Source organism: Streptomyces sp. NBC_01176, assembly GCF_045039825.1.
Classification (GTDB): Bacteria; Actinomycetota; Actinomycetes; order Streptomycetales; family Streptomycetaceae; genus Streptomyces.
Genome location: NZ_CP108600.1, coordinates 6,204,295 through 6,261,265, shown reverse-complemented (window position 1 = coordinate 6,261,265; position 56,971 = coordinate 6,204,295). Strand labels below are relative to the sequence as shown.

At 71.7% G+C, this 56,971-nt stretch carries 52 protein-coding genes, 1 tRNA gene and 3 pseudogenes (2 of these 56 running past the window's edge); 30 read left to right on the top strand and 26 right to left on the bottom strand.

Annotation, left to right across the window (positions count from 1 at the left end; all coding sequences use genetic code 11):
• Positions 1-1,187, top strand: partial view of an FHA domain-containing protein gene (locus tag OG199_RS27040; RefSeq protein ID WP_405831673.1) — the 3' portion only. It extends 136 nt beyond the left edge of the window; the window shows 1,187 of its 1,323 coding nt (coding positions 137-1,323); its start codon lies beyond the left edge, outside the window; it ends in the stop codon at positions 1,185-1,187.
• Positions 1,188-1,310: 123 nt separating this feature from the next.
• On the opposite strand, the gene OG199_RS27035 is transcribed toward OG199_RS27040, so the two are convergent.
• Positions 1,311-2,294 carry a methyltransferase domain-containing protein gene (locus OG199_RS27035; RefSeq protein WP_405831671.1) on the bottom strand — a complete coding sequence of 328 codons (984 nt, stop codon included), beginning with the start codon at positions 2,292-2,294 and terminating at the stop codon, positions 1,311-1,313.
• 226 nt (positions 2,295-2,520) lie between these two features.
• On the opposite strand from OG199_RS27035, the gene OG199_RS27030 reads away from it, so the two are divergent.
• Positions 2,521-2,934 carry a globin gene (locus tag OG199_RS27030; protein WP_266699241.1) on the top strand — a complete coding sequence of 138 codons (414 nt, stop codon included), beginning with the start codon at positions 2,521-2,523 and terminating at the stop codon, positions 2,932-2,934.
• Positions 2,935-3,101: 167 nt separating this feature from the next.
• Here OG199_RS27030 and OG199_RS27025 read toward each other — a convergent pair whose 3' ends face one another.
• The 3 genes from OG199_RS27025 to ettA are packed head-to-tail and all read right to left on the bottom strand — an operon-like array spanning position 3,102 to position 5,865.
• Positions 3,102-3,791, bottom strand: coding sequence for a hypothetical protein (locus OG199_RS27025; RefSeq protein ID WP_356800925.1), 690 nt, complete (start codon positions 3,789-3,791; stop codon positions 3,102-3,104).
• Positions 3,788-4,198 (bottom strand): thioesterase family protein, encoded by a 411-nt coding sequence (locus OG199_RS27020; protein ID WP_266699243.1) that lies wholly within the window; start codon positions 4,196-4,198, stop codon positions 3,788-3,790. The genes OG199_RS27025 and OG199_RS27020 overlap by 4 nt, the downstream gene beginning before the upstream one ends.
• 2 nt (positions 4,199-4,200) lie before the next feature.
• Complete coding sequence (gene ettA, locus OG199_RS27015) at positions 4,201-5,865, bottom strand: energy-dependent translational throttle protein EttA (RefSeq protein ID WP_356800924.1); 1,665 nt, start codon at positions 5,863-5,865, stop codon at positions 4,201-4,203.
• 273 nt (positions 5,866-6,138) lie between these two features.
• Here ettA and OG199_RS27010 point away from each other — a divergent pair, with 273 nt between their 5' ends.
• The 7 genes from OG199_RS27010 (at position 6,139) to OG199_RS26980 (ending at position 16,791) form a co-directional block, all read left to right on the top strand.
• The gene (locus tag OG199_RS27010) at positions 6,139-6,708 is read left to right on the top strand and encodes a hypothetical protein (protein ID WP_405831668.1); all 570 of its coding nucleotides are present in this window, start codon (positions 6,139-6,141) and stop codon (positions 6,706-6,708) included.
• Positions 6,709-6,878: 170 nt separating this feature from the next.
• Positions 6,879-7,190 (top strand): DUF1876 domain-containing protein, encoded by a 312-nt coding sequence (locus OG199_RS27005; RefSeq protein ID WP_266699246.1) that lies wholly within the window; start codon positions 6,879-6,881, stop codon positions 7,188-7,190.
• 325 nt (positions 7,191-7,515) lie between these two features.
• Positions 7,516-8,505, top strand: a complete 990-nt coding sequence (locus OG199_RS27000) for a nucleoside hydrolase (RefSeq protein ID WP_401808619.1) — start codon at positions 7,516-7,518, stop codon at positions 8,503-8,505.
• 214 nt (positions 8,506-8,719) lie between these two features.
• Positions 8,720-9,124 (top strand): hypothetical protein, encoded by a 405-nt coding sequence (locus OG199_RS26995; RefSeq protein ID WP_356800921.1) that lies wholly within the window; start codon positions 8,720-8,722, stop codon positions 9,122-9,124.
• Between the two features lie 248 nt (positions 9,125-9,372).
• A complete protein-coding gene (locus OG199_RS26990) occupies positions 9,373-13,089 on the top strand; it encodes a S8 family serine peptidase (protein ID WP_405831666.1) in 3,717 nt (1,238 codons plus the stop codon).
• A 358-nt stretch (positions 13,090-13,447) separates the two neighbouring features.
• On the top strand, positions 13,448-15,595 hold the full coding sequence (locus tag OG199_RS26985) for an FG-GAP repeat domain-containing protein (protein ID WP_405831665.1): 2,148 nt from the start codon (positions 13,448-13,450) through the stop codon (positions 15,593-15,595).
• Positions 15,596-16,404: 809 nt separating this feature from the next.
• Complete coding sequence (locus OG199_RS26980) at positions 16,405-16,791, top strand: DUF5958 family protein (protein WP_405831663.1); 387 nt, start codon at positions 16,405-16,407, stop codon at positions 16,789-16,791.
• Positions 16,792-16,870: 79 nt separating this feature from the next.
• Here OG199_RS26980 and OG199_RS26975 read toward each other — a convergent pair.
• Positions 16,871-16,954: pseudogene (locus OG199_RS26975) on the bottom strand (GntR family transcriptional regulator); the annotation flags it as partial.
• Between the two features lie 286 nt (positions 16,955-17,240).
• On the opposite strand from OG199_RS26975, the gene OG199_RS26970 reads away from it, so the two are divergent.
• The 4 genes and pseudogenes from OG199_RS26970 to OG199_RS26955 all read left to right on the top strand — a co-directional run bounded on the left by OG199_RS26970 (position 17,241) and on the right by OG199_RS26955 (position 19,576).
• The gene (locus OG199_RS26970; protein ID WP_405831661.1) at positions 17,241-17,732 is read left to right on the top strand and encodes a hypothetical protein; all 492 of its coding nucleotides are present in this window, start codon (positions 17,241-17,243) and stop codon (positions 17,730-17,732) included.
• Positions 17,733-17,954: 222 nt separating this feature from the next.
• Positions 17,955-18,449 carry a hypothetical protein gene (locus tag OG199_RS26965; protein ID WP_405831660.1) on the top strand — a complete coding sequence of 165 codons (495 nt, stop codon included), beginning with the start codon at positions 17,955-17,957 and terminating at the stop codon, positions 18,447-18,449.
• Between the two features lie 214 nt (positions 18,450-18,663).
• Positions 18,664-19,011, top strand: a pseudogene (locus OG199_RS26960) (IS5/IS1182 family transposase); the annotation flags it as partial.
• 58 nt (positions 19,012-19,069) lie between these two features.
• Positions 19,070-19,576 (top strand): hypothetical protein, encoded by a 507-nt coding sequence (locus OG199_RS26955; RefSeq protein WP_405831658.1) that lies wholly within the window; start codon positions 19,070-19,072, stop codon positions 19,574-19,576.
• A gap of 182 nt (positions 19,577-19,758) precedes the next feature.
• Here OG199_RS26955 and OG199_RS26950 read toward each other — a convergent pair.
• Positions 19,759-19,831, bottom strand: a tRNA-Arg gene (locus tag OG199_RS26950).
• A gap of 310 nt (positions 19,832-20,141) precedes the next feature.
• On the opposite strand from OG199_RS26950, the gene OG199_RS26945 reads away from it, so the two are divergent.
• From OG199_RS26945 to OG199_RS26930, 4 genes are all read left to right on the top strand, one after another.
• Positions 20,142-21,749, top strand: coding sequence for a dynamin family protein (locus tag OG199_RS26945; RefSeq protein ID WP_405831656.1), 1,608 nt, complete (start codon positions 20,142-20,144; stop codon positions 21,747-21,749).
• A 143-nt stretch (positions 21,750-21,892) separates the two neighbouring features.
• Positions 21,893-24,052: a GTPase gene (locus OG199_RS26940; RefSeq protein ID WP_405831655.1), complete on the top strand. Its 2,160-nt coding sequence runs from the start codon at positions 21,893-21,895 to the stop codon at positions 24,050-24,052.
• A 269-nt stretch (positions 24,053-24,321) separates the two neighbouring features.
• Positions 24,322-24,792, top strand: coding sequence for a single-stranded DNA-binding protein (locus OG199_RS26935; RefSeq protein WP_356800916.1), 471 nt, complete (start codon positions 24,322-24,324; stop codon positions 24,790-24,792).
• A 350-nt stretch (positions 24,793-25,142) separates the two neighbouring features.
• Positions 25,143-26,579 carry a Cys-Gln thioester bond-forming surface protein gene (locus OG199_RS26930; protein WP_405831652.1) on the top strand — a complete coding sequence of 479 codons (1,437 nt, stop codon included), beginning with the start codon at positions 25,143-25,145 and terminating at the stop codon, positions 26,577-26,579.
• 201 nt (positions 26,580-26,780) lie between these two features.
• On the opposite strand, the gene OG199_RS26925 is transcribed toward OG199_RS26930, so the two are convergent.
• The 4 genes from OG199_RS26925 to OG199_RS26910 form a co-directional block, all read right to left on the bottom strand.
• Entirely contained in the window at positions 26,781-27,374 is a 594-nt protein-coding gene (locus tag OG199_RS26925; RefSeq protein ID WP_405831650.1) for a sigma-70 family RNA polymerase sigma factor, read from the bottom strand.
• Between the two features lie 138 nt (positions 27,375-27,512).
• Positions 27,513-28,226 (bottom strand): hypothetical protein, encoded by a 714-nt coding sequence (locus tag OG199_RS26920; protein WP_405831649.1) that lies wholly within the window; start codon positions 28,224-28,226, stop codon positions 27,513-27,515.
• Between the two features lie 213 nt (positions 28,227-28,439).
• Positions 28,440-29,258: a YcnI family protein gene (locus OG199_RS26915; protein WP_356800913.1), complete on the bottom strand. Its 819-nt coding sequence runs from the start codon at positions 29,256-29,258 to the stop codon at positions 28,440-28,442.
• Between the two features lie 30 nt (positions 29,259-29,288).
• Complete coding sequence (locus OG199_RS26910) at positions 29,289-29,867, bottom strand: hypothetical protein (protein ID WP_405831647.1); 579 nt, start codon at positions 29,865-29,867, stop codon at positions 29,289-29,291.
• A 119-nt stretch (positions 29,868-29,986) separates the two neighbouring features.
• Between OG199_RS26910 and OG199_RS26905 the strand changes: the two genes are divergently transcribed.
• Positions 29,987-30,946 carry a D-2-hydroxyacid dehydrogenase family protein gene (locus tag OG199_RS26905; protein WP_401808598.1) on the top strand — a complete coding sequence of 320 codons (960 nt, stop codon included), beginning with the start codon at positions 29,987-29,989 and terminating at the stop codon, positions 30,944-30,946.
• Between the two features lie 110 nt (positions 30,947-31,056).
• Here OG199_RS26905 and OG199_RS26900 read toward each other — a convergent pair whose 3' ends face one another.
• Positions 31,057-31,638, bottom strand: a complete 582-nt coding sequence (locus OG199_RS26900; RefSeq protein WP_405831646.1) for a DUF2087 domain-containing protein — start codon at positions 31,636-31,638, stop codon at positions 31,057-31,059.
• A 205-nt stretch (positions 31,639-31,843) separates the two neighbouring features.
• Between OG199_RS26900 and OG199_RS26895 the strand changes: the two genes are divergently transcribed.
• A complete protein-coding gene (locus tag OG199_RS26895; protein ID WP_405831644.1) occupies positions 31,844-32,161 on the top strand; it encodes a chaplin in 318 nt (105 codons plus the stop codon).
• 112 nt (positions 32,162-32,273) lie between these two features.
• Here OG199_RS26895 and OG199_RS26890 read toward each other — a convergent pair whose 3' ends face one another.
• The 9 genes and pseudogenes from OG199_RS26890 to chpG all read right to left on the bottom strand — a co-directional run bounded on the left by OG199_RS26890 (position 32,274) and on the right by chpG (position 37,826).
• The gene (locus OG199_RS26890) at positions 32,274-33,140 is read right to left on the bottom strand and encodes a tyrosinase family protein (protein ID WP_401808593.1); all 867 of its coding nucleotides are present in this window, start codon (positions 33,138-33,140) and stop codon (positions 32,274-32,276) included.
• The gene (locus OG199_RS26885) at positions 33,124-33,549 is read right to left on the bottom strand and encodes a tyrosinase family oxidase copper chaperone (RefSeq protein WP_356800907.1); all 426 of its coding nucleotides are present in this window, start codon (positions 33,547-33,549) and stop codon (positions 33,124-33,126) included. The genes OG199_RS26890 and OG199_RS26885 overlap by 17 nt, the downstream gene beginning before the upstream one ends.
• 70 nt (positions 33,550-33,619) lie before the next feature.
• The gene (locus OG199_RS26880) at positions 33,620-34,138 is read right to left on the bottom strand and encodes a hypothetical protein (RefSeq protein ID WP_405831642.1); all 519 of its coding nucleotides are present in this window, start codon (positions 34,136-34,138) and stop codon (positions 33,620-33,622) included.
• 101 nt (positions 34,139-34,239) lie between these two features.
• Positions 34,240-34,824 (bottom strand): vitamin K epoxide reductase family protein, encoded by a 585-nt coding sequence (locus OG199_RS26875; RefSeq protein WP_405831640.1) that lies wholly within the window; start codon positions 34,822-34,824, stop codon positions 34,240-34,242.
• Entirely contained in the window at positions 34,824-35,321 is a 498-nt protein-coding gene (locus tag OG199_RS26870; protein WP_401808587.1) for a DUF5949 family protein, read from the bottom strand. The genes OG199_RS26875 and OG199_RS26870 overlap by 1 nt, the downstream gene beginning before the upstream one ends.
• A gap of 264 nt (positions 35,322-35,585) precedes the next feature.
• A pseudogene (locus OG199_RS26865) lies at positions 35,586-35,782 on the bottom strand (chaplin).
• 98 nt (positions 35,783-35,880) lie between these two features.
• Complete coding sequence (locus OG199_RS26860; protein WP_402171738.1) at positions 35,881-36,183, bottom strand: hypothetical protein; 303 nt, start codon at positions 36,181-36,183, stop codon at positions 35,881-35,883.
• 452 nt (positions 36,184-36,635) lie between these two features.
• Positions 36,636-37,358 carry a hypothetical protein gene (locus tag OG199_RS26855; protein WP_356798903.1) on the bottom strand — a complete coding sequence of 241 codons (723 nt, stop codon included), beginning with the start codon at positions 37,356-37,358 and terminating at the stop codon, positions 36,636-36,638.
• A gap of 228 nt (positions 37,359-37,586) precedes the next feature.
• Complete coding sequence (chpG, locus tag OG199_RS26850; RefSeq protein WP_405831637.1) at positions 37,587-37,826, bottom strand: chaplin ChpG; 240 nt, start codon at positions 37,824-37,826, stop codon at positions 37,587-37,589.
• A 370-nt stretch (positions 37,827-38,196) separates the two neighbouring features.
• Here chpG and OG199_RS26845 point away from each other — a divergent pair, with 370 nt between their 5' ends.
• The 9 genes from OG199_RS26845 to OG199_RS26805 all read left to right on the top strand — a co-directional run bounded on the left by OG199_RS26845 (position 38,197) and on the right by OG199_RS26805 (position 48,461).
• Entirely contained in the window at positions 38,197-38,604 is a 408-nt protein-coding gene (locus OG199_RS26845; protein WP_405831636.1) for a hypothetical protein, read from the top strand.
• A gap of 41 nt (positions 38,605-38,645) precedes the next feature.
• Positions 38,646-39,839, top strand: coding sequence for a glycosyltransferase family 4 protein (locus OG199_RS26840; protein WP_405831634.1), 1,194 nt, complete (start codon positions 38,646-38,648; stop codon positions 39,837-39,839).
• A complete protein-coding gene (locus OG199_RS26835) occupies positions 39,836-41,323 on the top strand; it encodes an exopolysaccharide biosynthesis polyprenyl glycosylphosphotransferase (RefSeq protein ID WP_356798895.1) in 1,488 nt (495 codons plus the stop codon). The genes OG199_RS26840 and OG199_RS26835 overlap by 4 nt, the downstream gene beginning before the upstream one ends.
• A 109-nt stretch (positions 41,324-41,432) precedes the next feature.
• The gene (locus OG199_RS26830; protein WP_356798913.1) at positions 41,433-42,902 is read left to right on the top strand and encodes an O-antigen ligase family protein; all 1,470 of its coding nucleotides are present in this window, start codon (positions 41,433-41,435) and stop codon (positions 42,900-42,902) included.
• Positions 42,899-44,698: a murein biosynthesis integral membrane protein MurJ gene (gene murJ / locus OG199_RS26825; protein WP_405831631.1), complete on the top strand. Its 1,800-nt coding sequence runs from the start codon at positions 42,899-42,901 to the stop codon at positions 44,696-44,698. The genes OG199_RS26830 and murJ overlap by 4 nt, the downstream gene beginning before the upstream one ends.
• A 100-nt stretch (positions 44,699-44,798) precedes the next feature.
• On the top strand, positions 44,799-45,488 hold the full coding sequence (locus OG199_RS26820) for a polysaccharide deacetylase family protein (RefSeq protein ID WP_405834677.1): 690 nt from the start codon (positions 44,799-44,801) through the stop codon (positions 45,486-45,488).
• Positions 45,488-46,621 carry a glycosyltransferase gene (locus tag OG199_RS26815; protein WP_356798891.1) on the top strand — a complete coding sequence of 378 codons (1,134 nt, stop codon included), beginning with the start codon at positions 45,488-45,490 and terminating at the stop codon, positions 46,619-46,621. Before OG199_RS26820 ends, OG199_RS26815 begins: the two co-directional genes overlap by 1 nt.
• The gene (locus OG199_RS26810; RefSeq protein ID WP_405831630.1) at positions 46,618-47,337 is read left to right on the top strand and encodes a lipopolysaccharide biosynthesis protein; all 720 of its coding nucleotides are present in this window, start codon (positions 46,618-46,620) and stop codon (positions 47,335-47,337) included. The genes OG199_RS26815 and OG199_RS26810 overlap by 4 nt, the downstream gene beginning before the upstream one ends.
• Entirely contained in the window at positions 47,334-48,461 is a 1,128-nt protein-coding gene (locus tag OG199_RS26805; RefSeq protein WP_405831629.1) for a GNAT family N-acetyltransferase, read from the top strand. Before OG199_RS26810 ends, OG199_RS26805 begins: the two co-directional genes overlap by 4 nt.
• A gap of 39 nt (positions 48,462-48,500) precedes the next feature.
• Here the strand turns inward: OG199_RS26805 and OG199_RS26800 are convergent, their stop codons facing one another.
• From OG199_RS26800 to OG199_RS26785, 4 genes are all read right to left on the bottom strand, one after another.
• Positions 48,501-49,910, bottom strand: coding sequence for a glycoside hydrolase family 26 protein (locus OG199_RS26800; RefSeq protein WP_405831627.1), 1,410 nt, complete (start codon positions 49,908-49,910; stop codon positions 48,501-48,503).
• 695 nt (positions 49,911-50,605) lie between these two features.
• A complete protein-coding gene (locus tag OG199_RS26795; RefSeq protein ID WP_405831626.1) occupies positions 50,606-51,445 on the bottom strand; it encodes a chaplin in 840 nt (279 codons plus the stop codon).
• 119 nt (positions 51,446-51,564) lie between these two features.
• A complete protein-coding gene (locus OG199_RS26790) occupies positions 51,565-51,756 on the bottom strand; it encodes a chaplin (RefSeq protein WP_356798909.1) in 192 nt (63 codons plus the stop codon).
• 333 nt (positions 51,757-52,089) lie between these two features.
• Positions 52,090-52,503 carry a rodlin gene (locus OG199_RS26785; protein WP_266699283.1) on the bottom strand — a complete coding sequence of 138 codons (414 nt, stop codon included), beginning with the start codon at positions 52,501-52,503 and terminating at the stop codon, positions 52,090-52,092.
• 248 nt (positions 52,504-52,751) lie between these two features.
• On the opposite strand from OG199_RS26785, the gene OG199_RS26780 reads away from it, so the two are divergent.
• Together OG199_RS26780 and OG199_RS26775 are read left to right on the top strand one after the other, a co-directional pair.
• The gene (locus tag OG199_RS26780) at positions 52,752-53,162 is read left to right on the top strand and encodes a rodlin (protein WP_356798882.1); all 411 of its coding nucleotides are present in this window, start codon (positions 52,752-52,754) and stop codon (positions 53,160-53,162) included.
• A 376-nt stretch (positions 53,163-53,538) separates the two neighbouring features.
• Positions 53,539-53,946, top strand: a complete 408-nt coding sequence (locus tag OG199_RS26775) for a rodlin (RefSeq protein WP_356798880.1) — start codon at positions 53,539-53,541, stop codon at positions 53,944-53,946.
• Between the two features lie 57 nt (positions 53,947-54,003).
• Here OG199_RS26775 and OG199_RS26770 read toward each other — a convergent pair whose 3' ends face one another.
• Positions 54,004-55,923, bottom strand: coding sequence for an AMP-dependent synthetase/ligase (locus tag OG199_RS26770; RefSeq protein ID WP_405831623.1), 1,920 nt, complete (start codon positions 55,921-55,923; stop codon positions 54,004-54,006).
• 140 nt (positions 55,924-56,063) lie between these two features.
• A protein-coding gene (locus OG199_RS26765) for a von Willebrand factor type A domain-containing protein (protein WP_405831621.1) crosses the window boundary here: on the bottom strand, positions 56,064-56,971 show its 3' portion. It continues 793 nt past the right edge of the window; the window shows 908 of its 1,701 coding nt (coding positions 794-1,701); the start codon falls outside the window, past its right edge; it ends in the stop codon at positions 56,064-56,066.

The window sequence follows — 56,971 nt, the reverse complement described above, 5'->3', positions numbered from 1 at the left end:
AGCCCGGTCCCGGCGGACGGCAGCGCCACTCCCCCGTGCCCGGTGCCGAGCCGGAGCTCTGCCCGCAGTGCCGCACGCCCCGTGAGGGCGGTGCGCCGTTCTGCGAGGAGTGCCGGTGGAACTTCCTGACGAACACGGCGACCTCGTACACCCCGGCGGCGCCGCGCCCGCAGGCACCCGCGCCCGGGCTGCCCAATCCGGCGCTGCGGTTCCAGCAGTCGGGTCCGGGGCAGCCGGGCGGTCCGGGACAGCCCGGCGGTCCGGGGGGTGGCCCCGGTCACGACCCGTTCGACTACCAGAGCTCACGGCCCTCGCAGATGAACCGTCCCGCGGAACCGATTCCGCCATACGGGGCGGACCCCTCCGGTTTCCGCGGCGACCCGTCCCGTCAGGGCGGCCCTCCCGGCCCCTCCGGTGGTCCCGGCGGCCCCGCCGGCCCCGGCGGTCACGGCGGCTTCGGTGCCGACCCCTCGCGTCCGGGCCCGCCGCCCGGGCCCACGTCCGGCGGCCCCGGTGCCCCGCAGGCCTTCACGCAGCAGCCGGCCGCGCCCGCGTTCCCGCAGCAGGGCCAGCAGCAAGGCCAGCAGGGGCCCGGCCCCGGCGGCCCGTCCTTCGGCGGCGGTGACGACGACTGGGTGATCTCCCCGCCGGCCGGTGGCCAGGGCGGTCCCGGCGGTCGCCCCGGCGGTCCCGGCCCCGGTCAGGGCGGCGGCTACGGCTACCCGCAGCCGGGCGCGACCCAGGCCCCGCCCGGTGTCGGCTACCAGCAGCAGCGACAGCCGCTGTCCTGGAGCGTGACGATCGGCCCCGACCGCGAGTACTTCATGGCGATGATGCAGCGCTCCGGCCCCGAGGCCGCGGGCCTGAACCTGCCCGCGTACTCCCCGGAGCAGCAGCGCCCGCTCACCGGCAACCAGCTGACGATCGGCCGCCGCAGGCACTCCACCGGCGACACCCCCGACATCGACCTCGCGGTGCCCCCGGAGGACCCGGGGGTCTCGCACCAGCACGCGGTCCTGGTCCAGCAGCCGGACGGCAGCTGGGCGGTCGTCGACCAGAACTCGACGAACGGCACCACGGTCAACGGCGGCGAGGAGCCCATCCAGCCCTTCGTCCCGGTTCCGCTCCAGGACGGGGACCGGGTGCACGTCGGCGCCTGGACGACGATCACCATCAGGCTCGGCTGAGCGGCGCGTCCGGTACGCGTGCGGGGATCGCCTCCCGTACGCGTACTTCGCGCGTCCCGTGCCCGTACGAGGCCGCTCCAGTGCGCCCCGGGCCTCTCCCCGGGTGTGCGCGGTGCACGGGTTCTACGGCAGCGGCCAGGCGTGCGGCCCCTCGGGGTCGTCCAGCCACGCCCACGCGTCCGCGCCGCTGACCGTGATCCCGTACCGCTCGCGCACCGGCTGCCGCTCGCGCTCCCACAGCGTGAACGCCTCGTAGGGATCGAGGCTGCCCACCGTGAGCGTCAGCAGGAACCGGAACAGTTCGTCGCCGCGGGCCCGGCGCGGCAGCCCGCCCAGATGCTGCGGCTCCGGGTCGTCGGGCCGGGTGTCGCCGCGCAGCGGGACGAAATAGGCGGGTGTGTGCAGGAAGCGCCCCTCGGCGAACCCGGCGTCCCGGACCCGCAGCACGATCAGACCGGTGGCCAGCGGTGTGAGAATGAGCGCACCCGGACGGCACTGCGCCAGCCAGGGGCGCGGGATCGAGGTCAGCGTGCAGGTCGCGATGATCCGGTCGAACGGGGCCCGCTCGGGGACCCCGCGGGTGCCGTCACCGGTGACGACGGTGGGATGCCTGCCGACGGCGTCCAGGTGCTGTCGTGCGGACTCGGTTATCTCCGGGTCGAGGTCGACCGTGGTCACCAGGCCGTCACCGAGGCGGTGGGCGAGCAGCGCCGCGTTGTAGCCGGTCCCGGCACCGATCTCCAGTACGGCGTCCCCGTCCCGTATCTCCAGCGCGGTCAGCATCATCGCCATCAGCGACGGCTGGCTGCTGGAGGAGACCAGCTCGGCGTCTCGGACCCTGGTGGCCAGCGCGGTGTCCGCGTAGGCGCCGCGCACCCAGCGCTCCCGCTGTCCGGGGTCGGGGTCCTCGCACCACACCCGCTCGAAACCGTCCGAGGCGCCGACGTAGTAGTAGGGCACGAAGAGGTGGCGCGGGACCTCCTGGAACGCCTCCCGCCAGACCGGGTCGGCGTCCCAGGCCCCGCTGGCCTCGATCACGCGCACCAGCGCGGCCCGCGCCGACGTGGCGAGGTCGTCCAGATCCTTGTCGAGTGTGTGCGCGCCCATACCTCCACTGTGCTGCCGGGAGGGCCGGGAGGCGAGTGCCGGCCGGGCCGATCGGGTGTGCGCCGGCCGGTCCGGCCCGGGTGCGGCCGGCGGGCCGATCGGCGGCGCGGCCGTCGGGCGATCGTGGGGTGCGCGGACCTGGCCGGCGCCGGGCGCGGGCCGCCCCGGTCCGTCGGCCCAGGGAGTGGTCCTAAGCCTCGAGTCCTCGGTCACCGGGTCTGAGACCATGGGAGACGTGAATGAGATTCGGCGCGGCACGCTTCAGGAGCAGACCTTCTACGAGCAGGTCGGCGGCGAGGAGACCTTCCGACGCCTCGTGCACCGTTTCTACGAGGGAGTCGCCGAGGACCCGCTGCTGAAGCCCATGTATCCCGAGGAGGACCTGGGCCCTGCCGAGGAACGCCTCACGCTGTTCCTGATCCAGTACTGGGGCGGCCCGACGACCTACGGCGAGAACCGCGGCCACCCCCGGCTGCGGATGCGTCACGCCCCGTTCGCCGTCGACCAGGCGGCGCACGACGCCTGGCTCAAGCACATGCGCGTGGCCGTCGACGAGCTCGGCCTCTCCGAGGAGCACGAGCACACGCTGTGGAACTACCTGACGTACGCGGCGGCCTCGATGGTGAACACGGCGGGTTGACGGAGGCGGGCGGCGCCGGTCGCACGGCGCGGGTCGCCGAAGGGCCGGGGCCGCGCGGGCGATTTGTTGCAAGGGCCGGGCCCCGCAGGTACGGGCGAAGATTTAGGACGAAGGCCCCGCAGGTACGGGCGACTCGGGGCGAAGTCCCCGCAGGTTCGGGCGGCGGCTCAGCGGACGCTGACGTCCAGCGCTCCGAGTCCCGCCCGGCGGACGGCGATCGACCCGTAGGGCGTGCGGAGCCGCAGCCAGGCTCCCGACGAGTACAGGCCCAACGGGCTCTCCCCGGGGGCGGCCCGGCCGCCCGCACGGAGGAATCCCAGCGACTGCGCCGCGTGCGCGGCCCGTACCGGAAGGCCGCTGTCACCAATCGGCCGGGACCAGATCTCCCGCCCGATGCCGTCGAGTTCGGCGCGGGTACGCCGATCGGGCGCCAACTCCTCGGTACGGGACCGGAATTCGGCGACCGCGGCACCGACCGACGCACGCACGGCGTCCGGCGCGGGCAGCCCCGGCTCCTGCCGCCAGCCGCCACGGGGCGGCAGCACACCCGCCCACGGCGGGCCGGTGACGGCCGCGGGAACGGTGACCGTGGCCGCCGACTCCTCGACGGACTCCAGGAGTTCACCGGCGGAGACGGTCACGTCGAGCGTGACGTCGAGCCCGTTCTCGTACGGCTTGGCGAGCCGCACCGTACGGATCGCGAGGACCTCGAACGCCGGAGGGCGTCCGAAGACCGCGAGCGCGGTGCCGGACGCCTGGAGGCGCACGGCGGCCGCGCGGTCGTAGTGGATCAGCCGGGCGAGGAAGGCGGCGAGGTCCGCCGCCTCCCCGACGTCGGCGAGGTAGACGGCGGTCATGCCGCGACGGCCTCGTCCACGTCGTCCCGGTACTCCTCGAGGAACTCGCGCTCCTGCGCCGTGATCCGGCGCGGACGCTGCTGCGCGAAGTCGAACGGCACGATCACCGTCGAGGCCGTGACGTAGATCTGGTCCGGGTCCTTGACCTCGTAGGCGATCGTGAACGACGCCGCTCGTATCTGCGTCACCCACAGCTCGATGTCCACCGGCGTGTGCCGGTGGACCAGCTGCCGCTTGTAGTCGATCTCATGGCGCGCCACCACGGATCCCTGCTGGAAGTCCTTCTCCGGGCGGAACAGGAAGTCGATACGGGCTTCCTCCAGGTACCGGAGGAAGACCACGTTGTTCACGTGGCCGTACGCGTCCATGTCCGCCCAGCGCAGCGGGCAGCGGTAGATGTGCCGCAAGATCAGCCCCGGGTCAGCTTCTTGTAGGTGGCACGGTGCGGGCGGGCCGCGTCGGCGCCGAGCCGCTCGACCTTGTTCTTCTCGTACGACTCGAAGTTGCCCTCGAACCAGAACCACTTGGACTCGCCCTCGTACGCGAGGATGTGCGTCGCGACCCGGTCCAGGAACCAGCGGTCGTGGGAGACGACCACGGCCGCACCGGGGAACTCCAGCAGCGCGTTCTCGAGCGACGACAGGGTCTCGACGTCCAGGTCGTTCGTCGGCTCGTCGAGGAGCAGCAGGTTGCCGCCCTGCTTGAGGGTGAGCGCCAGGTTCAGACGGTTGCGCTCACCGCCGGACAGGACGCCGGCCGGCTTCTGCTGGTCGGGGCCCTTGAAGCCGAAGGCGGAGACGTACGCGCGCGACGGCATCTCGACCTGGCCCACGTTGATGTAGTCCAGCTCGTCCGAGACGACGGCCCACAGCGACTTCTTCGGGTCGATGTTCTCGCGGCTCTGGTCGACGTACGAGATCTTGACGGTCTCGCCGACCTTGATCGTGCCGGCGTCCGGGGTCTCCAGACCCTGGATCATCTTGAAGAGGGTCGTCTTGCCGGCGCCGTTCGGGCCGATGACGCCCACGATGCCGTTGCGCGGCAGCGTGAACGACAGGTCGTCGATGAGGACCTTGTCGCCGAAGGCCTTGGAGAGGTTGTTGACCTCGACCACGATGGAACCCAGGCGGGGGCCCGGCGGGATCTGGATCTCCTCGAAGTCCAGCTTCCGCATCTTGTCCGCCTCGGCGGCCATCTCCTCGTAGCGGGACAGACGCGCCTTGGACTTGGCCTGCCGGCCCTTGGCGTTGGACCGCACCCACTCCAGCTCTTCCTTGAGCCGCTTGGCGCGCTTGGCGTCCTTCTGGCCCTCGACCTTGAGACGCGAGGCCTTCTTGTCGAGGTACGTGGAGTAGTTGCCCTCGTAGGGGTGCGCGCGGCCTCGGTCGAGCTCGAGGATCCACTCGGCGACGTTGTCGAGGAAGTACCGGTCGTGGGTGACGGCGACGACGGTGCCGGGGTACTTCGCGAGGTGCTGCTCCAGCCACTGCACGGACTCGGCGTCCAGGTGGTTGGTGGGCTCGTCGAGGAGCAGCAGGTCGGGCGCCTCGATCAGCAGCTTGCACAGCGCGACGCGGCGCTTCTCACCACCGGAGAGGTTGGTGACCGGCCAGTCGCCGGGCGGGCAGCCCAGGGCGTCCATGGCCTGCTCCAGCTGGGCGTCCAGGTCCCACGCGTTGGCGTGGTCCAGGTCCTCCTGGAGCTTGCCCATCTCGTCGAGGAGCGCGTCCGAGTAGTCGGTCGCCATGAGCTCGGCGACCTCGTTGAAGCGCTTGAGCTTGCCCATGATCTCGGCGGCGCCGTCCTGGACGTTCTCCAGGACCGTCTTGGACTCGTCGAGCGGCGGCTCCTGAAGCAGCATGCCGACGCTGTAACCGGGCGACAGGAAAGCGTCGCCGTTGGAGGGCTGCTCGAGCCCCGCCATGATCTTGAGAACGGTGGACTTACCGGCACCGTTCGGACCGACCACACCGATCTTCGCACCCGGCAGGAAGCTCAGGGTGACGTCGTCGAGAATCACCTTGTCGCCGTGCGCCTTGCGCGTCTTGCGCATGGTGTAAATGAACTCAGCCAAGAGAAACCGTCCGGACGCTTGAAATCGGCAGTGGGCAGATACACCCCATCTTGCCTGACGGCCACCCCTCGAAGGAAACGCGTCTCATCCGGGGGCCGTGAGCCGGCGGTTCGGCGACCCCGCCGATCGCCGGGCCGTCACTGACCGTTGCCGGTCGGACACGTTCCCTGGGCGGACATGCGCCGCCGGCCGGATACTTCGCCGGCCGAACGCCCCGGAACGGGCCGGCGGCGCGAAATGGCAGGGTCCGGACCCTTTTGCGATCCTGGTCCGGTGGCACGTGATCCTGAACAGGTGGCACACCGCACCTGCGCGCACGGACCGGCCTCCGGACGGGACCCCGACCCCGGTCCGGACCCCGGTCCCGCGCCCGACGCGCCCCGGACCGACTACACGGGCGCGATCTACGGGTCGCTTCTGGCAGCTTCGGTGGTGGCCGGGGCCGGTGCGCTCGGCCCGCATCCGCGCGCGGAGCTCGTGGCCCTCCTGCTCTGCACCGGTCTGGTGTTCTGGGCCGCGCACGCCTATGTCCGGTTCGTCGGAAACCGATTGCGGCATCAGTCGGTGACCTGGCGGGAGATCCGCCAGGTGTGCGCCCGCGAGTGGCCGATCGTCCAGGCCGCGTTCCTGCCTGCCGTCGCCGTGGCGATCAGTCCCCTCCTGGGGCTCGGGGTCGAAGGGGCGGGATGGCTCGCGCTGGGCGTCGCCGTGGCCCAGCAGGTCGGCTGGGCCACGGTCACGGTCATCCGGGCCGGCGCCTCTACCGGCGCGGTGGCGTCCGTCGCCGCCGTCAACCTCGTCCTCGGTCTGATCATCGTGGCCGCCAAGGTCGCGCTCCACTGAGCGATCTGCTCCCGCGGCGCGATCTGCTCCCGCGGCCCGGCACACTCCGCGCACCGTCCACGACCGAGTGTTCGCATATCGCCCACCCCGTGCGGAGCCGGGCGAAGAAGCACACTCTGGAAGGAGGGCTGGGGTAGCAGGGGCTGGGGTCGGCCCCGGAGGTGATCGTGATGACGCAGACGACAGCAGACATGAAGCCGACACGACCGCAGGCACGGACCGCCGTCGGCTGGCACGTCGAGATGGAGTTCGAGGAGGACGAGCACCGCACGCGTGCCGCCGCCCTCCTACGGCTCGCCGACGGGAACGAGGTGCGCGCGCACGGGTACGCCAGCCGCCACCCCAGCGACTCGAACCAGCCGAGGGTCGGCGAGGAGGTCGCGGGAGCGCGGGCGCTCAACGAACTGGCGATGAAGCTGCTGACCAAGGCGCACGACGAGATCGACGAGGTCTCGGGCAGAACCTCGCATCCACTGCGGTGACGATTCGACTGGCGTGACGGTCCGGCGGGGCCAGGGCTTACGCGGGTGAGGAGTCGTCCACGACTGGCCGGCTGAGGACCTGGCCAGGTGAGGACTCGGCCGGGTGAAGGCTGGGGCGTGCCCTTTTCGGCGTGCTCTTTTCGGAGGACGCCCGCTCTTCCCGCAGGACGCGCGATGACCCGTGACCCGGTGACCCTGCGACGCGGTGATACGAGTGCCCCGGTGATACGAGTGACGCGCCCGTGGCGAGGAATGAACAGGGCGCCGGCCGCGGCCGATGGCGACGGCCGGCACCCGTCACCGCCTCGCTCCGGAAAGGGTCCGCATGCCCAAGAAGATCATCATCGACTGTGACCCCGGGCTGGACGACGCGATCGCCATCCTGCTCGCCGCCGGGAACCCGGACGTCGAGATCGTCGCCGTCACCACCGTCGCGGGCAACCACACCCTCGACAAGGTCACCCTGAACGCCCGTCAGGTCTGCACCCTGGCCGGCCTGCGCGGCGTACCCGTCGCAGCGGGCGCCGACCGACCCCTCGTCCGTGACCGGATCATCGCGGCCGAGATCCACGGCGAATCGGGCATGGACGGACCGGCCTTCATCGCTCCGGCCATGGAGGCCGACCCCCGGCACGCCGTCGACCTCATCGTGGAGACGGTTCTCACCCACCCCGGCGAGATCACGCTCGTCCCCACCGCGCCCCTGACCAACATCGCGCTCGCGCTGCGCCGGGAGCCCCGGATCGCCACGCTGGTCAAGGAGGTCGTCCTCATGGGCGGGTCGTACACCCGCGGCAACGTCACGCCCGCGGCCGAGTTCAACGTCCACGCCGATCCCGAAGCGGCCGCCATCGTCCTCTCGGCGGACTGGCCCGTGACCATGGTCGGTCTCGACCTGACGGCGCAGGCCGCCGCCACGCCGGACCTGCTGTACCGCATCGGGGCGCTGGGCACGCCGGTGTCCCGGTTCGTCGTCGATCTCCTGCACCGCTACAACGCCACCGTCGGCAAGGTCCACGGCACGACGGCCACGATCCACGACGCGTGCGCGGTCGGCCGGGCCATCGACCCCACCCTGATGGAGGCCGTCGAGGCCCATGTCGAGGTCGAACTGCGCGGCACGGCGACCTACGGGATGACCGTCACCGACTTCCGCGGCCACATCGGCCCGCCGAACACGCTCGTGGCCACCGAACTGCACACCGAACGCCTCTGGGACCTGCTCCTCCGCTCACTCGAGAACATCGCGGCCGCCACCCGGACGTCCATCTGGCCGGAGGCGAGCGACCCGAGCACGCGGAGCCGGGCGGGATGACCTTCGGAGGGAACACGAGAGGGCACGTCCGACGTCCGACAGGAGGAAACCACAGCCAGTACGGCCGCAGCGAGGTCGCTCGGCTCCCTCAACTCCTGGACGGCCGGCCCGAGCCCGGTTCCGGCGTACTCGATCTGTCCATGGCCGATGTACTCGGGCGGAGCTGAGTACGTGCGCTCTGGTCGGCGACGGAGTGAGCGGAAACGCTGGGGTCATGCGTGAAGGACCACTGAAACCTGTTCCCCAGTTGGTGTCGATCCTCCTGCTGGCCGGGGTGTCGCTGGCGGCGTGGGCTGCCTGGCTGGGCTGGGACCAGCATCGCGACGTACATCCTGACGGCACGACCACCGGTCCGTACGAGGCCTGGCAGGTGATCGGGCTGGTGCTGACCCTGCTGGCACCGGTGTACTGGGCGGCATCCCGGCGTCACCTCGCGGGCGCCGTGCTCGGCACCACGGCCGGCCTCACCGTTGCCGCCTCCTACGACTGGTCGGACGACTCCAGCGGCCTCTTCATGGTCGGCGTGGGGTTGGTCATGGCGGGAAGCCTCGTCGCGACCGCGGTCGTTGCCAAGATCGCCACTGCGAAGCGACAGGGCGGGCGGCCCCGGGGACATTGACGTCCGGGCAGGTGACGCAACCAGTGCCGGTGGGCGAGGGCACGCCCGTCGCACGGTCCCTCGACACGCCGAATTCATGGGGCGGTCCGCCGCCGGCCCCCCGGACGCGCGGTGGCCGCCGACCCCGTCCGCGCGCGGCGCAACTGCGCCATGGCACAAGAGTGACGTGCGCGACGCCTTGAACGACGGCGGGGGCGGCCGGAGGATCCAGTGATCTTTCGCTCTTCGCCGCGTCCCAGGAGTCTTCCTTGCCCAAGGTTCCCATCCCCCGGCCCGGCCCGATCGCCCTCGCCGTGGCGGCCGCGCTGACACTCGGCGTCATACCGGCGACCGCCGCTGTGTCCCCGTACTCCGCAGGTGAGGTGTCGCACAACGACGCCGGACACCGAACCCCCGGCGGTGCCGGCACCCACACCGTCACCCTGATCACGGGTGACAAGGTCACCATCGGGACCGCCGCCGACGGCACCGCCGTGCGCTCCTTCCAGGCCGCGAGCGGCGGAGCCACCACCGGCTTCCACCGCGCTGTCGTGGACGGCGCCACCTATGTCTACCCCGACGCCGCCCTGCCGTACGTGAGCGCCGGCAGACTCGACAAGCAGCTCTTCAACGTGACGCGGTTGATCACCGAGGGCTACGACGACGCGCACAGCTCCCGGCTGCCGCTGATCGTGCGCTACACCGACGCCGCCGCCAAGTCCCGCACCCGGGCGAAGATGGCCGGCTCGACCGACGTCCGCCGCCTGGACAGCATCCAGGGCGCGGCCCTCGCGCAGAACCACGAACAGGCACCGGAGTTCTGGTCCTCGCTCACCGGGGGTTCCGGCGCGGCGGCGCGGTCCGCGAAGCCGTCCTTCGCGGGCGGCGTCGCCAACGTGTGGCTCGACGGCAAGGTGAAGGCCGACCTGGCCGACTCCACCGCCCAGATCGGCGCGCAGAAGGTGTGGGCGGAGGGTGACACCGGCCAGGGCGTGAAGGTGGCGATGCTCGACAGCGGCGCGGACACCGAACACCCGGACCTGGTCGGGCAGGTGTCGGACAGCGCCAGCTTCGTCCCCGGCGAGGACGACATCGCCGACTACAACGGCCACGGCACGCACGTCGCCTCGACCATCGTCGGCACGGGCAGTGCCTCCGACGGCAAGGAGCGGGGTGTCGCCTCCGGCGCCCGGCTGGCCGTCGGCAAGGTGCTCAACTCCGAGGGCAGCGGCCAGGAATCCTGGATCATCGCGGGCATGGAGTGGGCCGCCCGCGACCAGAAGGCCAGGATCATCAGCATGAGCCTGGGCGGCGGCGGTGACAGGACCGACCCGATGAGCCAGGCCGTCGACGAACTCAGCCACGACACGGGCGCGTTGTTCGTGATCGCGGCGGGCAACGGCGGCCCGCACTCCATCAGCAGCCCCGGCGCCGCGGACTCCGCGCTGACCGTCGGCGCCGTCGACTCCACCGACACGCTCGCCGACTTCTCCAGCCAGGGCCCGCGTGACGGCGACGGCGGGCTGAAGCCGGAGATCACCGCGCCCGGCGTCGACATCGTCGCGGCGCGCTCGCACTACAAGCGCGGCTCCGGCTACTACACGACGATGAGCGGTACGTCGATGGCGACGCCGCACGTCGCCGGTGCCGCCGCGCTCCTCGCCTCCGCGCACCCCGACTGGACGGGCGCCCAGCTCAAGGAGGCGCTGGTCAGCAGTGCCAAGGCGACCCCGGCGTACACCCCGTACCAGGCGGGCGCCGGGCGTCTCGACGCGCTGGCGGCCGTGCACACCACGGTCTTCGCCACCACGACCGCCTACTCCGGCTTCCACACGTGGCCCCCGAAGCCCGGGGAGACCGACGTCCGGACGGTGACGTACACCAACGTCGGCGACGCCCCGGTCGGCCTCGGCCTGGCGGTCGACGGCACCGTCCCGGCCGGGTTGTTCAGCCTCTCCGCCGACCATGTCACCGTGCCCGCGCACGGCACCACCACGGTCACGCTGACCGCGGCTCTGGACAAGCTGGCGGGCGACCAGTCGGTCAGCGCCATGATCACCGGTACGGACGGCAGCGGAGCCGTCCGCGCCCGGACCCTGATCGGCGCGGCCCGAGAGGGCCGGCGGCAGAATCTGACCGTCGTCGCGAAGGACCGTGCGGGCAAGCCGCTGGCGGGCCGGGTCGTCCTCAGCGCCGAGCACCTCTTCTCGGTGATGGACCTCGACGCGTCCGGCACCGGCACGACGCGGCTGCCCGTCGGCAGCTACAGCGGCTGGCTCACCGGGGACGTGCAGGGCGCCGAAGGCCCGAAGTCGCTCGGCATGGTGCTGCTCGCCTTCAACGACGTGAACCTGGACCAGGACCGCACCGTCACGCTGGACGGCCGCAAGGCGCGCCGGATCCTGGCGCGCGTGCCGCAGCAGACCACCGCCGTCGCGCCGCGCCTGGACGCCCACCGGTCCTTCACCGACAGCCTGGTGGAGACGTCGATGCTGCCCAACCCGTCGTACGACAGCGTCTGGGCGCTCCCGACCGGCAAGAAGGTCACCGACGGCGAGTTCGAGGCCGGCGCCCGCTTCCGCCTCGAGCAGCCGGCGCTGACCCTGAGCACGAAGTCGACGACCTTCGACGACCCGCTGGTCAAGCGCGCGGCCACGCCGCTGCCCGCCGGTAGCCGGAACCTGACGGCGGTCTTCGCCGGCGACGGCACGGCCGGGGAGCTCGCGCGGCAGAACGTGCGCGGCAAGGCCGTCGTGGTGCGGGGCGCCGGCACGGAAGGGATCAAGGCGCAGGCGGAGGCCGCCGCGGCGGCCGGCGCCCGGCTGCTGCTGGTCGTCAACGACGGCGTCGGCCGTCTGCAGCCCTGGGACGAGGACCCCTGGAGCCCGCAGAGCCCGGCCCCGGTGACCGTGGCGACGCTCACCGCCGACCAGGGCGCGGAGCTGATCGGCTCGCTCCGGCACGGCGCGGTGTCGCTGAAGGTCACCTCGCACCCCACGACGGACTACGTCTACGACGTGGTGCACCACTGGACCGGCGCCGTCCCGGCGGACCCGACCTGGCGTGAGGAGCCCAAGGACCTCGGCCGGGTGAACGTCTCCTTCCGGAACTACCGGCAGGGCAAGGCCATGGAGTTCCGTCCGGACGTCTGGCGGGGCTGGGCCGTCGGCAACCAGCTCACGGCGCCCGCCCAGGGCGAGCGCACCGACTGGGTCACCGCCGGCACCACATGGCTGGACGACGCCTTCATCCAGGGCGAGACCGGACAGCACTCGATCGACCCGCTGCAGTACCCGGCGCGCAAGACCGGCAAGGTCAGCTGGTTCGGACCGATCCAGCGGCCCCGCATGGGCCCGGTGAACTACCAGCCCGTGCGCTACCTCGACACGATGTACATCACCGCGCCCGGCTGGGGCGACTCGGGGTCCGGTCACGTCGGCGACGCCGGCGCGAACTTCGACGTCAAGGACTGGATGTCGCTCTACCAGGGCGACCAGCAGCTCGACTGGGGCAACGCCGAGTACCTGCAGGTTCCCGGGCTCGGTGCGGAGCGCCTGCCCTACCGGCTGGTCCTCGACAACGACCGTGACGCCTGGGCGAACCCGTACTCGAGGCACACGCTGACCGAGTGGAACTTCACCTCCGCGGTCACCGGCAGCGAGTCGGCGGTGTCCCTGCCGCTGATCCAGCTCGACTACGGAGTGGACACCGACACGTCGGGCCGTGCCGACCGGCACGCCGGGCTGACGGTGACCGCCTCGCACCTGCCGGGCACCACCGCCGCCATCGCGAAGCCGTCCGTCGAGGTGTCGTACGACGACGGTGCCACCTGGCAGCGGACCGACCTGAGCCGGTCCGGTGACGGATGGCGGACGAACCTGCGCGCCCCGCGGTCGGCCGGCTTCGCCACCCTCCGGGTCGGCGCCCGGGACAGCGCGGGCAACACCGTCTCGCAGACGATCACCCGGGCCTTCGGCCTGCGCTGACGTCACACCCCGGGAGGTCACCCGGGTCAGCACCGCGTGGGCGGGACCGCAGCCGGCGGCCCCGCCCACGCGGCGTTCCCCGTAGGCAGACCCTGTGACCGTCTTCCTCCCGCATGGACAGCGAACGGTGGCCACAAAGGTCTTCGGGAGCCGCCTCGGGACTACGTCACGGTGCGGCTCGCGGACGACACCAGGGTCCGCCAGCCGCTCCGCTGGACGCGCTGGCCGAATTTCTCCGAGCAGGGCTCGGAAAACCCTCGCGTGGGCCGATCTTGGCTGATATACGCTGCGCCTGACTTGATCGAACAGATCGGCGAATCCGTGCCACCGGATACGCCCTGCCCGGGGGGGCATTCCCATGACTTCGCAGTTCCGCGCGGTGCTCGGCATCGCGCTCACTCCCGTCCTCGCCCTGGCGGCAGCGGCCCCGGCCGCGGCCACCGGCACCACCGCCAAGGCCACCGGCACCGCCCCGGCCACCGTCGAGACGCGCGCGCCGGGCCCGTGGGGCACCCGCACCCTGCACGCCCCGAACCCCGACCCCGTCTCCTCCTCGGGCGGGGTGAACGCCTTGGAGTCGGCCGGGAACGGCGCCCTCGTCTCCCTCACCGGCGACGGGCTCTCCCGTTCCACCCGGATCCGGCCCGCCGGCAGCACCCGCTGGCTCGCCCCGCAGACCTGGCCGGACGCCGGCGGGTCCAACACCGAGCTTGTCTCGCTCGGCGACGGCTCGGTGCGCCTGGTCTGGCGGGCCAAGCGTGCCGACGACCACAACAACTACTGGCTGAAGGTAGCCACCCTCGCGCCCGGCGCGACCGCCTTCTCCGAGCCCGAGTACGTCGCCGCGGTCCCCCAGCAGGGTTACCACCACCTGGCGGCGGCCCCCGACGGCCGGCTGGTCGCCGTGTGGTCGGTCTTCGGTGTCGTGAAGGCCGCCGAGAAGACCGGCCCGCGGGCCGCGTGGACCGCTCCGGCCGACCTCGACGAGCAGCCGCCGTCCGGCAGTCGGAACATTTCCAGCATGGACCTGGCGGTCGCCAAGGACGGCACCGCCCTGCTGGTGTGGCAGTGGCAGGCGAGCAAGGCCGTCGTCGCCCTGGAGAAGGCCCCCGGCGCGTCCGCCTGGACCGCGGTCCACGGCTTCCCCGTCCCTGGCGTGGAACTGGCGCGCCCGAAGGTGTTCGCTGATCCCCAGGGCGGCTTCGACGTGTTCTACGACGACACCACGCACCTCATGCACACGCGCCGGCCCGTCGGCGCCACGCAGTGGAGCACCCCGCGGTCCGCCGCCAACTACGGCAGCACGTACGGGATGACGGCGCCCGTCTACCTGCCCGACGGCGACCTCTTCGTCGCCGGCGGGCCCGGCTACTCGACCGGCCCCTGGTACGCGGTGCGCTCGGCGGCCACTGGCGCCTGGCAGCCGTACACGCAGCCCTTCTCCACGCACAAGAAGGTGCGCGCGGTCGACGCGGCCGCCACCTCGGGCGGCACGGTCACGGTGACGTGGCGGGAGGGCTACTCGAGCGAGGAGTACACGATGGCCGCCGTCTTCAAGGGCGGCACCTGGTCCGCCCCGCGGCGGCTGAGCGCGACGAGTGCCCAGTTCACCGGGGCGCCCCAGGTGGCCGCCGACGAGCTCGGCCGGCCCGTCGTGCTGTGGGACGAGTACAAGCGGACCGAGACGAACAGCTTCGTCCTGGACGGCGTCTACCAGGCCACCACCACCAGCCGCGCGTTGCCCAAGTGGCGTGACTTCACGGACGACGGCAAGGCCGACCTGTTCGGCCGCAACGGCACCGGGCTGAAGGTGTACGCGGGCGACGCGACGAAGCTGTCCGCGGGGCAGCGCGCGAGCAGCTGGCCGACGGGCACGCTCGTGCTGCCGTTCGGCGACCTCGACGGCGACCGCTGCAACGACGTGTTCGTCCGGTACCCGAAGGGCGAGGCCCGCGTCTACCCGACGATCTGCGGCGGGCTGCCCGACCAGCAGTCGTTCCACGTCAAGGTCTCCTCGGACTGGAGCGGGTACGACGCGGTCATCTCGCCCGGCGACGTGACGGGCGACGGACGGGCCGACCTGCTGACCCGGTCCGCCTCGACCGGGAAGCTGTACTTGTACGCGAACAACGGCGCGGGCGGCTTCAAGGCCCGCTCGCTCGCCGGGTCCGGCTTCGGCGGCTACAAGAGGCTGATGGCCGCCGGGGACCTCGACGGCGACGGCAAGAACGACCTGCTGGCCCTCGACGCGTCGAACGAGCTGTGGCGGTTCAGGGGGACCGGCGCCGGCACGCTCGCGCCCCGGTCGCTGGTCTTCAAGGACTGGGGCACCTCCTACAAGGACGTGGTCGGCGGGCTCGATCTGTCCGGGGACGGCCGGGCCGACCTGGTCTCGCTGGACAAGGACGGCCGTGCCTGGCTGAACCGGGGCAACGGCCACGGCGGATTCGACAACCGGTCGCAGGTCGGCAAGGCCACGAACTGGTCGGACATCCGCATCTCCTGACGGCGCGGATCCGGGAGCCACCCGGGACCACGGGGGTCCCGGGGGTCCCGGGGGCCGACTTCGCGTCTGTTCCCGGTTCCGGCGGCTCCGTCCGGACCGCCTCGACCCGGAAGGGCAGCGGACCGGCCGGGTCAGGCATCCGCGGTCGCACCGTGTCGCCCGGCCGAGCAGGGCACCGTCCACTTTTATGGACGCCGTTTCCCGCACAGGTGGCGGACTGGGCCGGCAACGAGCGTCCCGTTGCTCCTGGCGACCTACGCCCAGTGCGTCGACGGGCAGCTTCCTGACCTGAAACGGCGCCTCGAAGCCGCGGGAGATCTCCCCGAGTCGGCCGACGCGGGCTGAGGCTTCCCGCCCGAAAACTTCGACACGTATTCGACACGGCCACCCGCGAAAACCGGGTGCCAGCCGGACGACCCCGGCCCTTCCCCTTGATCATCGGGGAGGTGTCCGGGGCTTCGTCGGCCCGAGGGAAACATGCCCTGACCTGCAAAAAGCCCTCCCAAAGGGGAGGGCGGAGACTTGCGCCCCCGGCAGGACTCGAACCTGCGGCCAAGCGCTGAGAAGGCGCTTGGTGCGTCGCGCCTCACTCACAGGCTGACTGTGCCAACTCCTCGACTGGGCAGCCCAACGGACGAACGTCGACACGGATTCGACAGGCGGCTTCCTCGCCTGATGCCGAGCCCGTCACTGCACTCATCAGGGTTGTGCCATCAGGTCACGTGAAACCGGGCTGCTCGCGGGAGCTCTGGAGCGTAGCGTCAGCCCCGAAACCGTGGGGGTGGAAGCCTGTGTTGTACGCACACGAGGTGCTTCTGAACGAACTTGCACAGGGCCTCAGGCCGACAGCTGAGGGCGTCGAGTGGTTCGAGGGCCCATCGGAGGACGACCAGCGGAAGATTTTGCACGCGCTGGTGCTGTTCTGCGATCAGGCCCGCGCTCGCGAGGGCGACGTGCCGGAGAGCATCGCGCGTTCCGGCATCCGCCCGACTCATACGCCGGCGGTGATGCTCACGAACTGGCGCTTCGGAATGGACCAGTTGCCGACCTACGAACTCACGAGGTCATTCCGCCTGCTCGTCGCCCTCTTCACCATCGCCGACACCCGCAGGCGGACGCTGTACTGCGCCAAAGGGTGCGGCCACGCGTGGCACAACCTGCCGAGTCCGCCACAGGACGCGGCTGCGGACTGTTAACGGTTGATCGGGATCTCGTACACGATCTCCCGCGGCTCCGGCTGTTCCACGGCATGGCTCACCGTGATGCCGATCGCGGCCAATCGCCCTGCCTGCCCACGGCCTTCATGTCCGCGCGAAACGGGGACCCGTTGGGCTGCTCGCGCGCCGACGGCCGAATTATTGGTCGGTGTGGGCGCGTCGGGCGAAGGCGATGTCGACGTGCCCGGCCGGCTTGAGAGCACCCGCGGATCAGGTCGCGGACGGTGGCCAGACCGCAGGGGCGTTCTGGGCCCTAACAATACGCGTGCAATGGCCGCGCCTTCATGGCCCCGCCCGTGAATACCACCGTCCAACAATGATTTCAGGCCGTGCCGCGGCCGTAAATCGGCCAAGCCTTTGACCCGCCGCAGCGCCCTCGTAGAAGATCCCTCCTAGCCCTCGATAGCGGGGGTGGAAAAGGGGGAAACGTGAAAAGGTTTGGAAAGTCAATACTCTTCGGCATTTCGGGCGCCGCGCTTGCTGTTTCTAGCTTTTCCACCCCGGCAGCGGCCTACGGCCCTCAGAGCGGAACCGGTACCGATACCGTGGGCGAGGTCAGCGACGGCCTCATACCTGGGCAGCCCGTCATGCACGAGAGGGGTGATGGCGTCAACCCGCCAAAGGAATTGGGTGACCCCTCCGAGTGGGGCGTGGTAAAGCTGGAAATCAACGATTCGATCGCTGCTCAACTGAGAGGGAATACCTGCGAGAATGTGACTCATGGCAAATGGCGCTATGGGTATGACGTGGTGTCGGGCGGAAAGAAGTGCTATTCGAACTACATCGCGGATGTGACTCACAAGTCAACGGTCAGGGTCATCAACGTCGACCATTTCAAGTGGCTGGGTGGCGAAGGGGCAGACTTCCTACGCCAACCACACACAAGGTGCGGCATATACCTGCTATGCATATTACGATAACGCGTAAATTTGTCCGCAGTGATGAGGGTTGATCCCCCTCGGGCGGACCATTACTCCGGGCGCACACGGGTCCGGAGTAATGTCGCATTAGGGCCGGAAGGGGAGAGAGTGAATTTTTGGGGTGCTCGGGCCGCATCATTTGCGATGCCACTCGGGCTTGGCTTGTTGCTTGGCCTGATGGGGCCTACCGCTGAGCATTGGGGCGGCCGTCCAGGCGCGGCCGTGGGCGCCGTTTTCACCGGTGGGTGGCCGTGGGCCTGTTACGCGTTTCTGGTGGGTTATTTCCGCCGATCTAAAATCGAATCGGTTGTTCTCGCGCCTCTGGGGCTGGCTATCGGTGTCGTGACCTACTACCTGACCAAGGAAAGCCTGGCCTCCTTGGGTGGACTGGATTCCTCAGGTGCGGGGTCATCCGGAATTGTCCTCTGGGGTGTGCTGGCATTCTTCTTCGGAGCACCTCTTGGGTTCCTGGGGAACCTCGCGCAGGTGCCAGGCGTCGGCGGCCTGTTCTTCCGGCTGCTTATTCCCCTTGCGGCTTTTTATGAGACTTCCATGCGTCTGAAGGTGGAGTCGCGCGGGCCGAGTCAGGTTGTTCTGGGTACCTGGACCACCGTTCGGTTCACGGCTGTTGCCGTTGCGGTCGCTCTGGTGGGCCACACGGTCTGGGGTTGGTGGAGGTCTCGCCGTAATCGTTCCGCCGGGGTGGGCGTTGGCTAAAGACTGTCCCGTAATCCCCAGTGGATCAGCGCGCGGTGTCAGATGCGATGCATCGCAAGGCGGAGGGTCGTCCTCATACGGGGTGTATTCGGGCGATCCGACAACGCGGCGAGGTGCCGTAGCTGTCGTCGTGCGCCTGCCGGGCATTGCGGGACAGCTGTGTTTCAGCGTGACCACTGATCGAGTGACAACGTAACCGTCCGCAACAGCCCTGTTGGTTTCCTTACCTGCCGCACTCGACCTACCCCGTGCCCTGTTTCGTGGGTCACCATGCTCATCGTCACCCGCAAGGGTGACCGCCGCTGCAAGCTCCCACCGCACCAGCGCGCTCTGTCGGTCTGGTCACCTGCTCCGGCACGACACTCTCGCGCAGCTCGCCACCGGCTTCGGCACCTCCGTCGGCACCGCCCACGCCTGCACGACCGGGGTGATCGCCCTGCTCACCGACCGCGCGCCCGGCCTACTGCGCGCGCTACGCGAAGCCGACCCCGACTACATCTTGCTGGGCGGCACCCCTGCCATGGGCGACCGGGTCGGCGACAGCCGATCCCATTACGGGAGCGCGGGCCCGGCCGGGGGCCGGGCCGCGCGCGGGGAGCGGAGCGAGCCGCCTTGATGAAGTGGGGAGAGTCTTATCCCGCTGGAGCAGGAAGGGTCGGCGACGACTGTGGACCGACACCGGAGAGATCCACGAGGAACGCGACCTGAAGGGGCGTGCCGAGGGCGAGACACACAGCGCGCCGGGGCATCCGGCACTGACCCGCGTCCTGCGGGAGCACATCGATGACGAACGGCTCAAGCCCCGCGACCTGCTCTTCCAGGGAAAGAACGGCGGCATTCTCGCGGGCTTGGTGATCCGCCGGGCATGGCGCGGCGCGCGGAAGGCCGTCCTGCCCCCGCACGTCTTCGAGTCGCCCACGGGGAGGCGCGTGTACGACAACCGGCACACGCGCCTGACCAAGTGGCTGAACGACGGGATTCCACCCGCACAGGTGGCGGACTGGGCGGGCAACAGCGTCCCAGTGCTCCTGGCGACCTACGCTCGGTGCGTCGACGGGCAGCTTCCTGACCTGAAACGGCGCCTCGAAGCCACGGGAGATCTCCCCGAGCGACCCGACGCGGGCTGAGGGCTCCCGCCCGAAAAACTTCGACACGTATTCGACACGGCCACCCGCGAAAACCCGGTGCCAGCCGGACGACCCCCGGCCCTTCCCCTTGATCATCGGGGCGGCGTCCGGGGCTTCGTCGGTCCGACGGAAACATGCCCTGACCTGCAAAAAGCCCTCCCATAGGGGAGGGCGGAGACTTGCGCCCCCGGCAGGACTCGAACCTGCGGCCAAGCGCTTAGAAGGCGCCTGCTCTATCCACTGAGCTACGGGGGCCGGGTGTGGTGGCCGGTGTCGCAGTGCCCGGGTGTGGGCCGATCCGTGACCTTGTCGGGGACAAGGATAGGGCTCCCGGGTCCTTGTCCCTGGTGCTTCACCTCCGTGGCTCGATGTGGAGGTTCAGTGAAGCGGTCCTGATAATCGCAGGCAGGTACGAATCATGCACCGCTTTTGGCGCCCGGCGCCCCGGGTGTTGTGCACTCGTTATGCCTGCACCCCAGTCGCCCCTTCCGTTCCCTATGTCCTGTCGGCGCGCAGGTGTGGCCATATGCTTCAGAAAGCCTCCAAAATTGGGCATTCTTCGCATGTGGTGACCTTGGACGTACGGCCCCAGCTGCTCGACGCACTCTCCGCCCTGCGCGACCGTGTCGCCGCCGCACGCTTCCCGCTGCCCCTGGCGGGGGCTCCACGCGCGCGTGCCAACCGCGACGAACTGCTCGCACAGCTCAACGACTATTTGGTGCCCCGGTTGAGAGACCCCGAAGCGCCGCTTCTGGCCGTGGTCGGTGGATCCACCGGGGCGGGTAAATCCACCCTCGTCAACTCCCTTGTGGGACGCCGGGTCAGCGAGGCCGGAGTACTCCGGCCGACGACCCGTACACCGGTACTGGTGTGTCATCCGGAGGATCATCACTGGTTCAGCGGAATGCGGGTGCTCCCCGGCCTCACCCGCGTGTGGATGCCCCACCAGGAGCCCGGCGACGACCTGCCCGCGTCCGTCGAGCGAGGCGAACGGGTGCTCCGGGTCGAGACCGTCGACACCCTCCCCCGCGGCCTCGCCCTGCTCGACGCCCCCGACGTCGACTCCCTGGTCGCCGACAACCGCGTACTCGCCGCGGAACTGATCAGCGCGGCCGACATCTGGGTCATGGTGACCACGGCCGCGCGGTACGCCGATGCCGTTCCCTGGCACCTGCTGCGCACCGCCAAGGAGCACAGGGCGACCCTCGTCACCGTCCTCGACCGGGTGCCCCACCAGGTGGTGTCCGAGGTCTCGCGGCAGTACGGCGCCCTGCTGACCAAGGCCGGGCTCGGCGAGGTGCCCCGCTTCACGGTGCCCGAGCTGCCCGAGTCCGCGTGGGGCGGCGGCCTGCTGCCCGCCTCCGCCGTCGCACCGTTGCGTACGTGGCTCGTGCACCAGACACAGGACGCCGGCGCCAGACGCCAGGCGATGGCCCGTACCGCCCATGGGGTCCTCGACTCCTTGAAGGTCCGGATGCCGGAACTGGCGAGCGCGGCCGCGGCCCAGTACGCCGCCGCGCTGCGGCTCACCGCGGCCGTCGACGGCGCGTACGACAGGGAGCACGCGCGCGTGCAGGGGCGTCTGCAGGCCGGTGCCGTGCTCGCCGGGGACGCGCTCAAGCGGTGGCGCGCCTATCCGCTGGACTGCACCGCCAGCGAGTTGCTCGACTCGCTCGTCGAGAGTCTTGCCGCCCTGATGCTGTGCACCGTCACGGCCGCCGACGAGCGCGTGGACGAGGCCTGGCGCCGCGAACCGGCCGCGGGAGTTCCGGAGCTGACGGACCGTGATTCGGCCCTGGAGAGCCCCGAGCATCGGATCGGAGTGGCCGTCCGACGGTGGCGACGGGTCCTGGAGGAGTACGCCGAGGAAGAGGTCCGCCACCTCGACAAGAGCGCGGCCCCGGACACCGAGGCCGTCGCCGCGCTGGTCGCCACCACGCTCCTGGGCGGCAGCAGGGCACATGCCGCGGGTGAGCAGCTCGCCGACCGGATCGGCGTGCAGGGGGCCCTGCGGCTGCGCGAACGGGGCGGGCACCTCCTCACCGAGTACCTCGACCACACGCTGCACACCGAGCGCGAACGTCGCCTGGCTCCGCTCGACGCCCTCGACGTCCATCCGGAGCCCCAGTCCGAACTCATCGCCGCGCTGTCCGTACTGCAGAAGGAGAGGTGACCGCGATGACCGCCGTCACAGACCACACGGACCACACGGACCACACAGATCACACGGGCCACCCAGGTCACACGGATCGCTCAGATCACACGGGTCACGACGCCCACGTCGAGCGCGTCGGTGACGGGTCCTCCGGAAACGGCGTGTCGGACCACGGCGCGTCCGAGCGGGACGCCTCCGCCCAGGACACCTCCGCCCGGGGCGCATCGGGCGACGGCCCCTCCGGGGGGTCCCACGACGAGGACCGGTCCCCTGCTGCCGCCCGCGAGAAAATCGCGGACAGGGAGCCGGCACCTGGCCCGGCCCGGGATGGCCACCAGGACCGCGAGGACCGCATGGACCACGAGGCCCGCCAGGACCGCACGGATCACCAGGGCCACGGAACCCACGGGCCGCGCGAGAACCGTGAGGCCCGCGACCACCGTGAGGCCCACGGGAGCCACGAGACCCGCGAGGTCACCGAGGGCGCCGGGAACCGCCCCCCGGACGCCCCCCACCACGCCGGCCACACGCACCTGGAGCGCGACCCGGCCCACGCGCGCGTGAAGGACGACGCCGGGCACGCGCGCGTGAAGGGCGACGGCGCCCCCGCACGTACCGAACCCGAGTCCGTCTGGGACGACGGGCTGATCGCCCGCCGCGCGTCCGACACCCCCACGGTCCAGGAAACCCCGGCACCGGAGACCAGGACCGCCGCACAGGCTCCCCCGCCCCCTCTCGCGTACGACGGCCCCCTGCGTTCGCGACTCGACGCGCTCCGGGAGCTGGTCGGACTGTCACGCACCCGTCTCGACGCCAGGACCCTCGCCGAGGCGGGCAGGGTTCTCGACGAGGCGGCCGCGCGGCGCAAGCTCTCGGGGCAGCACACCGTCGTCGCCATCGCCGGAGCGACCGGCAGCGGCAAGTCACAGCTCTTCAACGCGCTCGCCGGGGTGACCATCTCGGAGACCGGCGTCCGCAGGCCGACCACCGCGGCGCCCATCGCCTGCAGTTGGAGCGACGGCGCGGCGACGCTCATCGACCGGCTCGGCATCCCGGGGCGGCTGCGCAGGCGCCCTCTGCAGAGCCCGGAGGCGGAGGCCCAGTTGCACGGCCTCGTCCTGGTCGACCTGCCCGACCACGACTCCGCCGCCGTCCAGCACCGCGAACACGTGGATCGCATCCTGGCGCTCGTCGACGCGGTCATCTGGGTCGTGGATCCCGAGAAGTACGCGGACGCCATGCTTCATGAGCGCTATCTGCGGCCCATGGCGGGGCACGCGGAGGTCTCCTTCGTGGTCCTCAACCAGGTGGACCGGCTGCCGGGCGAGGCCGCCGACCAGGTCCTCGACGACCTCCGCAGGCTGCTCGACGAGGACGGGATCGCGCTGGGCGAGTACGGCGAACCGGGCGCGACCGTGCTCGCGCTGTCCGCGCTCACCGGGGAAGGCGTCGGTGAACTGCGGGATGCCCTCGGGCAGTTCGTGGCCGAGCGCGGAGCCGCCGCACGTCGGATTTCGGCCGATCTCGACGCGGCCGCCACTCGGCTGCGGCCCCTGTACGCGACCGGTCAGCGCACGGGGCTCAGCGAGGAGGCGCGCGACGAGTTCTCGGACCGGCTCGCGGACGCGGTGGGCGCCACCGCGGCCGGCCAGGCGGCGGAGCGTGCGTGGCGCCGCAACGCCAACCGCGCCTGCGGCACCCCCTGGCTGCGGCTGTGGCACTGGTGCCAGGACCGGCGCGAGCCACCGACCGGACGGCACGCGCTGCGGATGCCCGCCGACGAGGAGGCCACGGCCCGCCAGCGTGTCGAGCAGGCCGTCCGTACGGTGGCGGACCGGGCCGCTCGCGGTCTCCCCGCGCCCTGGGCACTGGCGGTGCGCGAGGCGGCCGTACGCGGCGCACAGGGGCTGCCGGAGGCTCTGGACGAGATGGCGACGCGTGCCGCGACACCGGCGGGGCGGCCGCCACGGCCGGGCTGGTGGCCGGTCGCCGTTCTCGCGCAGGCGTCAATGACGATCCTTCAGGTCGTCGGCGGGCTGTGGCTGCTGGGGCAGATCGTCGGGTTCATGGCGCCGAACCTCTGGGTGCCGGTGCTGCTGATGGTGGCGGGCATCATCGGCGGTCCGTTCGTCGAGTGGAGCAGCAGGCTGGCGGCGCGCGGGCCGGCCCGGCGGTACGGACTCGACGCGGAACGACGGTTGCGGGAGGCCGCCGCCGGGTGCGGGAGGGCGCGGGTCCTGGATCCGGTGGCGGCGGAGTTGCTGCGCTATCGGGAGGTACGGGAGCAGTTCGGGCGGGTCACGGGGGCTTCGGTCGGTTGACCTGGGCTGGTCGGCCGACCGGATCTGGTCGGCCGACCGGGGTTGGCGGTGGACCCGGGTCTGGTCGCCGGTCCGGGGCCGGTCGGTTGCGGACCGGGGCCGCGCGATCGATGGCGCCGCACTCCCACGGGTGACGCGGTTGTCCACAATCCTCGGACCGTGCACAGCGTTCAGCGGGCTCGGCCCGGCGAAGGCAGTCTGAACTCGCGGCGATCGCAGCGCATGCGATCGCCGCGACAGACGCAGTCGTACGGGAGAGGGGTCCGGGCATGAACGAGACGATGGTCTGCGCGGTGGGCAACGTGGCGACACAGCCGGTGTACCGAGAGCTGGCGAACGGTGCCTCGGCGAGGTTCCGCCTCGCGGTGACGGCGCGATATTGGGACCGCGAGAAGAGCACGTGGACGGACGGCCACACCAACTTCTTCACCGTGTGGGCCAATCGAGCACTCGCCACCAACGTGGGGGCGTCCCTGTCGGTGGGCGATCCCGTCATCGTGCAGGGCAGGCTGAAGGTACGCACCGAGGTGCGCGAGGGGCAGAGCTGGACGTCGGCGGACATCGACGCGGTGGCGATCGGCCACGACCTCTCACGCGGCACTTCGGCTTTCCGGCGCCCGCACAAGGAGGGTGACGCACCGTCGGATCCCCGGCCGCCCGAGCCCAACTGGGAGACGGAGCCCGGAAGTCCGCCCGAGGCCGCTTCCCGTCAGCAGGCGACGCCGGCCGGGGTGACCTGAGCCCGGGTGGGGACGGTCGCGTGCGCGTCCGGACGGTGAACGCGGCGGCGGTGCCGCTGCCGTGCTCATCCAGGTCGCCGGACGGTCAGACCGAACTGCGCCTTATCGACGCGTACATGCGGTTTCGTCGTGGAACGCTCTCCCGACAGTCGCCATGGATTTGTCGATATGCGCAGCTCACAGCCTTGCTGAGCGATAACGATTCCGATTCGGATCGGTTATTCGGATGGAATGCCCGGGGAGCGTGGTGCGCCGCGTCCTTAGGATGCCGGGCATAGCTCACGGGGCTTCTGATTCTGCTGGCGGGACCGTCCCCCCATGTCAACGGGTCCTGCTCGAAGGGGAATTCTGTGTTTTCTGCGCTCTCTGCGCTCTCTGCGTTCTCTGCGGCGTCCGCTTCGGCGGCGGCGCGCAGGCGAGGGACCGGCCGTCTCGTCGCCGCGACGGTGGTGTCGGGGCTCGTCGCCGCCGGTGCGATGTTCACCGCCGGTCCGGCCGTCGCGGACGAGGTCCCGCAGAGTCAGGGCGGCGCGACCGCGAGCATCACCGGACTGAAGACGTACGGGTCCGCGGTGATCCACGACAACGGTCAGGACCAGCAGGTGTCCGCGGGTCTGTTCGAGATGTCCGTCGACAACGGCGGCATGTTGCAGACCTACTGCATCGACCTCCACAACCCGACCCAGCGGGACGCCAAGTACCAGGAGACGTCCTGGAGCGGCACGTCGCTGAACGGCAACAAGGACGCGGGCCGGATCCGCTGGATCCTGCAGCACTCCTACCCGCAGGTGAACGACCTGGCGGCGCTGGCCGAGAAGGCCGGGGCGAGCGGCCTCACCGAGCAGGACGCCGCGGCCGGCACACAGGTGGCCATCTGGCGGTATTCGGACGGCGCCGACGTGGACGCGGTGAACCCGCGGGCGGAGAAGCTCGCGGACTATCTGCAGAAGAGCGCGCGGAACATGCCGGAGCCCAAGGCCTCACTGACCCTCGATCCGCCCGCGATCTCCGGTCGCGCCGGTGAGAAGGTGGGCCCGATCACGGTGCACACCGACGCGGACAGTGTGACGGTGACGCCGCCCGCGGACGCCTTCGCGAGCGGTGTGAAGGTCGTCGACAAGGACGGCAAGCCGATCACCTCCGCGGCCAACGGCAGCCGGCTCTACTTCGACGTGCCGAAGGACGGTACGGACGGCTCGGCGGCCCTGACCGTGCAGGCGTCGACGACCGTGCCGGTCGGCCGGGCCTTCGCCTCGGAGTCCCGCAGCCAGACGCAGATCCTGGCCGGCTCCAGTGAGTCGACGGTCTCCGCGACGGCGACGGCCACCTGGGCCGCACAGGGTGCGATACCCGCGCTCTCCGCCGAGAAGAACTGCGCCGAGGGCGGTGTGGACGTCACGGTGGCCAACGCGGGCGACGCGCCGTTCACCTTCGAGCTGATGGATGCCGAGCACACCGTCGCGGCCGGTGAGTCCGTGACGGTGACGGTCCCGCTGCGGGAGGACCAGGCATACGCCTTCGCGGTCACGGGTGCGAACGGCTTCGAGAAGCGGTTCACCGGGATGCTCGACTGCAAGACGCAGGGCAGCGCGAGCGACGTCACGACCCAGACGGTCGGTGAGCCCAGCCCGGCCGTACTGGACGCCGCTTCCGGGGGCACCGACCTCGCCGAGACGGGCGGCTCCGGCGCGACCCCGATCATCACGGGCACAGCCATCGCCCTGGTCGTCCTCGGTGGCGGGGTCGTGTTCCTTCTCCGCCAGAAGAAGACGCCGACGCGGGACTGAACAGGCGCCGGCCAGGCACCGAGCGGCACTGCACCTTGGCAACTCAACAGCGAGTGACCGCGAGTACGAGTACGTGCGCTCGTGAGCCAACGGCCCCGGCCCGCCCCTTGGGCGTCCGGGGCCCCCTCCTCTCCGGCAGGCCTGTCACCGCTCGTGTCAGGCCTCGTCAGGCCCCGCCGCCTTTCGTGCCGAGCCCCCCCGTCAGGCAGCCGTGTCGGCCGGCCCGCAGAGCTCGGCGTCGGACAGCGAGGCGATGAGGGAGGTACGGGCACGGGCCACCCGTGAGCGGACCGTGCCGATCGGGCAGTCGCTCACCAGCGCCGCCTCCGCGTAGGGCAGTCCCAGGAGCTGGGTCAGTACGAAGGCCTCCCGGCGTTCCTCGGGCAGTCCGGCAAGCAGGTCGTCGAGCGCGATGCCTTCGTCGAAGCCCGGCAGGCCGCGCGGCTGGGCGCGTTCGACGGCGAGTTGCCAGTCGTCGAAGTCGGCGGGCCGGGGCCGGGTGGCCGCGCTCCGGAAGCTGTCGACCACGGCGCGGCGTGCGATGGCAAGCAGCCAGGCGCGGGCCGAGGAGCGGCCCTCGAAGCGGTGCAGGCTGCCGAGGGCCCGCAGAAAGGTGTCCTGGGCCAGGTCGTCCGCGGTCTGGGGGTCCGCGCCGAGGTAGGCGACGTAGCGGCGTACGTCTCGGTGGAGGGCGCGGACGAAGTGGTCCACGGCTTCGGGGTCGCCGCCGCGGGCGGCCATCGCCCAGGCCGTCAGCGAGGCGTCACGTGAGGTGGGCAGGGCAGGAGTGGTCACCTGGGGTCCTTCTCGGTCATCCGGGATCCGGCCCCGGCGCGCGGGAGCGGCCCAGGGGTCCGGTGAGGGGGACGGCCGCGCGCGAAGGCGCGGCTCGGCCCGGGGCGCACGGTGGTCGCCCCGGGATGCCGGCTGTCGTCAGACGACAGCGGTCCCAGCGGGCGGACCCCGAGAAGTGATCGCGTGGACGAGAAGGAGCAGGCGCGGAGCACGCGCCGGGCGATGACGCCGCAGGCGCGGGCGTGAGGGGCCCACCGGGGCGGGCAGCGCCAGGAGCAGCCGCAGCGGGGCGGCCAGCCGGGCCGCGAGGGCCCGCAGGACCCGGAAGGCGGCGCGCTCTCCGTGCGCGAGCCAGAGGCCGCACAGCAGGGCGGCCAGCAGGTGAGCGGCGAGCATGCCGAGCGAGGAGGTGCCGCCCGCCGCGCCGCCCATGTGGTCCATGGCTCCCATGGCCCCCATGTTCATGGAGTCCATACCCCCGGGGCCCATGGGCATGGCGTCTGCGGGCATGGCATCTGTGGACATGGCGCCAGCGGTCACGGCTCCCGCGGACATGGAGCCCATTCCCGGGGTGCCCGTGGTGGGCGTGGTGGACGCGGACGCCTGGGCGAGCGAGAACGCCGAGTGGAGTGCCGTCTGAGTGACCATCACCGCGGCCACGATCAGGGGCAGTCCACGCTCCCGGCCGGCCAGGCCCCACCCCGTGCCGCCGATCACCACGACCGAGGCGCCGAGGACCCACGGAGGCACCTCGGCGCCGGACATCATCACGTGCCCGAGGGCGGCGAGCAGCACACAGACCGCGGCGAACACCGCGGCCCGTACCGTGCGCGCACACCACCCAGCTGTCATGGCGGCCTCATCCTCGCATCCGTGCGCCGGTCGTCACGGAGAGGTACGGAAATTTCCCGCGCTCCGCTCACGCCCGGGCCGGGCCCGGCTCATGCCGGGGCGGCCTCGGCCCATGCCGGAGGGACGGTCCGGGGCGGGCTTCGGCGGCCGTCGCCCCGTCGGCGGCATTGCGGCCGGGCGGCCGACGGGGCGAGGACCGTCCGCTCGCCGAGGCTACGAACCGGTGTTGCGGCCGCGTACGAGGGCGAACGCCGCCGCGCCCAGGCCGAGGACGCCCACGACCAGCCCGGCGATGCCGAGGCCTCGCGCCGTGGAGTCACTGCTCGACGCCGAGCTCTTGGCCGAGGGGGCCGGAGCCGAGCTCGACGCCGACGACGTGTCGGAGCCCGACTCGGAACCCGACCCCGAATCCGCGGACGAGCCCGCGCCGGAGTCCGCGTCGGAACCGGTCTCCCCCGCCGCCTTGGCGGTGAGGGTGAGCACCGGTGCCGGGTTCTCCGGCTCCTCCCCGCCCTTCTGCGTCTCCTCGATCCAGCGGGCGACATTGCCGTCGGAGTACGTCTGCAGTGTCTTGAAGGCCAACTGGCCGGTGTCGTCGGGGAGCTGCCCGAAAGCGACGTCGAAGTCCTGGTACTGGCCGTGCCGGATCCGGCCGCCGGTCCAGGTGATCTCCGAGACGGCCTCGGTGATGGTGCCGTCGTCGGTCTTCACGGGGGTCTTGAGCTTCGTGGTCGTGACCTTCGCCGTCCAGCCGTTCTGGGGGGTGACGAGCACGCCGAGGACCGGGTGGTCCGTCGGGAGGAAGACCTGCACCTTCGTGGTACTGGCGGTGTCCTCCTCGTTGGGGACGCGGAAGGTCAGGACACCGTCCGTGGCTCCCTTGGCGTAGCTCCCGGGGTGGACGGTCACGTGCGCGGAGGCGGCACCGGCGGCGGTCAGGATCCCGGCCGCGGTGAGGGCGGTGACGAGGCCCGCGCGGCGCAGGGTGGTGCGCATCGGGGGCACTGAGAACATCGAGGGCATCGGGGACATCGGCGGAACTCCGTACTGGTGGGAATGCGGTCAGGGCGCGTACGACAGCCCCGGCGGTGGTCCCCGGCGGGACACCGCGTGCCGCAGCAGTACCTGCCGAAGCGGCCCGGGCGCGGCGGCGTTCGGGCAGACGGCGTCCGGCCGGACCGGGCCGCCCGGCGGTCCCGTCCGCACCCGCCACCAGGCCGCGAGCCCCGGCACCAGCGAGACGGCCCGGCGCAGCAGGCACCAGAACGCCGCCTCGCCGCGCCGCAGCCACCAGGTCGCCAGCACGGCTGCCGCCACATGGGCCGCCGTGGCGTGCGGGGTCATGGCATGCGGGTGACTCATGGGCATGTGCATGTTCATCGACATCCGCGGCCTGGCAGCCTCGAACGCGATGTGCAGTCCGGCCTGGGTGGCCAGCATCCCGCCGCCGATCCCGAGGAGCGAACGTTCGCGCCCGCTCAGCAGACAGCCGGCCGCGAACACGGCGAGGAATCCGGCACCGTCCGCCCACAGCGGGGGCGCCTCCCCCGACGCGAGCCCGTGACCACCGGCGGCCAGCAGCACGCACAGCACGGCGAACACCGCCGCGCGCAGGCTCCGTACCTCTGGGGACGCACTCATGAAGCCCAGATACTGCCACGGGGAGCGAACGGCCGTCGCGGCTTCCCCCTCAGTCGCCTCCCGCGGCGGCCGCGAACGCCTCTCGGTTAGGCTCCGGTCGAGCCTGGGAGGGACCTGACATGCGACTTCGCTGTGCTGTGCTCGACGACTACCAGGGGGTGGCGACCGAGGTCGTCGACTGGTCGCCGGTCGCGGACGACGTCGAGGTGGTCGGGTTCCGCGAACACCTCGCCGACGAGGACGCGCTGGCCGCCGCCCTCGCGGACTTCGACATCGTCGTGACGCTGCGCGAGCGGGTGCCCTTCCCCGCCTCGTTGCTGGCCCGGCTGCCCCGCCTGAAGCTGCTGATCGCCTCCGGGATGCGCAACACGGTGATCGACTACGTGGCCGCCGAGGCGCACGGGGTGACCGTGTGCGGCACCCCGAGTTCCTCGACGCCTCCGGTCGAGCTGACGTGGGCGCTGCTGCTGGGTCTCGCGCGGGGTCTCGTCGAGGAGAACGGCGCGTTGCGGGCGGGCGGCTCCTGGCAGAGCACCCTGGGCGCCGACTTGCACGGACGCCGACTGGGTCTGCTCGGGCTCGGGAAGATCGGCGGCAGGGTGGCGCGGGTGGGCCTCGCGTTCGGGATGCGGGTCGGCGCGTGGAGCCGGAACCTCACCGAGGAGCGCGCCGAAGAGGTCGGGGTGGAACGGGCGGCCTCCAAGGAGGAGTTGCTCGCGAGCAGCGACTTCGTCTCGGTGCACCTCGCGCTGGGTGAGAGCACCCGTGGTCTGGTAGGGGCCGCCGAACTGGCCCTCCTCAAACCGACCGCCTATCTCGTCAACACCTCACGCGCGGCGATCGTCGACCAGGACGCGCTGCTCGCGGCCCTGCGCGAGGGCCGGATCGCCGGGGCGGGTGTGGACGTGTTCGATGTCGAGCCGCTCCCCGCCGACCACCCCATGCGCACGGCGCCGCGTCTTCTCGCCACCCCGCATCTGGGCTACGTGTCGCGGGCCAACTACGAGGCGTACTACGGCGGGGCGGTCGAGGACATCCAGGCCTTCCTCGCGGGCAGACCCGTACGCCTCCTCGGCTGAGGATGCGGCCGGACCGAACCAATCGAACCGGAGCGAACCGGAGCGGACCGAACAGGGCAGTCCGGCCCATCCCGGCCCGGTCCACTCCGGCCCGGCCCGAATACGTCGGTTCAGACCTGTGCGGGCCGCCGGTAGACGCCGTGCTGCCGGGTCAGATGGTGCAGGTCCACGAGGTGACGCCGCAGGGTCACATGGTCGACCGGCGCGTCCTCGCACCAGACGCGCAGTTTCTCGTTGACGGTCCGCTCGGGGTACTCGACGCCCGGTTCGAAGGTCTGCTCGGCGATGTGCCGGAGCACGACCAGCTTGCGCTGCCACTGGGCGGGCAGCCGGACCAGGCGCCCGCCGCGTACGAAGGTCCGCAGGACGGCCTCGGTCCGCTCGTCCTCGGAGCCGTGGGTCCCGGCAGGTGTCCGGGTGCCGCGTGCGAAGTGCCTGAAGCGGCCGTAAGCAACGGCCAGTCCCCCGTGGTCGGTGATGACGTCCTGGCTCAGCAGCCGGCGCAGCGCCGTGGTCGCGTCCCTCGGGGACAGTCCCGCCTGCTCCATGACCTTCGTCGGGGTGTCCGCGCCGAGGGCCACCGCGGCGAAGGCGCGGACCCGGATCTCCTCGGCGAACAGCCCGGCCAACGGGTCGATCGGTGGGGAGACCGGTGGGGCGGTCGACGGGGAGGTCGGCAGGTCGGTAGGCATGCCTGGCAGGCTAATTGAGGGCACGCTGCGAGCCGTAGTGGATTTCCGTCCGCGACGCCGGCCCGGGCACGACTCGGCGGCGAGCGGCCCGGTCGAGATGAGTGATCCACCGATGTACGCCGTGACCGGCCGTGGGCAGGCGCGTTGAAGGGGGAGTGCGACCGCGTTCGAGCGGCCGCGCTCACCGATCCAAAGGAGAAACGTGATGTCGCGCATCGCGAAGGCAGCCGGTGTCGCTCTCGGCACGGGCGCCGTGGTCCTCAGCGGGGCCGGTCTCGCCATGGCGGACGCGGGTGCCCAGGGTGCGGCCGTCGGCTCCCCCGGCGTCCTTTCGGGCAATGTCGTCCAGGTCCCGGTCAACGTGCCGGTCAACCTCTGCGGGAACACCGTCGACGTCGTCGGTCTGCTGAACCCGGCCTTCGGCAACACCTGCGCCAACGTCGGCGCCCCCGCCCCGGTCACCAACGTCCCGGTCACCCCCACTCCGGGCGGCTACGGCTCCGACTCCGGCTACGGCAACTGACCTCCGTACGCACGAGGAAGGCCCCCGCAGCATGTGCTGCCGGGGGCCTCGCCGTGACACGGGCGACACCGCTTTCCCCCCCACACGAGCGGGCAGCAGCGGGCCGCGGGGTCTATGCGTACCGGTAGATCCTGCTGTGGTTCTCCAGTTCGTCCGGCGTGACGTCCCAGGGAGGCATCCGTTCGTGCCGGGCGACGATCCGTCCGTGCTGGTCGTTGCCGGAGCCCGGCGGCCGGGCGGGCAGGTAGCGGGCACCCCGGTGGCGTTGCTGCCAGCGGGACCACTGGAGGTCCACGAAGGCGTGGTGCAGCCAGAAGACGGGATCGTTGACCGAGGCGCCACCGAGCATGGCGCCTCCGACCCAGCGGTGGACCCGGTTGTGGTTGTGCCAGGCCGCGCTCCCGGACCCGCGCCCCCACCCTTCGAGCTTGTTGCGGAAGCCCTTGCTGGACGTGGAGTTCCAGGGGGCGGTGTCGTAGACGGGGTCCGCGAGGGCCGAGTCCAGTTCACGCTTCGTGGGCAGCTCGAACGGGCTCTGCCGGCGCCCTAGGTCGCGGGTGAGATAAGCGCCGTCGGTCACCCCCTCCCTGATCGTCCACTTCCCGTGGGCGTAGGCGAAGGGGCCGGTCATGACCTGGCGGTCGGAGTGCCGCCCGTTGCCTCCGAGCAGATCCGCGGTCCAGGGCACCGAGGACGGCTTCCGCTGCCGTGTCCAGTCCCAGTACGGCACGCTCACGCCGGAGTCCACGCGGCGCAGCGCCCGCTCCAGATCCAGCAGGAACCGCCGGTGCCAGGGCAGGAACGAGGGGGCCATGTGGGCCGTGCGCAGGCCCCGGTCGCCGTCCGCCACGTAGTACTCGATGTGCATCCGCACGAACTCGTCGTACTCGCCCCGGCGTTTGACCTCCAGCATCGCGGCGACGAACCGGCGTCGCTCCGCGCCGGTCAGCTTGCTGACGTTCTTACGCGTGTACACCACGGTGGCCGCTCCCCTCCGCCTCCACGCCGCGAAGCTGCTCCGAGGGGCCCAGTTCGTCGACGGCCGCACGCGCGGCGGCCAGCGCGGTCGGATACGACTGGTAGTGGTCCACCATGCTCAGATAGCTGCCGTCCGCACGACGCATCAGGTGCAGCGGCCGGCCGTCCACGGTGACCTGCCACTCACCGCCGCCGACCGCGGCACGGCCGCCCACTCCGGTCCTGGCACCCAGGATGTGGCGGCCGTGGTACACCTCGTCGAACGGGAGGTCGTCGGGGCCGGCCGGGTGCGGGGGCCACGATGCGGCGACGACGGGGGCCAGTACCGCGGCGGCCGCCGACGCGAGCAGGCCGTGCATCACGCCCCTCCGGGTCACCGGCACTGTGCTCGACACTCTGCTGACGGACATGATTCTCTCCTCGGCGGATCCGGTCGGATGAAGCGGCGGTGGCCCACACGGCACTCGGCTCGTGGTGCGGTTACGCCCCCGCGCCCATGCCCAGGTCGGCCTCCGGCACCGTCTTCAGCAGCGGTGTGAGGACGGCGACCTGAGGGAGCTTCGGGTCGGGCATGCCGAGCTGTGCGGGGTTCGGCACGGTGAGAGGGGCGTCCAGGGACAGTCCCGGGGTCAAGGCCGCCAGGTCGGCCGCGGGCGCGTCGAGCCCGAGGTGGTCGAAGCCCTCGCCGAGGACGTGCGGAAGGGCCGTCCGCACGTCCGCCCCCGGCAGCCCGGCGCTGACCGGCAGTTGCGGCACGGCCCGGTCCGGGAGCAGCCGGCCCTCCACGTACCGCGGCCCTTCGGGGCTGCCCGGCATGGGTACCGGCAGTTCCCCGGCGATGTCGGGTACGGGCAGGTTGAGACCCCGTTCCACACCGTCCAGGGGTACGGGGACGGGAACCGATCCGGCGGCGACGGCCGGGGTCACGGCGGCGGCACCGATCACTGCCGCGACACCGGTCACCACGGCGGCAAGAGTTCCTCGGGTGGTCGGCTTCATCTCAGGTACGGTCCCTTTCAGGATTCGGGGGCTCTGGGTCCGTACCGGGTAACGATCCCGCGGCCGACTTCACCTCAAGATTCCCCCGGCGGACTCAAAGGTCAGCTCGTCCAGAAATCCCACCACCGGGTCAGGATCAACATTCCGATGATGCCGACGTGCAGCAGCGGAAAAACCCAGGTGAATTCGCCCAGGAATCCCCTCAACCCATGAGGTGCGGGCAGGAAATCATTTCGTACGTTGAATGACGTCACGTACCAGAACATGATGATCGTGGCGACCCAGGCCAGGCAGCACCACAGGCACAGCGAGTTGATGCGGTACAGGGACTGGAACTGCAACCAGGTGCAGAATCCGACGCCGAAGAGGGTGCCGGCGTTGAAGGTCAGCCAGTACCAGCGCGGGAAGGTGGCCCGCGCCAGCAGGCTCACTCCGACGCAGATCACGATGCCGTACGCCACCAGGCCCAGCATCGGGTTGGGGAACCCGAAGGCCGAGGCCTGGTCGCTCTTCATGATGTTGCCGCAGGAGACGACCGGGTTCAGGCTGCACCCCGGCACGAAGTCCGGGTTCTCCAGCAGCTTGAACTTGTCGATCGTGATGACCCACGCGGCGAGCAGGCCGGCCGCACCGGTGATCACCAGCAACAGGGCGAGCGCACGGCTGCCCCCCGCGGTCCGGGTCATCAGCCGCGCAGGCTGCGCGCGGGCAGGAGCACGTGCGCCGCGCTGAGCAGGGTTTCCTCGTCACCGGCGAACGCGGCCAGGCTCTCGGGGGCGACGGGCCTGCCCGGCTCCGCCTCGGGCCAGGCCCGGGTGGCGAACAGGAAGTAGGCATAGCCACGTTCACCGACCGCCACGAGCCACTCCGGTGGCACGACGCACTGGGCGTTGAGGTACGGCATGGTGACGACGGCCTGGCCGGCCTCGACGAGCAGGGTGAGCGGCAGGCTCGGCTGCCGCGATCCGTCGAGGAGCGTGTCCCCGATGGGCAGACCGTTGTTGCGCAGCAGTTCCTCGATGGCGACCGTGGAGGCACCGGCGCCGCCCTCGCCGTCGCCCAGGGAATAGGCGAGGAGATAGGGCATGTCTCCGTCAGGGGCTTCACCACTGAAGGCCATGACGGCGAGCGTGCCGAGATCTGCGGCCCGGAAACGACGCGTTTCGCTTGAGGTTGAGGTCACCGCGGAACCTTATCGACGCACCCGAACGGACCTCACGCTTTCTCACCCGACCGGGCGACAAGCGGGCGGGTGACCACACGAAAGAGGGACCCGCCTCGAACACGCCAGGCGTCGACCCATTCGAAAGGGCCGGAGCCGCGGGGCACGGAGCCGGCCCTTCCCCCTGAATACCGCCTCCGCCACGGACGGCGCGACGTCAGTCGTGCGCGCAATCAGTTCGGCGCGTAATCAGTTCAGCGCGTACTCAGTCCAGCGCGCAATCTGTCACTGGTTGGCGCAGATGTTCCCGAACGCCGGATTCAGCACGCGGACGACGTCGACCGTGTTGCCGCAGAGGTTCACCGGAACATTCACGGGGACCTGGATGACGTTGCGCCGGAGGCGACACCGGGGGGCCTGAGTGCCGCGCCCTCCGCACCGGCGTCAGCGACGGCACTGCCGGCCGCGGCGCCCGCGGCCATTCCGGCGGTGACGAAAAGGAGAGCGGCCTTGGGGATGTGCCGCTGCCCAGGGATACGCCCACAGCACTTCCGGAAAGGACACGCGCCGAATGAGTCGATCAGCTCTGGAGCGGAAGTCCGCCGAGCAGCTGCGCGGGGCCTCCGGCCGAGTTGAGCGTCTTCGTGGTGCCGTTCAGGGAGTTGAGGACCGAGCCCTTCTTCTCGGTGTCGAGCGCGTCCGACTGGTGCTGCAGGGGCTGCACGTCCTTCAGGCTGAGCGAGCGCTGGCTGGTGATGGTCTCCAGGGCGCCGTTGAGGCTGGTGGGCGTGAGGTCGGAGGCCCCGGCGGCAAAGGCGGGCGCGGCGGCACCAGCGATGACCATGGACCCGGCGACGACAGCGGCGGCCTTCAGGGACTTCATCGTGTTCCTTTCTTCGGCAACTCGCGTCACCGGAGGGAGTTTTTCACTGCGCCCTGACTAACGAGCCCCGCACTGGACGGAAACCCCGTGTGCAGAAGATTCCTGCACCCCACCCGAACACCTCACCCGGGAACGGCGCGTCGCATTCTCATACAAGAGGAGCCGATCAGCCGCCGACGCGAAAAGACCGTCGTGCCGACCGGATCGGTCGGCACGACGGCGGGCGGACGAACACGTCGCCTCAGGCGCCGCCCCCCACGCCCAGGAGGGCAGGGGACCGGTCACCGGCGTTCACTTCCTCGACGTCCACGGCGCCGGCGATCCCGGCACGGGCGGTCCCGGCACAGGCGGTCCCGGCACGGGCGGTCCCGGCCCAGGCGGTCCCGGCACAGGCCTTCACCGCTCGGCGACCACCACGCGGGCGATCGGTTCGCCCTTCACGGCGTGGGCGATCACGTCACCGGCAGGCTCGGCAGCGAGCCCGTCGGCAGGCTCGGCAGCGCCGGCAGGCCGGGCAGGTTCGGTGCGGGCAGGCCGCCACCGAGCACGACGGCGACGACGAAGTTCACGAGGCCCGTCACCACGGCGGTGGCCGCGGGCACCACCTGGGTGGCATCGCCGGACGTGACCGCCTTGACCAGCGCGTCGACCGCCTTCTGCAACGCGGCGAGGGCGTCGGCCGCGAGGTTCGCCGCGGCTCGCGAGTCCCTGGCGCGCGGCGCCTTGTCGTCCTGCTGCTCGGCGCTGCCGCGCTCATCGGCGCCGCCCCGCTCGTCGGTGTTCTTGAGCGAGGGCACGGCGGGCAGTGCCGGCGTGCTGGGGAGCGCCGGAACGCTGGGCGCGGCGGGCACGGCCGGAAGCGTCGCGGTGGCCTTGGCGATCGCGTCCTTCACGGCCTGGCCGAGCTTCGCCGCGTCGGCGGCGGGCAGCTGGCCGTTCTCCGCCTTGAGAGCGGCGTTGAGCAGATCGGCGACCGGGGCGATGACGCCGCTGACGTTCGCGAGCGACTGAACCTGCGCCAGAAGCGCGTCCGCGCCGGGGACGGGTGCCGCCGCATAGGTGCGGCCACGCGTCGAGTCGCTGCCGGCCGCCGTCGCGGCCGGCCCGGTTATCCCGAGCAGAAGCGCGGCACAGAGTGCGGAGGACGCGATGCGCCGTGCGGGCAGAACACGCATGGATGTTCCCTTCGGTGGTGCTTGGAATCGTGTGCCCACCGTGTAAGCCGCCATCGCCGTACGCAACCGTATGAACGCGCCGCGTAGCCGCCTCTCGCCCCTACCACCCCCATCGCCGCTGGTGGGGAGCCACACCGGGGCCACGCGCCCCCTTGCCCCGTTCGGGGCAACGCGGACCGGCCGCCCTCCCGTTGGGGAGGACGGCCGGCAGAAGGGTCCGCGCCGACGTCAGTCGTTGGCGCAGGTGTTGCCGAACGTGGGGTTCAGCAGGCCGATCACGTCGACGGTGTTCCCGCAGACGTTGACCGGGATGTGGACCGGGACCTGCAGGACGTTGCCCGACAGGACGCCGGGAGAGTTGGCGGCCGCGCCGTTTGCGCCACTGTCGGCGGCGGCGATGCCGGCGGTGCCCGCCATGGCGGCGGCGGCAACGGAGGTCAGGGCCAGGCCCTTCGCGATACGCGACATGGAGAAGTGCTCCTTGAAATCGTCACAACAGCCGGGCGGAATGCCCAGCGCTGGAATCAACGCGCGGGGCACGCACGGGTTGTGCCTCCAAAGGAGTGATCTCACGAACCCCCGGACGACGGTTCCAGGGGCCCCGGGGAGTCACGCGCGCCGCCTGACCTCGACCGGTTCTCCGGCATTACGACACACTTGTCAGGTTTCGACAATTAAATACAGATAACAGCTAGAGTCGGTCACCTCCCGAGGCTGCTCGGAACCAGATGTCGGAAGGCGTCGAGACCGACGGGGGAGTCAGCGCGCACCCAAGTGATCTGCGGATCTCCGTTCCTCCGCCGGTCCAGAACCTTTTCCCGAAAGGGCAACGCCGGTCATGCGTCATTCCCCGGGCCCTCTGCCGCGCCGCGCGACGGCGGGCCGCTCCGCCCTCGTCGTCCTCCGGACACCGGGCGGCCCCGCGAAGGTCGACGGCGACCGCGGCAGCACCGGAGACCCGCTGGGCCTGTCGGCCGGCGACGGTGGACCGACCGCGCCGAGCGACACCGCCGACCCCCTGGACGACGTATCCGACCCGTCGGCCACCCGGCCGGGGAACGCCCCCGGGTACGCCCCGGCCGCACGCGTGCCCAAGTCCTCGAATCCGCCCGGACACGACTCCGCTGTGCACGGCTCGGACACGGAATTCCGGCTCGGGGGTGACCAGTTGACCGTCCAACTCGTTTCGCAGCGGGACGCGGCCTGGGTCGGAGCGCTGTTCGCCGCCGTCGACGCGCAGCGGTGACGCGCGCGTCAGAGCGCCGCCCGTCACTAAGGAACCCGCGCATGTCATTGCCATCGAGCGACCCCCCGCCGCGGGTCCTGCACCTCAGCCAGCCGGTCGACGGCGGAGTGGCCCGCGTGCTCACCGACCTGGTCGAAGCACAGCTCGCCGCCGGACTGCACGTCACCGCGGCCTGCCCGCAGGACAGCGGCCTCGCGCACACGCTCCGCGCGCTCGGCACCGAGGTGACGCACTGGCAGGCGACGCGCTCGCCGGGTCCCCGGCTGGTCCGGGAGGTACGAGGGCTCGCCCGCGTCGTCGCCGAGGCGCGGCCCGACGTGGTGCACGCGCACAGTGCCAAGGCCGGGCTCGCCGCCCGGCTCGTCCTGCGTGGTCGGGTGCCGACCGTGTTCCAGCCGCACGCCTGGTCGTTCGAGGCGGTCGACGGCTTCGCGGCGGGCCTCGCGCTGAACTGGGAGCGGTGGGGGGCGCGTTGGGCGTCCCGGGTGGTGTGTGTGAGTGAGGCGGAGCGTGTCACCGGAGTGCGCGCCGGGGTCAGGGCGACGTGGAGCGTGATCCCCAACGGGGTCGACACCGAGCGCTTCCACCCCGCGGAGGCGGGGACCGTAAGGACCGGGCTCCCGCTGCTCGACCGGCTCGATCCGGCGGCTCCCCTGGTCGTCTGCGTCGGACGGCTGTGCCGGCAGAAGGGGCAGGACGTCCTGCTGCGGGCCTGGGACACCGTACGGCTGCGGATGCCCGGAGCCCGGCTCGTGCTGGTCGGGGACGGTCCGGAGGCGGCGCGGCTGCGGGCCTCGGCACCCGGCGACGTGCTGTTCGCCGGAGCCGCCGACGACGCCGTGCCCTGGTACCAGGCCGCCGATCTGGTGGTGCTGCCGTCCCGCTGGGAGGGCATGGCGCTGGCCCCGCTGGAGGCCATGGCCTGCGGGCGCCCGGTCGTGATGACGGACGTGGACGGCGCCCGCGAGAGCCTGCCGCCGGGCCTCGACACCCGCTGTCTGGTGCCCTCCCAGGCGCCGGGCCCGCTGGCCCGCGCGATCTGCGACCTGCTGGCCGATCCGCCGCTGCGCGAGTCGCTCGGCCGGCAGGGGCGACGCCACGTACTGACCACGCACGACGTGCGGCGCGCGGCCGACGCGGTCGCGGAGGTCTACCGCGAGTTGCTCACCGCGGGGCCCGGCGGGCGCACCGTGTGCGGGGAACCCACCGAGTGCAGGGAGCCCATCCACACGTGACTGCGGAAAGCACCGTTCCCTCCCCCGGCGGACAGCCCCGGGAGTACGGATTCTCGCCCGTCTCGGTCATCCCTTCGCGCGGGGCCGCCGACGGCTTCAGGTTCCCCGCCGGGCAACGGCTGTCCGCCCCGCGCGCCCCGTGGCTGCCCCTGCTCGTCGCGGACGGCGGTGCGGCGCTGCTGGCGGGCATGTCCCTCGCCCAGGTCCAGCGGCACCCGCCGCTCCTCGTCGCGCTGCTGCTCGGCGTACTCGCGCTGAACACGCACGGGGCGCTGTACCGTCCCGGGCGGATCCCCACGGTGCTCGACGACCTGCCCGCCGTGTGCGCCCGCGTCGTGATGACGTGGTGCACGCTCGCGGCCCTGCTGGCGGCGCTCTCCCCCGCCGCGGCGCTGTCCGCCCGGACCCTGGCCGTGGGCTGCGTTCTGCAGTCGGCGGTGAGCTGCGCGGCCCGCGCCGTCGTGCACTGGCGACGTCGCAGGGCCCTGGTCCTGCGCCCCGACGCCACCCTGGTGATCGGCCCCGCGGAAACCGCCCAGCGGGTGGCCGCGGCCTTCCTGCGGCACCCGCGCTGCGGCCTGCGTCCGGTCGGCATCGTCGCCGCCCAGGGGGCCGGCGCCGACGGGCTGCCGGTCCTCACCACCGGCGAGGAGGTGCAGCGGGCCCTCATCCAGAACGGCGTGCGCGCGGTGCTCGTGGTGGAGCCCCGCAGTGAACACGGTCCGTTACTGCGGGCGTTGAGCGAGGCGGGCTGTGTGCTGTGGCACGTCGACGCGGACTCGGCGTCGCAGGAGCTCAGCCACGGAGTACCGCGGGGCAGAGCCTCCGCGGGCGCGAACGGCAGGACGGGCGGGAGCGGGCGGCTCGCCGGGTTCTCCTGCCGGCGGATCAACGTCTCCAGGCCGCACGGGACCCTCGGCAAACGGCTTCTCGACGTCGCCGTCTCGGGGGCGCTGCTGCTCGTGATCAGCCCACTGCTGCTGGTGTGCGCGGTCGCGCTGCGGCTGAGCGACGGACCGGGGGTGGTCTTCCGGCAGGAGCGCATCGGCAAGGACGGGCGGCCCTTCACGCTGCTGAAGTTCCGTACCCACCGCCCGGTCGACGCGCACGAGGCCGCGACCCGCTGGAGCGTCGCGGGCGAGCGGGAGATGAGCCGCTTCTGCCACTTCCTGCGGCGCACCTCGCTCGACGAACTGCTGCAGCTGTGGAACGTCCTGCGGGGCGACATGAGCCTGGTCGGCCCGCGTCCCGAACGGCCCTACTTCGTGGCCAAGTTCAGCCAGACCTATCCGGGCTACGCGGCTCGCCACCGCATGCAGACCGGCATCACCGGACTCGCCCAGATCCACGGGCTGCGCGGCGACACCTCGATCGAGGACCGCTGCCGGTTCGACAACGCGTACATCGACAACTGGTCGCTGTGGCAGGACGTCTGCATCCTGCTGCGCACGGCAGCCTCGCTGGTACGCCCGACGGGGAGCTGAGCCGATGAGCCGAGCCCTGCCCCACTCGCCGCCGGCCGCCGCGCACACGCCGCCGACCACCCCCTGCTCGCTGCCGCCGGCCTCCCCCCGCTCGCCACTGGGCACCCTGATGTCCGGGGTGCGCCGCGCGCTGCCGGTGCTGCCCGTCATGGCGGTGATCGCGCTGCTCGGGCTGCCGATGGCGCCGAGCGGGGAGGGCGGCGCGAACATCGCGGACGCCATGTCCGGTCTGGTCGTGGTCTGCTGCGCGGTACGGCTCGTACGGGACCGTCGGCGTCCCCTGTCCCCGGGCGCGGCGGTGGTCCTCGCCCTGCCCGTGATCGGCATCGCGGTCGCGGCGGCCGGGGCGGCGAGCCCCACGGCCGGGATCACCGGTCTCACCCGCTATCTGCAGATCTTCGTCCTGGTGCCCGCGGCCGTGCTGCTGCTGGTCCGGGACCGCCGCGACTTCCGGCTGCTCGCCTGGTCGTTCGTCGCCCTGGCGCTGTGGCAGGGGGCGGTCGGGGTGCACCAGTACGTCACCGGGACCGGTGCCTCCTACCGGGGCGAGGACGTCCGGGCCGTGGGCACCTTCGGGCCGACGGACGTGATGGGCATGGCGACGGTGGTCGCCTTCGGGCTGGTGTGCTCGCTCGCGCTGGCGCTCGGCTCGGGCACGGTACGGCAGCGGGCCTCCGCCGTGGCGTGCGCGCTGGCGCTGCTGCCGCCGCTCGCGCTGTCGTTCAGCCGGGGCGCGTGGATCGCCACGGCTCTGGCGTGCGGAGTCCAGCTGACGCTGGCGGGGCTGCGGCGCGCGATCAGGGTGGGTGCCGTCGTCGCTGCCGTGGCCGTGATCCTGGTGGGCGGACTCGGCGTCGGTACGGAGATGTTGCAGGAGCGCGTCGACAGCATCACGCAGGTCACCGACGCCCCGGACCAGTCGGTGGTGGACCGGTACACCATGTGGGCGGCGGCCGTCGACATGTGGCGCGACCACCCGCTCACCGGCGTCGGGCTCAAGGGCTTCCCCGACCACCGCGACGGCCACGCCTCGCTCGCCCTCTCCTCGGGCAGTGACATCGGGGGCGCCGGAACCGCCTTCAGCAAGCAGCCGCTGCTCTCCCCGCACAACATGTATCTGCTCGTGCTGAGCGAACAGGGACTGATCGGGCTGCTCGCCCTCACCGGCAGCTGGCTGGCGCTCCTGGTGTGCGCGCTGCGCGGACTGGTCCGGGTGCGCCGGACGGCGCCGGACGCCCTGGCGGGGCTCGGCCGACCGGTCCTGGCCCCCTCGGGGCTCGACTGCGCGCTGGTCTCGTGCGGGCTGCTCGGCTGGCAGCTGGTGGACTTCGTGTACGCGGACATCGGCGGGCCCTCGACCGTGCTGACGGGGGTCTGCTTCGGCCTGGTGGCCTGGTGGGCGCTGGTGGATCCGGCGTCCCCGATGTCCCTGGCCTCCGAAGCCGCCCCGTTCCCGGCATCCCGGGCCTCCGAAGCCGCCGCGCCGCCGGCACCCCGGGCCTCCGAAGCCGCCGCGCCGCCCCCCGTGTCCACGTCCTCGTCGGCGGCGGGCTCGCCGGAGGGGGCCGCGACGCGATGACGGTTCAGCCTCCCCGGGCGGCGGCCGACGGCGGCGGCGCCGGGACCGACGATCCGTTCGCCCTGCCGGGCGCCCGAGACGCGGCCCCCACCTACGACCCACCCGACCCGCTCACCCCTCCTTCTGCTTTCCCCCCGTCCTCCCTGCCCGTCTCCTCCACCCCTTCCACCCCCTCCGTCCCCACAGCCACCTCCACCGCCTCCGCCCCCGCCGCCCCCGCCGCCTCCGCCGCCTCCGCGGAGAACGCCTCCAACCGGTTCCTCGCCAAGGCCGCCCTCGTCACGATCGCGCTGTCGATCGCCGGAGCCCTGCTGGGCCTCGGCCGTGACCAGGCCCTCGCGCACCTGTTCGGAGCCGACTCCGCGACGGACGCCTTCCTGGTCGCCTGGACCCTGCCGGAGTTCGCGGCGACGCTGCTGATCGAGGACGGCCTCGCCTTCGTACTCGTACCGGCGTTCAGCATGGCGGTGGCGCGGCGCGCCCAGGGTGCCGTCGGCGACCCGGTCCGCGCGCTGGTCGCCGCGACCCTGCCCCGGCTGACGCTCGCCGTCACGGCCGTCGCCGCGCTGCTGATCGCCGGGGCGCCCTACCTCGTGGAGGCTCTCGCGCCGGGCCTGCCGGACCCGCGGCTCGCGGTGGACTGCACCCGGTTGACGGCCACCTGCGTGTTCACCTTCGGACTCGCCGGGTACTGCAGCGCCGCCCTGCGGGCGCACCGCCGGTTCGTCGCGCCCGCGGCCATCTACGTCGCGTACAACACCGGCATCATCACCGCCATGTTCGTCCTCGGCGGCCGCTGGGGAGTGCGCGCGGCGGCCCTCGGGGTCGCGGTGGGCGGCGCCCTGATGGTGGTCGCGCAGGCACCCTCGCTCTGGCGGCAGCTCAGGCGGCACGAGGTGACCGTGGACGGGGCGGCCGACGCGCAGGCGCGCCCGATGGACCTGGCGCTGATCAGCACGGTCCTGCTCTTCGCCCTGTGCCGGCAGTCCCAGGTCCTGATCGAACGGTTCCTGGCCTCGTCCCTGCCCGCCGGCGCCATCTCGCACCTGAACTACGCGCAGAAGGTCGCGCAGATGCCGATGGTGCTCTCGCTGATGCTGTGCACCGTCACCTTCCCGGTGGTGGCGCAGGCGATGGCCGAGGGCGACACCGAACGGGCCCGCGTCCGTGTGGAGCGCGACCTGGCACTGGTCTCCTGCACCGTGCTCCTCGGTACCGCGGCGGTCGTCGCGTGTGCACCCCAGATGATCCAACTGCTCTTCCAGCGGGGCGCGTTCACCGCTCAGGACACCGCGGCCACCGCCGCCGTGATGCGGGTCTACGCCGTTGGACTGCTCGGCCACACGCTGGTGGGCGCGCTCGTGCGCTCGTACTTCTCCTCGGGACGGCCCACCTGGTACCCGCTGTTCGCGATGACCGCCGGGATCGTCGCGACCTCGTGGATCGGCGCGCTGGCCGTCGGCAGCTGGGGCGTGTGCGGCATCGCCGCGGCGAACGCGGGCGGCGTCACCCTCAGCGCCCTGCTCCTGCTGTGCGGCATGGGCCCGCGCAGTGTGCCGATCCGCACCCGTCAGGTCGTCGCCGAACTGGGCAAACCCGTGCGCGCGGCGCTCGTCGCGGGCGCGGTGGGGGCGCTCTGCGCGAGCCGTGCGGGCTCCCCCCTGGTGGGTCTTCTCCTCGGCGGCACCGTCGTGGCCGTCGTCTTCGCCGTGCTGGCCTGGGCCCTGGGGGTCCAGGCCCTCGCACCCGTCCTCCGTTCCCTCAAGCGAAGGCTGCCGCATGTCCGTTTCCGCTGACCGCTTCAGACGTGTCGACGCCCGCGCCGCCACCGACCTCCGTCGCCGCACCTGCTTCCACACCGCCGTGCGGGCCGCCGACACGGTCCCCTGGGTCGCGATGTACCACTCCGTGGGCGACTGCTCCGACGACCCGTACAGCATCACCGTCTCGCCGGACCGCCTCGACCATCAGCTGGGGTGGCTGCGCCGCCGCGGACTGCGCGGGGTGAGCATGGCCGAACTGCTCGCCGCACGCGCCCGGGGCGAGGGCCGCGGCCTGGTCGGTCTCACCTTCGACGACGGATACGCCGACTTCGTCGAGACCGCCCTGTCCGTCCTGCACCGGCACGGCTGCGGTGCCACCCTCTTCGTCCTGCCGGGTCGGCTGGACGGCGACAACGCCTGGGACCCGCTCGGTCCCCGCAAGCCGCTGCTCGGTGCCCAGGGCATCCGGCTGGCCGCCGCCGAGGGCATCGAGATCGGCTCGCACGGTCTCACCCACGTCGACCTGACCCAGGTCGACGACGCCCTGCTGCACTCCGAGGTCGCCGAGAGCAGAGCGACGCTCTCGGACCTGACGGGTGCTCCCGTCGACGGCTTCTGCTACCCCTACGGAACCCTCGACGCGCGGGTCGTCGACGCCGTGCGCGACGCCGGCTACACCTACGGCTGCGGAATCGATCCCGGCCCGCTGACCGGCCCGCACGCCCTGCCGCGCGTCCACATCGGGCAGAACGACACCGCCGTGCGCCTGCTGCTGAAACTCAAGCTGCACCGGTTGCGGCGGCGCCCCGTCGAGGGGGCCTGATGAAGGCCCTGCACATCATCACCGGCCTGGGTGTCGGCGGTGCGGAGCAGCAACTGCGCCTGCTCCTGCGGCATCTTCCCGTCGACTGCGACGTCGTCACGCTCACCAACCCCGGCGCGGTCGCCGACGGACTCGCCGCCGACGGCGTACGCGTCGTCCACCTCGGCATGACCGGCAACCGGGACGTCGCCGCGCTCCCCCGGCTGGCGAAGCTGATCCGCGGCGGCCGCTACGACCTGGTGCACACCCACCTCTACCGGGCGTGCGTGTACGGCCGGATCGCCGCGCGGCTGGCCGGGGTGAAGGCCGTCGTGGCCACCGAACACTCGCTGGGCGACTCGCAGATGGAGGGACGCCGGCTGAGCGCAGGCGTCCGCGAGCTGTATCTCGCCAGCGAGCGGCTCGGCCGGTCCACCGTCGCCGTCTCCCCGACCGTGGCCGACCGGCTGCGCCGCTGGGGGGTGCCCGGACCGCGCATCGAGGTCGTCCCGAACGGCATCGACGTGGACCGTTTCCGCTTCGACCCGGTGCTGCGCGCACGCACCCGTCGCCGGCTCGGGCTGCCCGACGGCGCCTACGTCGTGGGCGGTGTCGGCCGGCTCACCGCGGCCAAGCGGTTCGACGTCCTGATCCGCGCGCTGGCCGAACTGCCCCCGGACCACTGGCTGCTGCTGGTCGGCGGCGGTGCCGAGGAGAACGTGCTGCGACGGACCGCGCAGCGGGCCGGGGTCGCGGACCGGGTGCTGTTCACCGGCGAGCGCCCCACCGGCGGCCTGCCGGGGGCCGATCTGCCGTCGCTGACCGCTGCCATGGACGTCCTCGCCTCGCCCAGCGCCGAGGAGGCCTTCGGGCTCGCGGTCGTGGAGGCGATGGCGGCCGGGCTGCCGGTCCTGTACGTCTCCTGCCCCGCGGTCGAGGACCTGCCCGCGGGTGCCGCGCCCGGCGCGCGCCGGGTCCAGGGCGGCGCCGACTCGTTCGTACGGGCCCTCCGAGCGGTCCGCGGGGCGGGCCCCGGACCCCGTTCGGTACCGCACGCAGCCCACCACTACAGCATCAACCGCAGCGCCGCGCAGCTCATGGACGTGTACGCGGCCGCCGTCTCCTGCACCCCTCTGGGAGTGAGTTCCTCATGACCGAAATCCCCACCAGGCAGCAGCGCTCGGCCGAACCGGCCGGACCGGCGGACACACCCGGCCCGGCCGGACCGGTGGGCACACCTGGCCCGGCGGGCACGCCCGCCACCCGCCGGAGGGGCCTGCCGCCGTGGACCCTGCTCGTCGCCGGCGCCCTGCTCGGCGGCGCGCTCGGGGTCGCGTACGGCGTCGAGAAGCCTCCGACGTACACGGCGACGAGTTACGTCATCGCCGTCCCCACGGACAAGTCGGACCCGGCGTCGGCGCTCGGCTTCGCGCAGGCGTACGGCCGGGTCGCCACACAGCTCGCGGTGCTCGCGAACGCGCAGGCGCGGGCCGGGGTGCCGGTCTCCACGCTGCAGCGCAGCGTGCAGACCGCGACCTCGCCCGACGCGCCGATGGTCGCCGTGTCGGCCACGTCCCCGCGTCGGGGCCTCGCGGCCGACATGGCGAACGCCGTCTCGCGCTCGCTGACCGAGCACGCCAACGCCACCCGTGCCAGTACGCACGTCGAACTCCTGCAGTTCTCCCGCGCGATGAAGCCGACCGCCCCCTCCTCGCCGTCGCCGAAGGTGACCGGTCTGGTCGGCGCGAGCGCCGGCGGGCTGCTGGGCGGACTGATCCTGCTGGTGCGTCCGCGGCGGGACAGGGACTTGGCCCGAACGGCCTCCGTACCGAACCCGGCGACCGCCGCCGACGCGCACGGACAGCTGTGAACGGCACCCTGCTGGCCGGACTCGGCGGCACCCTGCGGGCCGAGATCATCACTGACGAGCGGGAGTTCGCCGCCCTGGCCCCCGCCTGGGAACGCCTGTACGGCCGGTGCGCCGCCGCCACCCCGTTCCAGAGCCACGCCTGGCTGTACTCCTGGTGGCTGTCGTACGGCACCCCCGGCCGCCTCCGTCTGGTCCTGGTCCGTGACGGCGACGAGCTCCGCGCGGTCGCGCCCCTGATGCGCGTACGCCGACCCCTGCCGGCGCTGGTCCCCCTCGGCGGGGCCATCTCCGACTACGGCGACGTCCTCATCGACGACGAGTACGCCGACCGCGCGGCGGCGACGCTCGCCGAGGGGCTGTCCCTGGCCGCCCGCAGCGCGCTGATCGACTTCCGCGAGGTACGGCCCGGCGGCGCGGTGGAGCGGATCTACGAGCGCTGGCGCGGACCGCGGCGCCGGGTGAGCGACTCGCTCTGTCTGGAACTGCCCGCCCTCTCGATGGACGAACTGGTGCGCCGGCTGCCCTCCTCGAAGGCCCAGCGCGTGCGGGCCAAGCTGCGCAAACTCGCCGCGCTGGGCATCGAGCCCCGGATCGTGCCGGCCGGGGAGGTGGACGCGGCGCTGTGCCGCCTGCTGGAACTGCACCGGCTGCAGTGGCAGGGGCGGAAGGTGACGTCCGAGCATCTCCAGGAGCGGTTCGCCGAACACCTGGTCCGGTCGGTCGGACCGATGGTGAGCTCCGGGGACGCGGTGGTCACCGAGTTCCGGCTCGACGGCACCGTGATGGCGGTGGACCTCACCCTGCTGTCCCCGCGGCTGGCGGGCGGCTACCTCTACGGGGCCCATCCGGATCTGCGCGAGCGGAAGGCGGACGTCGCCGTGATGCTGCTGGACGCCTGCGCCCGGCACACCGAGGGGGACCGCCACGGGGCACTGAGCCTGCTGCGCGGCGACGAGCCCTACAAGCACCACTGGCGCCCGAACCCCGTGGTCAACCAGCGGCTGCTGCTGGCCCGGCGGCGTACGGCACCGCTGCTGTCGGCGGTGGTCTGCGACGTCGTCGCGCGCAGCCGGGGCAAGGAGCTGGTGCGCCGCTGGAGGGAGCGTGGTGGCGACCGGACGTGACCGCCCCGTCGCCACCACGATGTCCCGTCCACGGTCCGGTCACCGGTTGCGCGACCACCAGTCGAGGCGGAGGCAGAGCTTCCCTCCGATCCAGTGCTCCACCCAGTCGCCCAGGTCCACCGGCGAACAGTTGGGAGGGTGCACCGGCGTCGGCACGGGAGTGGGCACGGGGGTCGGCACCGGCTTCGGCACGGACGGCACCGGCGTCGGCATGGGTGTCGGCTCCGGTGTCGGGTCGAAGTGGCCGGAGAGCACCGCGTGGTACACCGCGGACGCCTTCGGGTTGTCCGCGCACTGCCACACACCGTGCGGGCAGTAGTCGGTCAGCGTGTTGTACAGGGGCGGGTGCTCGTCCATCCACGCGAGCATGCGCTTCATGTACGCGGCGTTGTCACCGTTGCGGAAGAGCCCCCATTCGGGATACGAGATGGGCTTGCCGTGGGCCTTGGCGAAGTCCACGTGCTCCTGGAGGCCGTACGGCTCCTTGACCTCGTCGTCGAACGACAGTCCGCTCGGCTGGTCGTAGGAATCCATGCCGATGATGTCGACCGTGTCGTCCCCGGGATAGCACTGCGTCCACGGAACGGCGTCCTGGCCGCGGCTCGGGGTGAAATCGAACCGGAATTTCTGTCCGGGCACCGACCGCATGACGGTGACGATCCTGTTCCAGTACTTCTTCCACGCCTCCGGGTCCGGCCCGCAGCGGTGGGTGTACGTGATGCCGTTCATCTCCCAGCCCAGCACGATCACCGTGTCCGGCACCTCCAGCCGGACCAGCCGCTGGGCGAGCGCGCGGAAATGCCCGTCGAACGCCCCTTCGGCGCCCTGCCTCAGCAGTGCCCGCACCTCGGGGTCGGAGACGTTCTCCTCGTTGCGCTCCAGCATCGGCACGTTGAGGACGAACATCCGGTCGGCCCGCTCGCGCCGCCAGTTCGCCCAGACGTCGAGGAATCCGGGCGGTCCCTCGATGTTGCTCCAGCGGTCGCCCGGCAGGTACGTGTGCCCGACGCGCAGCTCGGTGCCGCCCAGCCACTGGCTGAGCTGGGCGATCCGGGCCACGCCCAGCGGGCCGTAGTCGAGGTAGGCCCCGAAGGCCGGGCGCGGTACGACCGTCGCGGGCGGCGTGGGCTTCGCGGACGTCGAGGGAGTCGGCGGCGTCACGGGTGCGGTGGGCGCGACGGTGGGTGTCACGGATGCGGCGGGAGTGGTCGGCGCGGCCGGCGTCGTGGACGGCGGGGGCGGCGCGGGCGGCACGGGCGGCGCGGGCGGCACGGGCGTCTGCGCCTGCGGTGTCACCGACGTCGGTGTCGGTGCCGGAGGATCGGCGACGCGTACCGCCCCGGCCCCCACGGCGTATCCCGGACCCGGCGCCAGGGCGATCGACGCGACGATGCCGGCCGCGACGAATGCCAGCCTTCCGCTCCGGGACCATTGCTGTTGTGGGGCCATGCCTGCTCCTCTCTCCGCTCTCTGCTGCTCCGGCTGCTCTCTTCCTCCTCCTCCACTGACACCCAGTCATATGAATGCCCGTTCCGCCAACAGAGGCATCGTCTTTCAGGCACGCCGGTCACCCGCGCGGGTGACGGAACCGAGGGGAAACTCCGTTCCTCTGCTCGGCGGAGCGGCGTGGACGTGTACGTGGTCGCGACTTCGCACGAATTCCCGTCCGGGGATTCGGCTTTCGTCCGCGAGACCCACCCATCGGCCTTGCCCGGCGTGAGCGGCACGGGCGTCGTACCGGCGTTGCTCCGAGTGGCCGCGCGTCCGTCTCGTCCAGCCGTGCTCATCCCGATGGATGACGCGAGCGTCGAAGCTGACGCGTCGGCGGGCGGCGTACGGCGACGTAGGACGTAGGGCTGGAGACGGTGGGGTGGAACGGCGGCGCGGCGGCACCGGTGGCCGAACGTCGCGTCGCGGGCGACGGGTTCGGCGCGAGCCGCGAACGGTACGGGCCGCTCGGCGACGAGCTGCGCGGGAGCCTGGCCGTGGTGGCCGGCTGCGGCGTCGAGTCCTCGGCGCCGGGTCTGTTCATGACGGCCTCGGGAACAGACCCAGGACCGGCTCGGACAACGAGCTCGGGTGCCGGACACGGTGAGGTGTCCGGCACCCGATGCGTCGTACGGGCATCCTGCTGGTGCCGCGTGCTAGCGACGCGACGTGGCTCGGCCTCGCCGGTACAGGACGGCGCCACCGATCAGCAGCGCGGCACTGGCGGCCGAGAACCCGAGCACGTCCTCACTGCCCGTCTGGGCCAGGGAGGGCGGCGCGGGAGGGGTGACGGGCGGCGCCACCGGCGGAGTGGCGGGAGGCGTCACCGGCGGCGTCACCGGCGGAGTCACCGGCGGCGGGGTGGTGGGGGGCGGCGGAGTGGTCGGCGGCGTCGTGGGAGGCGGCGGGGTGTCGCCGTAGCCGTTCTCGCAGTCGTTGCCGAACGCGGGGTTGCCGATGCCGATGACGTTCACCGAGTCGCCGCAGGCGTTCACCGGGATGTCCACCGGGGCCTGCACGGTGTTGCCCGACCCGATGCCGGGCGAACCGTGCGTCTCTCCGTACGCCGAGGCACCGGAGCCCAGCGAGCCGGAGCCCAGGGGACCCGAGCCCACGCCGGAGCCGGCCGAGTCGTGGCCGGTGGGGCCGCTGTAAGGGCCCGACCCGTGGTGGTCCGTGTGACCACCCACGTGCCCGGCCCGGCCCACCTGGTGGACGGGCTGGTGCGTCACGCCGCGCGACCCCTGCGAACCCGAGCCGTTGGCGCAGGAGTTCCCGAAGGCCGGGTTGAGCGCGGCGATCACGTTGACGGTGTTGCCGCAGACGTTCACCGGCACGTTCAGCGGAACCTGAAGCGTGTTGCCCGATGCGACGCCGGGCGAGTCCGCCGTGCCGCCGTTCGCCTGCGCGTCCGCGAACGCGGGGGTGCCGTACAGGGACAGGATGCTCGTCGTGGCCGCGGCCATGACCATTCCCTTGCTCAGGGTCTGTCGCAATCTCTTGTCCTCCCTGTGTGAAGAAGTGAGAAGTGATAAGTGAGGAAGGCCGGCCCCGGAACCGGAAAGACGGTCCAAGGCCGGCCGTGAAACAGCCGGGTGGCTGGTGTCCTGTCGCGTCAGTCGTTGGCGCAGGCGCTGCCGAACGCCGGGTTGAGCAGGCCGATGACGTCGATCGAGTTGCCGCACACGTTGACGGGGATGTGCACGGGAACCTGGACCACGTTGCCCGAGAGGACACCCGGGGAACCGATGGCGGCGCCCTCGGCACCGGCGTCCGCGAAGGCCGGGGCGGCCATGCCCAGGGTCATGATCGCGCCGGCGACGACAGCAGCGCTCTTCTTGTGCTTCACGTGCTTTCCCTTCTCTGCGGTCATGCCCCTATGACGGCCGAAGCCGAGCGAGCACAACGGGAACGGCTCGCTTCATGACCTGCAGGCTGTAAACGAGGGCGGGACGCCCGAAGAAACTACGGAACGCACACCGTTTGGGAATTCACTCGAATTGCCCTGTTTCCATGGCGGGACCGAGACCGCACAAGAGAAGAAACGCTTCCCTGAATTGCCGGGAAGAGCAGCGGACCGCCCGCGTCGAACGCGACGGGCGGCCCGAGCCTCTTCGAGGCGAAGATTCAGCGGCGACGGTCAGTGGTTGCCGACACCGTTGCCCGACAGGACCGGGATGTCGTCCACCAGGTGCGACAGCGGCTCGTCGCCCTTGGCCTGGGTCGAGTTCTCGGCGCACTGCTGGTTCTGCGGGGCAGACAGGACCGGAATGTCCTGGACGGCGACGGGCACGAGCACCCCGACGAGCGAGCCGGCGTTCGCCTTGGCCGGCAGGCCGACACAGAGCTTGTTCAGCGAGCCCTGCGCGAGGCTGAGCTGCGGGCTCATGTTGCCGCCGGTCACCGAGTTGCCGAACGACTGAGTGGCGCCGTTCCCGCTGACCGAGGTCGTACCGCTGTCGTCACCGATGGCAAGCGCCTGGGGCGCGGCCGCCGCCGAGACACCGACGACGGAAGCGGCGACCGCCGCCGCGGCCATTGCCTTCTTGAACATTTCGCGTTCCTTTCCTGGCAGAGACACGTGTTCCTGCCCTGGCATCAACCCGGCGGCCTCGCATTGGTTTCGGTGATTCACCCGGTTGGCCCGTTCAGCGGACGGGAATGCGCGGGAATCCATGGCGCGCGCGAGCCCGGAGCCCTCTTCGATGTGCGCCATCGGAGTGAATGGGAGCAACCAAGGACGTCCGCCGCAGTTGACCAGTGCGCTCCGGTGGACGGGGTTTCTCCAGAAGGGACTAGCTAGTGATCAAGAAGGTTATGGCCGCCGCCGCGGTCGCCGCTTCCGTCGTCGGCGTTTCCGCCGCGGCCGCGCCGCAGGCGCTGGCCATCGGAAACGACGGTGGCACGACGTCCACCAGCGGTAACGGTGCCACCCAGTCGTACGGAAACTCTGCGACGTTCGGCAACATGAGTCCGCAGATGGCGCTCATCCAGGGCTCCCTGAACAAGCCCTGCATCGGCCTGCCGGCCAAGGCGAACCTGGGCTCGCTCGTCGGCGCCGTGCCGATCAGCGTCCAGGACGTCCCGATCCTGTCGGCCCCGCAGAACCAGCAGTGCGTCGAGAACTCGACCCAGGCCAAGGGTGACGAGCCGCTGTCGCACATCCTGGACGACATCCCGGTCCTCTCCGGCAACGGTACGGGCAACAGGTAATCCGCCTCGCAGTCCTCTTCCTGAGTTCTCGTCAGCGGGCCGCCGAGCATTCGGCGGCCCGTCGGCGTTTCCTGAACCCTCCCGACTCTTCACACATTCGTCTCTTCACGCATTCCTCTTTTCCCTTCTTCCGCTCCTCCGCTCTCCTGCTCTTCGGGTCGTCCGTTCCTCGGGCGAATTCCTTTCCCGGCCGCGTGGTTCGCCGCGCTTCGGACGTGGCGTCTCCTTTCAGGGGAGCTCACCGGCGTACACGTGGCGAATCGAGCTCCCCGGGCGCTGCGCCGAATGGGGCACAACCCGAAACCCCGGACCAGGCAAGGCAGTTGATGATCATGCAGCTCCTCCCCCAGGAGTCCGCTTTTCGAAGGGAACGAACATGAAGAAGCTGTGGGCAACCGCCGCTATCGCCGCTTCCGTCGCCGGCATCTCGGCCGCGGCCGCCCCCCAGGCCCTGGCGATCGGTGACGACGGTGGCACCACGTCCGTCAGTGGCAACGGAGCCGAGCAGTCGTTCGGCAACTCCGCCACGTTCGGCAGCATGAGCCCGCAGCTCTCGCTGGTCCAGGGTTCGCTGAACAAGCCGTGCATCGGCCTGCCCGCGAAGGTCAACGCCGGTTCGCTCGTCGGCCTGATCCCGATCGCCGTGCAGGACGTCCCGGTCCTGTCGGCCCCGCAGAACCAGCAGTGCGTCGAGAACTCGACCCAGGCCAAGGGCGACGAGCCGCTGTCGCACATCCTGGACCAGATCCCGGTCCTCTCGGGCAACGGCGCCAACAACGGCTGATCCCCCCATCGCGCAGAGCGGGCCGTCGAGCATCTCGGCGGCCCGCTCTTCGCGTGTTCAGGTCCCGTACAGCGCCTCGATCTCGGCCGCGTACGCGGTCGCCACCGCATGGCGCCTGACCTTCAGGGACGGCGTGAGCAGCCCGCCCGCCTCGGTGAACTCCTCCGCGACCAGGGCGAAGGCGCGGATGGACTCGGCCCGCGAGACCGCCCCGTTCGCGTGGTCCACGGCCTTCTGGACGTCGGCGCGCAGCGAGGGGTCCCTCACGAGTTCGGACGGCGGGGTGTCGGCGGGCCGGCCGCGGACGGCGAGCCAGTGCGCGACGGCCTCGGGGTCGAGGCTGATCAGGGCGGCGACGAAGGGCCGGTTGTCGCCGACGACGACACACTGGCCGACGGGCGGACGGCTGCGCAGCCGGTCCTCCAGGACGGCCGGGGAGACGTTCTTGCCGCCCGAGGTGACCAGGAGGTCCTTCTTGCGTCCGGTGATGGTGAGGTAACCGTCGTCGTCGAGGGCTCCGAGGTCGCCGGTCGCGAACCAGTCGTCGCGCAGGACGGCGTCGGTCGCCGCCGGGTCGTTCCAGTAGGAGCCGAAGACGACACCGCCCCTGACGAGGACCTCGCCGTCGTCGGCGATACGGACCGCGGTACCCGGGACCGGAAGGCCGACCGTGCCGGGGCGGGGGCGCAGCGGCGGCACGATCGTCGCCGCGGCCGTGGTCTCCGTCAGGCCGTACCCCTCGTAGACGATGACGCCGGCGGCGTAGAAGAACAGATTGAGGTTGCGGTCGAGCGGCGCGCCGCCGCTGATGGCGTAGCGCAGGCGGCCGCCGAGTTCCCTGCGGATACGGCGGTAGACCAGCAGGTCGTACAGCCCCCACGCCGCGTACAGGCCGGGGCGGGGGCCCTTGCCCGTCCCCAGGAACTTGTCCAGGCAGGCCTGTCCGAAGCGGACGCCGACGCGGTCGGCGCGGTCGAAGGAGGCCGCGCGGCCGATCCTCTCGGCGGTCGCCCGCCCTGTGGCGTGGATCTTCTCGAAGAGGTAGGGCACACCGACGAGGAAGGTGGGTCGAAACTGCCTCAGCGCGGGGCGGAGTTCGTCCGGCTTGATGCTGGGGCAGTGGCCCAGTTCGATCCGGGCCATCAGGCAGGCGACCTGGAGGGTGCGGCCCAGGATGTGCGCGAGCGGGAGGAAGAGGAGGGTCGAGGTGGTCTGGCCGGTGACCTCCTTGAAGATCGGGTGCAGCAGCTCGACCGTGTTGGCGGCCTCGGCGTGCAGGTTGGCGTGCGTGAGGACGCAGCCCTTCGGCCGTCCGGTGGTACCGGAGGTGTAGCAGACCGTCGCGACCGTGTCCGGGGTGAGCGCGGTGCGGCGTTCGGAGAGTTCCTCGTCGGGGATGTCCCGTCCCCGGGCGGCCAGTTCGGCCATGGCTCCGGCGTCCAGTCGCCGTACGTCCGGGGGTTCGGGGTGCCGGGCGGTGCCGGTGGCGACGGTGTCCGCGTTCTCGGCGGTCTCGACGAGCACGAACCGTGCGCCCGAGTCCCTGACGATCCACTCCACCTGCTCGGCGGAGGAGGTCGCGTAGACCGGGACGGTGCGGCCGCCGGCCGCCCAGATCGCGAAGTCGAGGACCGTCCATTCGTAGCGGGTACGGGACATCACCGCGACCGGGCCGCCGGGTTCGAGGCCCGCGGCGATCAACCCCTTCGCGGTGTCGGCGACTTCGCGGGCGAAGGCCGCCGCGGTGACCGGGCGCCAGGTGGCGCCCTCCCTGCGGCGCAGGACCACGGCGTCCGGGGCCTCGGCCGCGTTGGTGAAGGGCAGGTCGGCCAGACTGCCGGTGGCGGGCCGGGGCGCGAGCGCTGCGGTGCGCACCTCGCGCACCGCACCGCTCGCGTCCCTGATCAGCTCGGTCTCGGCGCGGGCCGCCAGGTCGGTCCGCCGCCCCGCCCGTTTCAGATCCTTGCGTACGCCCATGACGGCTCCACCAGGTCGCAGGGTTCTTACTCGCGGGTCAACTTACTCACTCGTAAGGGAAGTTCAATGGTCCGGGCACGAGCGGTCGGGAGCCGTGGGCCGACGGTCGCCGGTCGCCGGCCCTTGCCGTCAGCCCGCCGTCAGCCCGTCAGGCGGCTCGCCCGCTCGACCGAGTCGGCGAGGTCGCGTACCGCTCCGTCCTCCGTGGCGGACGCCACCGTACGGGCCCGGCCCGCGAGTTCGGACAGGGGGAGGGCGCCCGGCAGCGCGCTCCCGCGGTCGCCGCCCGTGCGCAGAGCGTCGGCGAAGTAGGCGGCCACCGCGTCGACCTGGAGGCGGGGTGCGGAAGTCCACAGGTCGCTGTCGAGGGAGCCGGTCTCCAGTTGGCCGGACTCCTCGTGCGGTGTACGGGTGCGGGGGTCGAGCCAGCGCACGCTCGCGGTGGCGAGGTGGCCCGATGCACCGGGGCGGGTGCGCACGGCGTAGAGCGCGGTGACCGTGTGGCCGGGACCGATCTCGCCGCCGTCCACCCGGTCGTCCCGGAAGTCCTGGTCGGCCACCTGACGGTCGTCGTACCCGAGGAGCCGGAACTGCCGTACGGTCTGCGGGTCGAAGGCGACCTGCGCCTTGGCGTCGCGGGCCGTGAGGTCGATGTTCTCGGGGAGCTGCTCGCAGAAGACCTTGCGGGCGTCGTCGTCGTTCGAGACATACGTCGTGTGGCCGTCGCCCTTGTCGGCGAGGCGCTCCATGAGGGCGTCGCCGTACTCGCTGCCGACACCGACGCCGAAGAGGGTGATGCCGTGCTCGCGGCGGGCGCCGGAGATGCGTTCCAGGATGGTGTCCGCGTCGGTCTCCCCCGTGTTGGCGAGGGCGTCCGAGATCAGGACGACCCGGTTGGTGGCGCCCTTGCGCAGGCCCTCGACGGCCGTGTCGTACCCAGTGCGCACCCCCGCGCCGAGGTTGGTCGACTCCGTCGGTTCGAGCGCGTCGATCGCGTCGTGGACGCGGCCGCGGTGGTGGCCGAGGCGGGTCATCGGCAGCACGGTCT

Excerpts from the sequence above, each read along its gene's own strand:
- OG199_RS27035 (WP_405831671.1), bottom strand. The coding sequence starts at position 2,294 with ATGGGCGCGCACACACTCGACAAGGATCTGGACGACCTCGCCACGTCG.
- OG199_RS27030 (WP_266699241.1), top strand. The coding sequence starts at position 2,521 with ATGGGAGACGTGAATGAGATTCGGCGCGGCACGCTTCAGGAGCAGACC.
- OG199_RS27025 (WP_356800925.1), bottom strand. The coding sequence starts at position 3,791 with ATGACCGCCGTCTACCTCGCCGACGTCGGGGAGGCGGCGGACCTCGCC.
- OG199_RS27005 (WP_266699246.1), top strand. The coding sequence starts at position 6,879 with ATGACGCAGACGACAGCAGACATGAAGCCGACACGACCGCAGGCACGG.
- OG199_RS27000 (WP_401808619.1), top strand. The coding sequence starts at position 7,516 with ATGCCCAAGAAGATCATCATCGACTGTGACCCCGGGCTGGACGACGCG.
- OG199_RS26995 (WP_356800921.1), top strand. The coding sequence starts at position 8,720 with ATGCGTGAAGGACCACTGAAACCTGTTCCCCAGTTGGTGTCGATCCTC.
- OG199_RS26985 (WP_405831665.1), top strand. The coding sequence starts at position 13,448 with ATGACTTCGCAGTTCCGCGCGGTGCTCGGCATCGCGCTCACTCCCGTC.
- OG199_RS26935 (WP_356800916.1), top strand. The coding sequence starts at position 24,322 with ATGAACGAGACGATGGTCTGCGCGGTGGGCAACGTGGCGACACAGCCG.
- OG199_RS26920 (WP_405831649.1), bottom strand. The coding sequence starts at position 28,226 with ATGACAGCTGGGTGGTGTGCGCGCACGGTACGGGCCGCGGTGTTCGCC.
- OG199_RS26915 (WP_356800913.1), bottom strand. The coding sequence starts at position 29,258 with ATGTCCCCGATGCCCTCGATGTTCTCAGTGCCCCCGATGCGCACCACC.
- OG199_RS26910 (WP_405831647.1), bottom strand. The coding sequence starts at position 29,867 with ATGAGTGCGTCCCCAGAGGTACGGAGCCTGCGCGCGGCGGTGTTCGCC.
- OG199_RS26905 (WP_401808598.1), top strand. The coding sequence starts at position 29,987 with ATGCGACTTCGCTGTGCTGTGCTCGACGACTACCAGGGGGTGGCGACC.
- OG199_RS26900 (WP_405831646.1), bottom strand. The coding sequence starts at position 31,638 with ATGCCTACCGACCTGCCGACCTCCCCGTCGACCGCCCCACCGGTCTCC.
- OG199_RS26895 (WP_405831644.1), top strand. The coding sequence starts at position 31,844 with ATGTCGCGCATCGCGAAGGCAGCCGGTGTCGCTCTCGGCACGGGCGCC.
- OG199_RS26885 (WP_356800907.1), bottom strand. The coding sequence starts at position 33,549 with ATGTCCGTCAGCAGAGTGTCGAGCACAGTGCCGGTGACCCGGAGGGGC.
- OG199_RS26880 (WP_405831642.1), bottom strand. The coding sequence starts at position 34,138 with ATGAAGCCGACCACCCGAGGAACTCTTGCCGCCGTGGTGACCGGTGTC.
- OG199_RS26875 (WP_405831640.1), bottom strand. The coding sequence starts at position 34,824 with ATGACCCGGACCGCGGGGGGCAGCCGTGCGCTCGCCCTGTTGCTGGTG.
- OG199_RS26860 (WP_402171738.1), bottom strand. The coding sequence starts at position 36,183 with ATGAAGTCCCTGAAGGCCGCCGCTGTCGTCGCCGGGTCCATGGTCATC.
- OG199_RS26855 (WP_356798903.1), bottom strand. The coding sequence starts at position 37,358 with ATGCGTGTTCTGCCCGCACGGCGCATCGCGTCCTCCGCACTCTGTGCC.
- chpG (WP_405831637.1), bottom strand. The coding sequence starts at position 37,826 with ATGTCGCGTATCGCGAAGGGCCTGGCCCTGACCTCCGTTGCCGCCGCC.
- OG199_RS26845 (WP_405831636.1), top strand. The coding sequence starts at position 38,197 with ATGCGTCATTCCCCGGGCCCTCTGCCGCGCCGCGCGACGGCGGGCCGC.
- OG199_RS26840 (WP_405831634.1), top strand. The coding sequence starts at position 38,646 with ATGTCATTGCCATCGAGCGACCCCCCGCCGCGGGTCCTGCACCTCAGC.
- OG199_RS26830 (WP_356798913.1), top strand. The coding sequence starts at position 41,433 with ATGTCCGGGGTGCGCCGCGCGCTGCCGGTGCTGCCCGTCATGGCGGTG.
- murJ (WP_405831631.1), top strand. The coding sequence starts at position 42,899 with ATGACGGTTCAGCCTCCCCGGGCGGCGGCCGACGGCGGCGGCGCCGGG.
- OG199_RS26820 (WP_405834677.1), top strand. The coding sequence starts at position 44,799 with ATGTACCACTCCGTGGGCGACTGCTCCGACGACCCGTACAGCATCACC.
- OG199_RS26815 (WP_356798891.1), top strand. The coding sequence starts at position 45,488 with ATGAAGGCCCTGCACATCATCACCGGCCTGGGTGTCGGCGGTGCGGAG.
- OG199_RS26810 (WP_405831630.1), top strand. The coding sequence starts at position 46,618 with ATGACCGAAATCCCCACCAGGCAGCAGCGCTCGGCCGAACCGGCCGGA.
- OG199_RS26800 (WP_405831627.1), bottom strand. The coding sequence starts at position 49,910 with ATGGCCCCACAACAGCAATGGTCCCGGAGCGGAAGGCTGGCATTCGTC.
- OG199_RS26790 (WP_356798909.1), bottom strand. The coding sequence starts at position 51,756 with ATGACCCTGGGCATGGCCGCCCCGGCCTTCGCGGACGCCGGTGCCGAG.
- OG199_RS26785 (WP_266699283.1), bottom strand. The coding sequence starts at position 52,503 with ATGTTCAAGAAGGCAATGGCCGCGGCGGCGGTCGCCGCTTCCGTCGTC.
- OG199_RS26775 (WP_356798880.1), top strand. The coding sequence starts at position 53,539 with ATGAAGAAGCTGTGGGCAACCGCCGCTATCGCCGCTTCCGTCGCCGGC.
- OG199_RS26770 (WP_405831623.1), bottom strand. The coding sequence starts at position 55,923 with ATGGGCGTACGCAAGGATCTGAAACGGGCGGGGCGGCGGACCGACCTG.